Origin of the sequence: Nocardia alni, assembly GCF_019038435.1 — a bacterium.
In the GTDB taxonomy this organism is placed as follows: Bacteria; Actinomycetota; Actinomycetes; order Mycobacteriales; family Mycobacteriaceae; genus Nocardia; species Nocardia alni.
Window position 1 is genome coordinate 57672 of the sequence record NZ_JAGPOX010000001.1, and the last position, 57671, is coordinate 115342.

General features: G+C 66.7%; 49 protein-coding genes, 3 tRNA genes and 3 pseudogenes (2 of these 55 cut by a window edge). 29 read left to right on the top strand and 26 right to left on the bottom strand.

Annotation, left to right across the window (positions count from 1 at the left end):
• From dnaN to JZ791_RS00280, 7 genes are all read left to right on the top strand, one after another.
• On the top strand, window positions 1-858 hold the 3' portion of the coding sequence (dnaN, locus tag JZ791_RS00250; RefSeq protein ID WP_216892020.1) for a DNA polymerase III subunit beta. 312 nt of this gene lie to the left of the window's left edge; 858 of the gene's 1170 nt are visible here — the last part of the coding sequence; the start codon falls outside the window, past its left edge; the stop codon is at window positions 856-858.
• A 195-nt stretch (window positions 859-1053) separates the two neighbouring features.
• Window positions 1054-2292, top strand: coding sequence for a DNA replication/repair protein RecF (recF, locus tag JZ791_RS00255; RefSeq protein WP_216892021.1), 1239 nt, complete (start codon window positions 1054-1056; stop codon window positions 2290-2292).
• Entirely contained in the window at window positions 2289-2861 is a 573-nt protein-coding gene (locus JZ791_RS00260; protein WP_216892022.1) for a DUF721 family protein, read from the top strand. The genes recF and JZ791_RS00260 overlap by 4 nt, the downstream gene beginning before the upstream one ends.
• A gap of 503 nt (window positions 2862-3364) precedes the next feature.
• The gene (gene gyrB / locus JZ791_RS00265; RefSeq protein ID WP_216892023.1) at window positions 3365-5413 is read left to right on the top strand and encodes a DNA topoisomerase (ATP-hydrolyzing) subunit B; all 2049 of its coding nucleotides are present in this window, start codon (window positions 3365-3367) and stop codon (window positions 5411-5413) included.
• 48 nt (window positions 5414-5461) lie between these two features.
• A complete protein-coding gene (gene gyrA, locus JZ791_RS00270; protein WP_216892024.1) occupies window positions 5462-7975 on the top strand; it encodes a DNA gyrase subunit A in 2514 nt (837 codons plus the stop codon).
• Window positions 7976-8028: 53 nt separating this feature from the next.
• Window positions 8029-8949 carry a DUF3566 domain-containing protein gene (locus tag JZ791_RS00275; protein ID WP_216892025.1) on the top strand — a complete coding sequence of 307 codons (921 nt, stop codon included), beginning with the start codon at window positions 8029-8031 and terminating at the stop codon, window positions 8947-8949.
• A 152-nt stretch (window positions 8950-9101) separates the two neighbouring features.
• A tRNA-Ile gene (locus JZ791_RS00280) sits at window positions 9102-9175 on the top strand.
• A 107-nt stretch (window positions 9176-9282) separates the two neighbouring features.
• On the opposite strand, the gene JZ791_RS00285 is transcribed toward JZ791_RS00280, so the two are convergent.
• The 4 genes and pseudogenes from JZ791_RS00285 to JZ791_RS44620 form a co-directional block, all read right to left on the bottom strand.
• The gene (locus JZ791_RS00285) at window positions 9283-9561 is read right to left on the bottom strand and encodes a tyrosine-type recombinase/integrase (RefSeq protein WP_216892026.1); all 279 of its coding nucleotides are present in this window, start codon (window positions 9559-9561) and stop codon (window positions 9283-9285) included.
• A 1151-nt stretch (window positions 9562-10712) separates the two neighbouring features.
• Window positions 10713-10923 (bottom strand): annotated as a pseudogene (gene rpsR / locus JZ791_RS00290) (30S ribosomal protein S18); the annotation flags it as partial.
• Window positions 10924-11650: 727 nt separating this feature from the next.
• Complete coding sequence (locus JZ791_RS46340; protein WP_438804473.1) at window positions 11651-12574, bottom strand: MSCRAMM family protein; 924 nt, start codon at window positions 12572-12574, stop codon at window positions 11651-11653.
• Window positions 12554-13978: pseudogene (locus JZ791_RS44620) on the bottom strand (MFS transporter); the annotation flags it as partial. The gene JZ791_RS46340 and the pseudogene JZ791_RS44620, both read right to left, overlap by 21 nt.
• A gap of 178 nt (window positions 13979-14156) precedes the next feature.
• On the opposite strand from JZ791_RS44620, the pseudogene JZ791_RS47130 reads away from it, so the two are divergent.
• Window positions 14157-14363: pseudogene (locus JZ791_RS47130) on the top strand (MarR family transcriptional regulator); the annotation flags it as partial.
• A gap of 207 nt (window positions 14364-14570) precedes the next feature.
• Here the strand turns inward: JZ791_RS47130 and JZ791_RS00300 are convergent.
• The 3 genes from JZ791_RS00300 to JZ791_RS00310 form a co-directional block, all read right to left on the bottom strand.
• On the bottom strand, window positions 14571-15167 hold the full coding sequence (locus tag JZ791_RS00300) for a DedA family protein (protein ID WP_216892028.1): 597 nt from the start codon (window positions 15165-15167) through the stop codon (window positions 14571-14573).
• Window positions 15168-15232: 65 nt separating this feature from the next.
• Entirely contained in the window at window positions 15233-15340 is a 108-nt protein-coding gene (locus JZ791_RS00305; RefSeq protein ID WP_216892029.1) for a DLW-39 family protein, read from the bottom strand.
• A gap of 143 nt (window positions 15341-15483) precedes the next feature.
• A complete protein-coding gene (locus tag JZ791_RS00310) occupies window positions 15484-16371 on the bottom strand; it encodes a helix-turn-helix transcriptional regulator (protein WP_216892030.1) in 888 nt (295 codons plus the stop codon).
• 155 nt (window positions 16372-16526) lie between these two features.
• Between JZ791_RS00310 and JZ791_RS00315 the strand changes: the two genes are divergently transcribed.
• Window positions 16527-17570 carry a LacI family DNA-binding transcriptional regulator gene (locus tag JZ791_RS00315; RefSeq protein WP_216892031.1) on the top strand — a complete coding sequence of 348 codons (1044 nt, stop codon included), beginning with the start codon at window positions 16527-16529 and terminating at the stop codon, window positions 17568-17570.
• 28 nt (window positions 17571-17598) lie between these two features.
• Here the strand turns inward: JZ791_RS00315 and JZ791_RS00320 are convergent, their stop codons facing one another.
• From JZ791_RS00320 to JZ791_RS00330, 3 genes are all read right to left on the bottom strand, one after another.
• A complete protein-coding gene (locus JZ791_RS00320; protein ID WP_216892032.1) occupies window positions 17599-18267 on the bottom strand; it encodes an MspA family porin in 669 nt (222 codons plus the stop codon).
• Window positions 18268-18326: 59 nt separating this feature from the next.
• Window positions 18327-19118 (bottom strand): MspA family porin, encoded by a 792-nt coding sequence (locus JZ791_RS00325; protein ID WP_438804474.1) that lies wholly within the window; start codon window positions 19116-19118, stop codon window positions 18327-18329.
• Window positions 19119-19567: 449 nt separating this feature from the next.
• The gene (locus tag JZ791_RS00330) at window positions 19568-20446 is read right to left on the bottom strand and encodes an ABC transporter substrate-binding protein (RefSeq protein WP_216892033.1); all 879 of its coding nucleotides are present in this window, start codon (window positions 20444-20446) and stop codon (window positions 19568-19570) included.
• A 410-nt stretch (window positions 20447-20856) separates the two neighbouring features.
• Here JZ791_RS00330 and JZ791_RS00335 point away from each other — a divergent pair, with 410 nt between their 5' ends.
• The 5 genes from JZ791_RS00335 to JZ791_RS00355 all read left to right on the top strand — a co-directional run bounded on the left by JZ791_RS00335 (window position 20857) and on the right by JZ791_RS00355 (window position 26140).
• Window positions 20857-21633: an NAD(P)H-dependent oxidoreductase gene (locus JZ791_RS00335; protein WP_216892034.1), complete on the top strand. Its 777-nt coding sequence runs from the start codon at window positions 20857-20859 to the stop codon at window positions 21631-21633.
• A 163-nt stretch (window positions 21634-21796) separates the two neighbouring features.
• Window positions 21797-23446 (top strand): urocanate hydratase, encoded by a 1650-nt coding sequence (gene hutU / locus JZ791_RS00340; protein WP_216892035.1) that lies wholly within the window; start codon window positions 21797-21799, stop codon window positions 23444-23446.
• Between the two features lie 92 nt (window positions 23447-23538).
• On the top strand, window positions 23539-24834 hold the full coding sequence (locus JZ791_RS00345) for a formimidoylglutamate deiminase (protein WP_216892036.1): 1296 nt from the start codon (window positions 23539-23541) through the stop codon (window positions 24832-24834).
• Window positions 24831-26003 carry an imidazolonepropionase gene (gene hutI, locus JZ791_RS00350; RefSeq protein ID WP_216892179.1) on the top strand — a complete coding sequence of 391 codons (1173 nt, stop codon included), beginning with the start codon at window positions 24831-24833 and terminating at the stop codon, window positions 26001-26003. Before JZ791_RS00345 ends, hutI begins: the two co-directional genes overlap by 4 nt.
• 64 nt (window positions 26004-26067) lie before the next feature.
• Window positions 26068-26140: transfer RNA gene (locus JZ791_RS00355), tRNA-Ala, on the top strand.
• A 20-nt stretch (window positions 26141-26160) separates the two neighbouring features.
• On the opposite strand, the gene JZ791_RS00360 is transcribed toward JZ791_RS00355, so the two are convergent.
• Window positions 26161-27129: a helix-turn-helix transcriptional regulator gene (locus JZ791_RS00360; protein WP_216892037.1), complete on the bottom strand. Its 969-nt coding sequence runs from the start codon at window positions 27127-27129 to the stop codon at window positions 26161-26163.
• A 125-nt stretch (window positions 27130-27254) separates the two neighbouring features.
• Between JZ791_RS00360 and JZ791_RS00365 the strand changes: the two genes are divergently transcribed.
• Genes JZ791_RS00365 through JZ791_RS00375 form a run of 3 tightly spaced genes read left to right on the top strand, consistent with a single transcriptional unit; the run spans window position 27255 to window position 31128 of the window.
• A complete protein-coding gene (locus tag JZ791_RS00365; protein ID WP_216892038.1) occupies window positions 27255-28166 on the top strand; it encodes an MBL fold metallo-hydrolase in 912 nt (303 codons plus the stop codon).
• Window positions 28167-28179: 13 nt separating this feature from the next.
• Complete coding sequence (locus JZ791_RS00370) at window positions 28180-29601, top strand: carboxylesterase/lipase family protein (RefSeq protein WP_216892039.1); 1422 nt, start codon at window positions 28180-28182, stop codon at window positions 29599-29601.
• A gap of 48 nt (window positions 29602-29649) precedes the next feature.
• Window positions 29650-31128 (top strand): FGGY-family carbohydrate kinase, encoded by a 1479-nt coding sequence (locus JZ791_RS00375; protein ID WP_216892040.1) that lies wholly within the window; start codon window positions 29650-29652, stop codon window positions 31126-31128.
• A gap of 220 nt (window positions 31129-31348) precedes the next feature.
• On the opposite strand, the gene JZ791_RS00380 is transcribed toward JZ791_RS00375, so the two are convergent.
• A complete protein-coding gene (locus JZ791_RS00380; protein WP_216892041.1) occupies window positions 31349-31621 on the bottom strand; it encodes a hypothetical protein in 273 nt (90 codons plus the stop codon).
• 332 nt (window positions 31622-31953) lie between these two features.
• On the opposite strand from JZ791_RS00380, the gene JZ791_RS00385 reads away from it, so the two are divergent.
• The 6 genes from JZ791_RS00385 to JZ791_RS00410 all read left to right on the top strand — a co-directional run bounded on the left by JZ791_RS00385 (window position 31954) and on the right by JZ791_RS00410 (window position 37304).
• Window positions 31954-32997: an adenylate/guanylate cyclase domain-containing protein gene (locus JZ791_RS00385; RefSeq protein ID WP_216892042.1), complete on the top strand. Its 1044-nt coding sequence runs from the start codon at window positions 31954-31956 to the stop codon at window positions 32995-32997.
• A 655-nt stretch (window positions 32998-33652) separates the two neighbouring features.
• Window positions 33653-34654, top strand: coding sequence for an ATP-binding cassette domain-containing protein (locus JZ791_RS00390; RefSeq protein WP_216892043.1), 1002 nt, complete (start codon window positions 33653-33655; stop codon window positions 34652-34654).
• 28 nt (window positions 34655-34682) lie between these two features.
• Complete coding sequence (locus JZ791_RS00395; RefSeq protein WP_216892044.1) at window positions 34683-35516, top strand: ABC transporter permease; 834 nt, start codon at window positions 34683-34685, stop codon at window positions 35514-35516.
• Between the two features lie 39 nt (window positions 35517-35555).
• Window positions 35556-35750: a hypothetical protein gene (locus JZ791_RS00400; RefSeq protein ID WP_216892045.1), complete on the top strand. Its 195-nt coding sequence runs from the start codon at window positions 35556-35558 to the stop codon at window positions 35748-35750.
• Window positions 35751-35887: 137 nt separating this feature from the next.
• Window positions 35888-36415, top strand: coding sequence for a peptidylprolyl isomerase (locus JZ791_RS00405; protein ID WP_308162674.1), 528 nt, complete (start codon window positions 35888-35890; stop codon window positions 36413-36415).
• 19 nt (window positions 36416-36434) lie between these two features.
• On the top strand, window positions 36435-37304 hold the full coding sequence (locus JZ791_RS00410) for a rhomboid family intramembrane serine protease (RefSeq protein WP_216892047.1): 870 nt from the start codon (window positions 36435-36437) through the stop codon (window positions 37302-37304).
• A gap of 11 nt (window positions 37305-37315) precedes the next feature.
• Here the strand turns inward: JZ791_RS00410 and JZ791_RS00415 are convergent, their stop codons facing one another.
• Both JZ791_RS00415 and crgA read right to left on the bottom strand, forming a co-directional pair.
• Window positions 37316-37765, bottom strand: coding sequence for a PH domain-containing protein (locus JZ791_RS00415; RefSeq protein WP_308162676.1), 450 nt, complete (start codon window positions 37763-37765; stop codon window positions 37316-37318).
• Between the two features lie 65 nt (window positions 37766-37830).
• A complete protein-coding gene (gene crgA, locus JZ791_RS00420) occupies window positions 37831-38094 on the bottom strand; it encodes a cell division protein CrgA (protein ID WP_216892048.1) in 264 nt (87 codons plus the stop codon).
• 182 nt (window positions 38095-38276) lie between these two features.
• Here crgA and JZ791_RS00425 point away from each other — a divergent pair, with 182 nt between their 5' ends.
• From JZ791_RS00425 to JZ791_RS00435, 3 genes are all read left to right on the top strand, one after another.
• Entirely contained in the window at window positions 38277-38915 is a 639-nt protein-coding gene (locus tag JZ791_RS00425) for an aminodeoxychorismate/anthranilate synthase component II (protein WP_216892049.1), read from the top strand.
• A gap of 61 nt (window positions 38916-38976) precedes the next feature.
• Entirely contained in the window at window positions 38977-39684 is a 708-nt protein-coding gene (locus JZ791_RS00430; protein WP_216892050.1) for a RibD family protein, read from the top strand.
• Complete coding sequence (locus tag JZ791_RS00435; RefSeq protein ID WP_216892051.1) at window positions 39681-40142, top strand: deaminase; 462 nt, start codon at window positions 39681-39683, stop codon at window positions 40140-40142. Before JZ791_RS00430 ends, JZ791_RS00435 begins: the two co-directional genes overlap by 4 nt.
• A 7-nt stretch (window positions 40143-40149) precedes the next feature.
• Here JZ791_RS00435 and pknB read toward each other — a convergent pair whose 3' ends face one another.
• The 7 genes from pknB to JZ791_RS00470 form a co-directional block, all read right to left on the bottom strand.
• Window positions 40150-42042: a Stk1 family PASTA domain-containing Ser/Thr kinase gene (gene pknB / locus JZ791_RS00440; protein WP_216892052.1), complete on the bottom strand. Its 1893-nt coding sequence runs from the start codon at window positions 42040-42042 to the stop codon at window positions 40150-40152.
• On the bottom strand, window positions 42039-43655 hold the full coding sequence (locus JZ791_RS00445; protein ID WP_216892053.1) for a protein kinase domain-containing protein: 1617 nt from the start codon (window positions 43653-43655) through the stop codon (window positions 42039-42041). The genes pknB and JZ791_RS00445 overlap by 4 nt, the downstream gene beginning before the upstream one ends.
• A gap of 49 nt (window positions 43656-43704) precedes the next feature.
• Window positions 43705-45168, bottom strand: coding sequence for a peptidoglycan D,D-transpeptidase FtsI family protein (locus JZ791_RS00450; protein WP_216892054.1), 1464 nt, complete (start codon window positions 45166-45168; stop codon window positions 43705-43707).
• On the bottom strand, window positions 45165-46682 hold the full coding sequence (locus JZ791_RS00455) for an FtsW/RodA/SpoVE family cell cycle protein (RefSeq protein WP_216892055.1): 1518 nt from the start codon (window positions 46680-46682) through the stop codon (window positions 45165-45167). The genes JZ791_RS00450 and JZ791_RS00455 overlap by 4 nt, the downstream gene beginning before the upstream one ends.
• Window positions 46682-48178: a PP2C family protein-serine/threonine phosphatase gene (locus JZ791_RS00460; RefSeq protein WP_216892056.1), complete on the bottom strand. Its 1497-nt coding sequence runs from the start codon at window positions 48176-48178 to the stop codon at window positions 46682-46684. The genes JZ791_RS00455 and JZ791_RS00460 overlap by 1 nt, the downstream gene beginning before the upstream one ends.
• Window positions 48175-48642, bottom strand: a complete 468-nt coding sequence (locus JZ791_RS00465) for an FHA domain-containing protein FhaB/FipA (RefSeq protein ID WP_216892057.1) — start codon at window positions 48640-48642, stop codon at window positions 48175-48177. Before JZ791_RS00465 ends, JZ791_RS00460 begins: the two co-directional genes overlap by 4 nt.
• A 191-nt stretch (window positions 48643-48833) precedes the next feature.
• Window positions 48834-50255 carry an FHA domain-containing protein gene (locus JZ791_RS00470; protein ID WP_216892181.1) on the bottom strand — a complete coding sequence of 474 codons (1422 nt, stop codon included), beginning with the start codon at window positions 50253-50255 and terminating at the stop codon, window positions 48834-48836.
• Window positions 50256-50483: 228 nt separating this feature from the next.
• Here JZ791_RS00470 and JZ791_RS00475 point away from each other — a divergent pair.
• A tRNA-Leu gene (locus tag JZ791_RS00475) sits at window positions 50484-50566 on the top strand.
• A gap of 194 nt (window positions 50567-50760) precedes the next feature.
• Here the strand turns inward: JZ791_RS00475 and JZ791_RS00480 are convergent.
• Both JZ791_RS00480 and JZ791_RS00485 read right to left on the bottom strand, forming a co-directional pair.
• Complete coding sequence (locus JZ791_RS00480; protein WP_216892058.1) at window positions 50761-52602, bottom strand: hypothetical protein; 1842 nt, start codon at window positions 52600-52602, stop codon at window positions 50761-50763.
• The gene (locus tag JZ791_RS00485; RefSeq protein WP_216892059.1) at window positions 52599-53147 is read right to left on the bottom strand and encodes a site-specific integrase; all 549 of its coding nucleotides are present in this window, start codon (window positions 53145-53147) and stop codon (window positions 52599-52601) included. The genes JZ791_RS00480 and JZ791_RS00485 overlap by 4 nt, the downstream gene beginning before the upstream one ends.
• 450 nt (window positions 53148-53597) lie before the next feature.
• On the opposite strand from JZ791_RS00485, the gene JZ791_RS00490 reads away from it, so the two are divergent.
• Entirely contained in the window at window positions 53598-53933 is a 336-nt protein-coding gene (locus JZ791_RS00490; RefSeq protein ID WP_216892060.1) for a helix-turn-helix domain-containing protein, read from the top strand.
• A 173-nt stretch (window positions 53934-54106) separates the two neighbouring features.
• Here JZ791_RS00490 and JZ791_RS00495 read toward each other — a convergent pair whose 3' ends face one another.
• Window positions 54107-54805 (bottom strand): hypothetical protein, encoded by a 699-nt coding sequence (locus tag JZ791_RS00495; RefSeq protein ID WP_216892061.1) that lies wholly within the window; start codon window positions 54803-54805, stop codon window positions 54107-54109.
• Window positions 54806-55323: 518 nt separating this feature from the next.
• Window positions 55324-56418: a hypothetical protein gene (locus JZ791_RS00500; protein ID WP_216892062.1), complete on the bottom strand. Its 1095-nt coding sequence runs from the start codon at window positions 56416-56418 to the stop codon at window positions 55324-55326.
• A gap of 607 nt (window positions 56419-57025) precedes the next feature.
• On the opposite strand from JZ791_RS00500, the gene JZ791_RS00505 reads away from it, so the two are divergent.
• Entirely contained in the window at window positions 57026-57445 is a 420-nt protein-coding gene (locus JZ791_RS00505; protein ID WP_216892063.1) for a tyrosine-type recombinase/integrase, read from the top strand.
• 107 nt (window positions 57446-57552) lie between these two features.
• Here the strand turns inward: JZ791_RS00505 and JZ791_RS00510 are convergent, their stop codons facing one another.
• On the bottom strand, window positions 57553-57671 hold the 3' portion of the coding sequence (locus JZ791_RS00510) for a hypothetical protein (RefSeq protein ID WP_216892064.1). 64 nt of this gene lie beyond the right edge of the window; 119 of the gene's 183 nt are visible here — the last part of the coding sequence; the start codon falls outside the window, past its right edge; the stop codon is at window positions 57553-57555.

Below are 57671 nucleotides of genomic sequence, written 5' to 3' on the forward strand. Positions count from 1 at the left end.
GGCAGTGCGAAATTCTCGCTGCCGACCATGCCGGTCGAGGATTATCCCCAGCTTCCCGAGCTGCCCCCGCAGACAGGTGAACTCGGCGTCGACGTGTTCGCCTCGGCCGTCGGCCAGGTCGCCGTCGCCGCGGGTCGCGACGACACCCTGCCCATGCTCACCGGCATCCGGGTCGAGATCGATGGCTCGAAGGTCGTTCTCGCGGCCACCGACCGATTCCGTTTGGCCGTACGGCATCTGGAGTGGCAGCCCGGTCGTCCCGATGTGGACACCGCGGTACTGGTCCCCGCACGCACGCTGTCCGAGTCCGCCAAGACCCTCGGCGCCTCCGATGCGCCGGTGCAGCTCGCCTTCGGCACCGGCACCGACGGCCTGCTCGGCATCGTCAACGGCGGCCGCCGCACCACCACCCGCCTGCTCGACGCGGAGTTCCCCAAGTTCCGGCAGTTGCTCCCCAAGGAGCACACCTCCATCGCCACCCTCGAGGTCGCGGCGCTGATCGAGGCCATCAAACGTGTTGCGCTGGTGGCCGAGCGGGGTGCGCAGGTCCGGTTGGAATTCTCCGAGCAGGGCCTGCTGCTCTCGGCCGGCGGCGACGACGCGGGCCGCGCCGAGGAATGGCTGGAGGCCGACTTCCGTGGTGATGCGCTGACCATCGCGTTCAACCCCGGCTACCTCAACGACGGCCTGGCGGCCCTGCACGTCGACAGGGTGACCTTCGGCTTCACCACCCCGAGCCGCCCCGCGGTGCTGACCCCGACCGCACCGGACGAGCCGGAGATACTCGAGTCAGGTGCGTTCGCCGCCCTGTCCACCGACTACATCTACCTGCTGATGCCGGTCCGCCTGCCAGGCTGAGTCCAGACCGTGGCACAACACCGGAGACCTTTGGATGATGTTGGTAACCCTATGAATAACGGTGCGGGACCACCGCTTTCGTGACAGATGCAAGCTGCCGGGTACGCCCGGAATCGGTTTGACTCTCAACCGCAGCCCGCATGCATGACGGTCGACGGCACTCAGTGGTGCGCAAAGGCGCGGGGAGGCGGAATTGTGTACGTGCGCACAGTGACGCTGCGTGATTTTCGCTCGTGGGACCAGGTCGACCTGGAATTATCCCCGGGCCGAACGGTTTTCCTGGGTTCCAACGGCAATGGCAAGACCAATCTCATCGAGGCGGTCGGCTATCTGTCCACACTCGGTTCACATCGCGTGTCCTCGGACGCGCCGCTGATCCGCCTGGATACGCAGCGGTCCCGGATCGGGGCGACCGTGGTCAACTCCGGTCGCGAACTGCGCATCGATATGGAGTTGAACCAGGGTTCGGCCAATCGCGCGCAGATCAACCGCTCGCCGGTGCGGCGCACGCGAGAGATCCTCGGCATCCTGCAGACGGTGTTGTTCGCGCCGGAGGATCTGGCGCTGGTGCGCGGCGACCCGTCCGAGCGGCGACGCTTCCTGGACGAGTTGTGCACAGCTCGGCTCCCCCGGCTGGCCGCGGTGCGCTCCGACTACGACCGGGTATTGCGTCAGCGCTCGGCGCTGCTGAAAACCGCTGGTAGGCAGGCACGCTCGCGGTCGGGTCCAGCCGAGGCGTCCCGGGAGTTGAGCACCCTGGACGTCTGGGACGGACATCTGGCGGTGCACGGCGCCGAACTGCTGGCACAGCGCCTGCGCTTGGTCCACGACCTGTATCCCCATCTGGAACAGGCATACCGCTCGATCGCCCCGGAGTCGCGCACCGCCTCGATCCGCTACCGCAGCGGATACCTGCCGCCGGAATTGCTGGATGCGGACCGTGAGCCGCAGTCCGACGACGTACCGGCGCTGGAGCAGATCCTGCTGCGTGAGCTGGCGGCCGCGCGCGTCAAGGAGCTCGAGCGCGGGGTCTGCCTGGTCGGCCCGCACCGCGACGATCTGGACCTGATGCTGGGCTCGGCCCCGGCCAAAGGCTTTGCCAGCCATGGCGAATCGTGGTCGTTCGCGTTGGCGCTACGCCTGTCGGCGTTCGAACTGCTGCGCGGCATGGGCACCGACCCCGTGCTCATGCTCGACGACGTCTTCGCCGAATTGGATCGCCGCCGCCGCGCCGCCCTGGCCGCCGTGGCCGCGACCGCCGAACAGGTCCTCATCACCGCCGCGGTCCCCGAGGATGTGCCGCCGGAACTCCAGGCCCGGCCGCTGCGGGTGGAGACCAGCGGCGAGGTCGACCGCCGTATCTCGCGGATCGCGGATCCGGACTCCGAGGCGGCCGTGTCGTTGGCAGGCACAGACGAGGAGGGGCGGCCGTGACGGCGGACGATTCCGAACATGAGAAGCCGGCCGCGCCGCCGGCCGGTCCGGATCCCGAATTGCGCGGGATCGATCTCGCCCGCCGGGCACTCGAGGAGGCCCGCGCCGCGGCCAAGGCCAGCGGTAAGGCGGTGGGGCAGGGGCGGGCCTCACCGCGCAAGGGCGGTGTGCGGGCGCTGCGCCGACGCGGATGGTCGGGTCCCGGACCCGACGAGCGTGATCCCCAGAGCTTCTCCGCGATCACCGGTGCGCTCGCCAAGAGCCGCGGCTGGTCGGGCAAGGTTGCCGAAGGCACGATATTCGGCCGGTGGCCTGGTGTGGTCGGCGAGGATATCGCCGCCCACGCGACCCCGGTCTCGCTGACCGACGGCGTACTGAGCGTCCAGGCCGAATCGACCGCCTGGGCGACCCAGCTGCGCATGCTGCAGTCGCAACTGCTGGCGAAGATCAATGCGGCCGTGGGGCAGGGTGTGGTCAAACAGCTGAAGATCAGCGGTCCGGTCGCCCCGAGCTGGCGCAAGGGCGCGCGGCACGTGAAGGGACTCGGCCCGCGCGACACATACGGCTGATCCGGTCGATAGCGTCTCGAGCTGGGATGGCTGGCGGGATAATGGTTGTCGAGGATTTCGGGGGGTCGCAGTTTCACGTGGAACGGTCGATATCGCCGGGGCAACCGTCCGCAAGATCTGCTCGGGGTCGATGGAGGCGTTTCCGGGGTGCACCTCAACCCTCGGGCAAACTTTTCGGCGCACATTCGCACAGGTACCCGACTGGCCGCGCAGGACGATCGGACCCTCGAACCTACAAGCCGACCCGTGATTGTTCGGTTTAACGCACTCACGACGCCGTCAGGGGTGTCATAGGTGCGTTCTGTGCCGGGTGTACCAGTAGGATGGTGGAGTAACTAGCGGCGATACCCCCGGCGCGTTCCGTGCTCACTGCCCGCTGGACCCGTAATTCTCGAGCAGTTCGTCCACCTCGAGCAGACACCATCTGGGGTCCTGGCCTGTGCCGTGCTGCGCTTTTCCGCGTACGCGCCGAGGGATCAGCAAGTAAGGAGAGCTACCGAGCAGTGGCTGCCAACGACTCCAATGTAAGCGGCTCGACCAACCCCAAGTCAGGCAAGCAGACCTACGGTGCCGACTCCATCACCGTGCTCGAGGGGCTCGAGGCGGTGCGCAAGCGCCCCGGCATGTACATCGGCTCCACCGGTGAGCGTGGTTTGCATCACCTGATCTGGGAAGTCGTCGACAACTCCGTCGACGAGGCGATGGCCGGGTACGCCACGCGCGTCGATGTCACCATGCTCGCCGACGGCGGGGTCGAGGTCGTCGACGACGGCCGCGGTATCCCGGTCGCGATGCACGCACAGGGCGTGCCCACCATCGAGGTGGTCATGACCCAACTGCACGCCGGCGGCAAGTTCGACGGCGAGTCCTATGCCGTCTCCGGCGGTCTGCACGGCGTCGGCATCTCGGTGGTGAACGCGCTGTCCTCCCGCCTCGAGGCGGAGATCGACACCGATGGGTATCACTGGGCGCAGGAGTACAAGGACTCCAAGCCCGGCAAGCTGATTCAGGGGGACCCGACCAAGCGCACCGGCACGACCATCCGGTTCTGGCCGGATTCGGAGATCTTCGAGTCCACCGTCTTCAGCTTCGAGACGGTGGCCCGACGTCTGCAGGAGATGGCGTTCCTGAACAAGGGACTCACCATCACGCTGACCGATCAGCGCATCAGCGACAGCGAGGTCACCGACGAGGTGGTCAGCGAGACCGCCGAAGCGCCCAAGCACTCCGAGGAGAACGCCCCGGTCGCGGCGCCGAAGGTGAAGACCCGCACCTATCACTACCCGGGCGGCCTCGAGGACTTCGTGCGGCACATCAACCGCACCAAGCAGCCGATCCACAACTCGATCGTCGCCTTCACCGGCAAGGGCACCGGCCACGAGGTCGAGATCGCCATGCAGTGGAACTCCGGCTACTCCGAGTCGGTCCACACCTTCGCCAACACGATCAACACCCACGAGGGTGGTACGCACGAGGAGGGCTTCCGCGCGGCCCTGACCACCGTGGTGAACAAGTACGCGAAGGACAAGAAGCTCCTCAAGGACAAGGACGGCAACCTCACCGGCGACGACATCCGCGAGGGCCTGGCCGCCATCGTGAGCGTGAAGATCGCCGATCCGCAGTTCGAGGGCCAGACCAAGACCAAGCTCGGCAACACCGAGGTCAAGTCGTTCGTCCAGCGCACCTGCAACGAGCACATCTCGCACTGGTTCGAGGCCAATCCGGCCGACGCGAGGACCATCGTGCAGAAGGCGGTCTCCTCGGCGCAGGCCCGCGTCGCGGCGCGCAAGGCGCGTGAGTTGGTGCGCCGCAAGAGCGCGACCGATCTGGGCGGTCTCCCCGGCAAGCTGGCCGACTGCCGCTCCAAGGATCCGACCAAGTCCGAGATCTACATCGTCGAGGGCGACTCCGCCGGCGGCTCGGCCAAATCCGGCCGCGACTCGATGTTCCAGGCGATCCTGCCGCTGCGCGGAAAGATCATCAACGTCGAGAAGGCCCGCATCGACCGCGTGCTGAAGAACAACGAGGTGCAGTCGATCATCACTGCCTTCGGCACCGGCATCCACGACGAGTTCGACATCGCCAAGCTGCGCTATCACAAGATCGTGCTGATGGCCGACGCCGACGTGGACGGCCAGCACATCTCGACGCTGCTGCTGACGCTGCTGTTCCGTTTCATGCGCCCGCTGGTCGAGCACGGTCACGTCTACCTGGCCCAGCCGCCGCTGTACAAGCTCAAGTGGCAGCGCTCGGAGCCCGAGTTCGCCTACTCCGACCGGGAGCGCGACGGCCTGCTCGAGGCCGGTCTGGCCGCGGGCAAGAAGATCAACAAAGAGGACGGCGTCCAGCGCTACAAAGGTCTGGGCGAGATGAACGCCAAGGAGCTGTGGGAGACCACGATGGACCCGTCGGTGCGCGTGCTTCGCCTGGTCACCCTGGATGACGCCGCCGCCGCCGACGAGCTGTTCTCCATCCTGATGGGTGAGGACGTCGAGGCGCGTCGCAGCTTCATCACCCGCAATGCCAAGGACGTTCGCTTCCTCGACGTGTAGTCCGGTGTGAATTCCATTACTGCACACCAGGCCTCATAAGGAGACTCGATGACTGAAACAACGCTGCCGCCCAGCGGTGGTGGTGACCGGATCGAACCGGTCGACATCCAGAACGAGATGCAGAGCAGCTACATCGATTACGCGATGAGCGTGATCGTGGGGCGCGCGCTGCCCGAGGTGCGCGACGGCCTCAAGCCGGTGCACCGCCGCGTGCTCTACGCGATGTACGACAACAACTACCGTCCCGACCGCGGCTATGTGAAGTCCGCGCGCCCGGTCGCCGAGACGATGGGTAATTACCACCCGCACGGCGACACCTCGATCTACGACACGCTGGTCCGCATGGCCCAGCCCTGGTCGCTGCGCTATCCCCTCGTCGACGGCCAGGGCAACTTCGGTTCGCGCGGCAACGACGGCGCGGCCGCGATGCGATACACCGAATGCCGGCTCACCCCGCTCGCGATGGAGATGCTGCGCGAGATCGACCATGAGACGGTCGATTTCACGCCGAACTACGACGGTCGCTCCCAGGAGCCGACGGTTCTGCCCAGCCGGGTGCCCGCCTTGTTGATGAATGGCAGCAACGGCATCGCGGTCGGCATGGCGACCAACATTCCGCCGCACAATCTGAACGAGCTCGCCGAGGCGATCTACTGGGCGCTGGAGAACCACGAGGCCGACGAGGAGGCCACCCTCGCCGCGTGCATGGAGCGGGTCAAGGGCCCGGACTTCCCGACCCACGGCTTGATCGTCGGCACGAACGGCATCCACGACGCGTACACCACCGGTCGCGGGTCGATCCGCATGCGCGGTGTGGTCGAGATCGAGGAGGATAGTCGCGGCCGTACCACGATCGTCATCACCGAGCTGCCGTACCAGGTCAACACCGACAACTTCATCAACTCGATCGCCGAGCAGGTGAAGGACGGCAAGATCGCGGGTATCTCCGATATCCACGACGAGTCCTCCGACCGCGCGGGTATGCGGATCGTGGTGACGGTCAAGCGTGACGCCGTCGCGAAGGTGGTGCTGAACAACCTCTACAAGCACACTCAGCTGCAGACCAGTTTCGGCGCGAACATGCTGTCCATCGTCGACGGCGTGCCGCGCACGTTGCGGCTGGACCAGATGATCCGGTTCTACGTCCAGCACCAGTTGGAAGTCATCATCCGGCGCACCCGCTACCTGCTGCGCAAGGCCGAGGAACGCGCCCATATCCTGCGCGGCCTGGTCAAGGCGCTGGATGCGCTCGACGAGGTCATCGCGCTGATCCGGCGTTCGGCCAATACCGACACCGCGCGCACCGGCCTGATGGAACTGCTCGATATCGACGAGATCCAGGCCACCGCGATCCTCGATATGCAGCTGCGCCGCCTGTCGGCCCTGGAGCGCCAGAAGATCGTCGACGAATTGGCCAAGATCGAGCTCGAGATCGCCGATCTGAAGGACATTCTGGCCAAGCCGGAGCGCCAGCGCGCGATCGTGCGCGACGAGCTGAAGGAAATCGTCGATAAGTACGGCGACGACCGCCGTACCAGGATCATCTCCGCCGACGGCGATGTCGCCGACGAGGATCTGATCGCCCGCGAGGACGTGGTCGTCACGATCACCGAGACCGGCTACGCCAAGCGCACCAAGACCGATCTGTACCGCAGCCAGAAGCGTGGCGGCAAGGGTGTGCAGGGCGCCGGGCTCAAGCAGGACGACCTGGTCAAGCACTTCTTCATCACCTCGACGCACGACTGGCTGCTGTTCTTCACCAACCTCGGCCGGGTCTACCGGACCAAGGCGTACGAGCTGCCCGAGGCGGCCCGTACCGCGCGCGGTCAGCATGTGGCGAATCTGCTGGCCTTCCAGCCGGACGAGAAGATCGCCGAGGTCATGCAGATCAAGACCTACGAGGACGCGCCGTATCTGGTGCTGGCCACCCGCAACGGTCTCGTGAAGAAATCCAAGCTGACCGATTTCGACTCCAACCGCACCGGTGGCATCGTCGCGGTGAATCTGCGCGACAGTGACGAATTGGTCGGTGTCGCATTGTGTTCGGCCGACGACGATCTGCTGCTGGTCTCCGCGCACGGGCAGTCGATCCGTTTCCCGGCCAATGACGAGGTGTTGCGTCCTATGGGACGCGCCACGTCCGGCGTCCAGGGTATGAGGTTCAATACAGACGATGAACTCCTGTCGCTCAACGTCGTCCGTGACGATACGTATCTGCTGGTGGCCACGTCGGGCGGCTATTCGAAGCGCACCGCGATCGAGGAGTACACCGCGCAGGGACGCGGTGGTAAAGGTGTATTGACTATCCAATACGACCAGCGTCGTGGCAGTCTGGTAGGCGCCCTCATCGTCGATGACGAGGATGAGCTCTACGCCATCACCTCCGGAGGTGGTGTCATCCGCACGGCGGCTAAACAGGTTCGCAAGGCGGGCCGTCAGACCAAGGGCGTGCGATTGATGAATCTCGGCCAGGGCGATACGTTGCTTGCGATCGCGCGTAACGCCGACGAGCGTGACGACCTTCCCGACGAAGACGACACCAGTGATTCCGAGAAGCAGTAGTTTCTACTCGAGCAGCAGCAGCGGCGGCACAACGGATCTAAGGAATCCCCACATTGACCACACCGAACCAGCCGAACGATGAGCGGCCCCACGCCAATGGTGTGACCGAGCGGATAGCACCCTCTCCGATTCCGCCGCGCCCGATTCCGCGGCCGGCGTCCGACGAGGGTGACTCGTCCGAAAAAGGCAGTCAGTCGGCCGATTACGCGGAAAAAGTCGGATCGACCGATTCCGCGGCGGCCGAGGGAAATTCTCGATTCGAGGAGGGGTGGTCACAGCTGCCGCAGCGTGAACCGCAGTCGAACCTGAACCGTCCCGGACAGGCGCCGGTGGCGGGGCGTCCGTCCGGGATGTCCGGTCTCGGCAGCTCGTCCAACGCCCGGACCACCACGGACTTGGCGGCCAAGGCCGCGCGCAAGGAAGCCGCGATGGTGAAGTCCGTCGGCATCGACGGACCCACCCGCAGCATCGCCCGTCCGGAGCTGGTCAAGGACATGCCCGACCTGTCGGACCTGCGCCACCCGCTGCCCCCGCCCGTCATGTCCACCGGTCCGCAACCGGCCGTCTCACCCACCGTCCCAGCCGCGGTGGTGCAGGCGGCGGCCACCGGTGACCCGCTGCGGGCGACCGTGCAGCTGCGCCATATCGACCCGTGGTCCACGCTGAAGATCTCGCTGGTGATCAGCATCGCCATGTTCTTCGTGTGGATGCTGGCGGTCGGGTTCCTGTACATCGTGCTGTCCGGCATGGGCGTCTGGGACAGGCTGAACAGCACGTTCACCGACATGGTGTCCGACAACAACTCCGGCTCGTCCGCACTGATCGACGCCGGAACGGTCTTCGGCTACGCCGCGGTGATCGGCCTGATCAACGTGGTCCTGCTCACGGCCCTGTCTACGGTAGGCGTCTTCATCTACAACCAGTGCACAGACCTGGTCGGCGGCATCCAAGTAACCCTCGCCGACCCGGACTAGATTTCCCTTCCGCCCAACGGCCGGACCCACCCCTGACAGGATGGGCCCGGCCGTTGTCCATCTCCACCGCTTCTACCAGCCGTTTTGGCCGATCCCGACCTAGTCGGGTAATCTTTGCTCTCGGCTCAGGACGCAAGTCCGAGAGTCGACACGGGCCTATAGCTCAGGCGGTTAGAGCGCTTCGCTGATAACGAAGAGGTCGGAGGTTCAAGTCCTCCTAGGCCCACATCGCATGAAAAATGCTCCTGACCAGGGAAACCCGGTCGGGAGCTTTTCTCGTTTCGCGGGCTGTACCCGGGCGGTTTCAGGGGCGGAGGCAGCAAAAAAGCAGCATCAGTCTTCCGGGGTGTCCGGCTGTTCGCCGAGCGATTTGCGGATCGCCTCGTGATCATCGGTGCGCCGGACGTACAACTGCATCGTCGTGGTGATGTTCTCGTGCCCCATGATCTTCGCGAGCCGATGCGGCGGAATACCGTCGTCGGCAAGCCAGGTGCCGAAGGAGTGCCGCAGATCATGGAACCGCAGACCGCCGTACTCGGAGCGGGACACGTGCTGCACGGCCTGCTCGTACTTGCTGAACACCTCGGAGAGCACGTCGCCGTCCTCGTTCATCAAGGCGCGCTCCGCGCCGTCGCCCGCGCGGCTCCGCGCAGCGACGCGCAACGCGCGCTGATGGAACGTCGCACGCGGCGCGTCGGCACGTCGGCACCGCGCGGGCGACGACACAGAACGCGGACTGATCCTGTCTGACCACTTTCGATAACGAAGGCCAGTGCTGGGCACGAGGAGAGCCGTACCCGGCTGACCTCCCGCAGTCGATCCCGAATCGGTCGGCACCCGGCCCGGTCAACCGGCTGTGGTTCCGACCCAGGAACTCATCGGAGTCGAAGTCGTGCGCGTCAGGTCATCAGCAGAAGTGCCGACCACGGCCACTTCTGCCAGCAGTGCACCGACGCGCACGACTTCGACTCCGATGAGTTCCAGGCCCTGCTGGACCGGATGGCCTGACCCAGCCCGGGGGGCTTCGGCCCCCTTATCCGGGGCACCCAGCAACGACGCTGGGTAGCGAGTCGCCAACGACGCCGACTCAAGCCCCGCGGGACAGCCCGCTACCGGGAACGGCATCCTTTCCCCGGACCCGGTAGCGAGGCACCCCCTTATTGCCGAGCAGTAAACCGCGGGCCGCCCAGAACGCTGAGCACCGCCAGAAACACGGTCAAGGCAGAGGGCCACCCCATTAGCAGCCCAGCCGTGGTCGCCAGGCTCACGGCCAGGGACAAAGCCAGCAACGGATGAACCACCGGACCCTTGGGTTCGGGCGGGGACGGCTCAGGGGTGTCGGACTTCGGCACTATCGTCATGGGTGCCTAGTCCTCCTTTCTTCGCAGGAGCGGACAGGTGTTCGGCGGCCCCGTCTCTTCCCAGGCGGGGTCGCCCTATCTCCAGGACCCGAACGGGTTCCGGCACATCGCACTCTATGCGGCACACCCGACAGCAAACCGTGGTCAGGTGTACGCAACTGTTCGCAATTCGCAGGATCAGCCATCGCCAAAGGGGCTGCGCACGAGAAGAATTCGTCGTCTTCCCTGGACAAGCTGTGTATGAATCTGGGGATAACAAGGAGACTCCCTGGGATAACCCCAGGTCCGCGAGATTCGGGGACATCCACAAAGTTCGTCCTGCCCTTGACGAACTTTTTGGCTGCGTACTTGTAGTCGAACTGCGACCCGTTGAACGCATCTGCGCGATCGCCTCGTAGCTCGCGCCACTTCGTGTGAGTTCTTCACCGCAATGGCGATATCGCGCAGGTGGCACGCAGTTGCCGGTGACGCGGCGCGCGCGGATCTTGCCGCGGTCGCTCGCGTACTTACGCAGCAGCGTCGTGTCCTTGTAGTCGATGGCCGCGAACTTCTTGCCATCCTTGGCGGCAGCCTTGCTTTCCTTGCAGAAGGCGCAGGCCTTCTTCTTCAGCACCTTCTCGCGTGCCGGTGACCGTGACTCCGGTGAAAGCCGTTCTAGAACGGCGGTTCGTCATCCACCAACATGATCTGGTTACGCAGACCCCACCCTCCTCATTGCCTGATTGTCTCGCTCCGGCCGAACGAGTCAAGGACCACCTGCCGGTGTCCGCTGCGCGGTGCCTACGGCATCCTTGACTCGCCCGACCTTCGCTGAGGGCGGCAAGTATGAGGATGATGGGGGAAGAGCAGTCAGGAGCGAGATTGATCCCCGCGTGTGCAGGGCGGATCATCAGTGGACCCGCGGCCACGATATGCCTTCGGTCGATCCCCGCGTGTGCAGGGCGGATACTCTGCGCACGATATCAGCTCAGCACCGAGCGCTGGATCAACATGGACATGACGCCGCGTCTGATGACCTCCGAGGAGGCAGCAGAAAAGCAGCGACAGCCTTGGTACGGTCGCTCACTGGCTAGCACGGATCATCATGAATGCGCAGCTCAACGACACTATGCGACCTCGGGCAGCACACCGAAGCAACGCTGATAACGAAGAGGTCGGAGGTTCAAGTCCTCCTAGGCCCACATAGGTAAAAAAGCTCCCGAGCAGATTGTGTGATCGGGGGCTTTTGGCATTTCGGGGGCATTTCTGCAGTGGTGTTTCACGTAGCCGGAGAGAGAAAAACCTCGGCGCCCGAAGTACTTTCGGGCGCCGAGGTTTGGATGGGCTGTGGTCGGTGCTGGTTATCCTCGGTTCGAGGGTTGCGCGTCCAGGGGGATCGGCGGGGTGGCCGGTGCGTCGTGGCCCAGGTGTGCGTCGACGCCGTCCACAGTGGTGCCGTGGACGTTCACCTGCATGACGACCGGTGCGTAGCCGCTGACGACCACGGTGTAGTCGCCGTCGGACAGGTTGGTGAAGGTGTAGGCGCCGTCGGGGCCGGTCGTCATGGCGTCCACCACGTGTCCGGCCGGATCCATCAGGGTTACCTGGGCGTCGTCCAGCGGGCCGTCGTCCCTGTGGGTCCGGACCACGCCGCTGAGGCGGGCGCCGGGGCGCAGCAGGATCGTGATCTCGGTGATGCCGGTTCCGCTCACCGGGGTCGGAACGGCGGTGGGGTGAAAGCCGGTGGCGCTCACCGCGATCGTGAACTCGCCTTCGGGCAGATCCACCAGGCTGAAGCGGCCGAGGATATCGGTCTCCGTCGAGCCGACGACCTCGCCGCGCGGGTCCAGGGCCGCCACCCGCGCGTCCGGTACCGGGTCGTCGCCGGGGGTGCGCATGACGGTCCCGGCCAGTGCGCCCATTCCGGTCAGGGTCACATCGCAGGACACCGGCTGTGATCCGAGGGTGACCGTCGAGGCATCGGGGCGCCGGCCCTCCGCCGAGCCGATCAGCACGTATGAACCGTCGGCCGGTGCGGTCAGCTCGTAGGTCCCGTCGGCCCCGGCGACGGACCGGCCCAACTGCTGGCCCGAGGTGGAGATCAGGGTCAGTGTCGCGCCGGGGACGACCGCGCCGCCCGCGTCGAGCACGCGGCCGAATACCACGGGACCGGCGATGGCCGGCGCGGGTACCGCCGCGTGCCGGGTCGAGGACACCGCCGCGAACGCCCGCTGCGCCGCCTGCTGTTCGACGACGACCGGGGCCGGTTCGGCGGCACGGCCCACGACGGAAGCGACCACCCGGCGCGTCGGGATGGCGATCGAGATGAGCGCGGCGACAACTGAGACGCCGCAGCCGATCAGCAGGCCGGTCCGGAACCCGTTGTGTGTCGGAATGCTGTGTCCGGCAAAGGAAACGCTCATCTGCGCCAGCACGACACCGATGACGGCCGAGGCTGTCGACGTGCCGATCGAGCGCATCAGGGTGTTGAAGCTGTTGGCCGCCGCCGTCTCCGTCTGCGGAACGCCGCCCATGATCAGCGCGGGCATCGCGCCATAGGCGAATCCGGTGCCGGTACTGACGATGATGGTCACCAGCATCAGCGTCCACGCATGCCCCATCAGCACCATCGACAGGCCGTAACCGACGGCCATGATCACCGCGCCGATCGCGAGGGTGACCTTGGGCCCGCGCAACGCCGAGAGCTTGGCGCTGATCGGCGAGACCAGCATCATCATCAGGCCACCGGGGGCCATGTACAGGCCCATCGCGATCATCGACTGGCCCAGTCCGTAGCCGGTGATCTTGGGCAGCTCCATCAGCTGCGGAAGGATCAGCGACGAGGAGTACATCGCGATGCCCACCGCGATCGACGCGACATTCGTCATCAGCACCTGCGGGCGAGCGGTGGTTCGCAGGTCCACCAGTGGCGCCTTGGTGCGCAGTTCCCACCAGCCCCACAGCAGCAACACCACGAGCGTGGCCACGAACAGGCCGATGATGCCGCCGCTGCCCCAGCCCCAGTCACCACCCTTGGATACCGCGAGCAACAGGCACACCAGCCCGGCCCCCAGCCCCACCGCGCCCGGCACATCGAAACGCCCGGTGGCCCTGGACGACGGCGTATCGGGCAGGACCGCGACGAGCAGCGCGCCCACCACACCGCCGGCGACCGCGACACCCCAGAACAGCACCCGCCAGTTGCTGTACTGCACCACTGCCGCCGCCAGCGGAAGCCCCAGTGCGCCACCGATTCCCAGCGACGAGCTGATCAGCGCGATGCCCGAACCCAGGCGCTCGGGAGGTAGCAGATCCCGCAGTGCGGCGATGCCGACCGGGATGATACCCACGGCCATGCCCTGCAGCCCGCGCCCGATGATCATCGGCCACAGTGACGAGGACAGTGCGCACACCGCCGACCCTACGATCAGCGGCACGGCCGAGCCGATCAGCACCGTGCGCTTGCCGTACATGTCACCCAGCCGCCCGGACACCGGAGTGACCACCGCGCCCACGAGCAGGCTGGCCGTCACCACCCATGTGGCGTTCGCCGAGGAGGTGTGCAATATCTGCGGAAGCTGCCCCAGCAGCGGGATCACCAGTGTCTGCGTCAGCGACGCGACGATACCGGCGAACGCCAGTACCGCTAGAACGCCGCCCGAGCGGGCGGCCGGTTTCGATTCGACCACGTCATTCCCCAATCACCCAATATCATCTATATGTAGTATGCATATCGTATGTCTAGTGCACAATACTTGCTACGTGCACATAGTGTGGCGTCCGTCTCGCGGCACATCGCCGGCACCGGACGGAGGCGGAAGTGAGGATGATATGGATGCGCCCGTGGACCTGGTCGAATTCGAGGCCATGCTGCTTACCAGGTACACCCTCAACCCGCGCTACCGCAGCGGGAACGGCCTGATCGAACGCAGTGCCTATCTGTTGCTCAGCCGACTCGCGTCGGTCGGGCCGCAGACCATCCGGGAGCTCGGCGACGCCTTGCGCCTGGATGCCTCGACGCTGAACCGCCAGACCGGGTCGCTACTGCGCAACCGGCTCGTCGAACGCATCGCCGACCCGGACGGCGGCATCGCACGCAAGTTCCGGCTCACCGAGTTCGGGAACGAGCGCCTGCACGCCGCGCGGACGGCCAACGTCGAGGGCATGACGCGGGTGATGGAGGGCTGGCCGGCCGAGGATGTGGCCGCCTTCGCGGCCTATCTGCGACGCTTCAATTTCGACATCGAACGACTGGACGGGCGTCCGTGGCCGCGCCCGGGACTATGCGTTCCGACGCCTGCGGCGCACGACGAGGAACGCGGCGATCGCCGCAAGGACGACGCAGGCCGCGATGACATAACCGGGGCCACGTATCGCGTTCTCGACGCTGGGCCAGTCGGCGCCAACCGCGTAGCCGGCGATCGCCAGCGCCGCGGTCCACGGCAGGCAGCCCGCGAGGGTGTACAGGCCGAACCGGCCGGCGGGCATTTCGGCAATTCCAGCGGGTAGGGAGATGAAGGTACGGATCCCGGGCAGCAGACGCGCCCAGAACACCGACGAGGCCCCGCGGCGTACGAACCAGTCCTGGGCTCGGTCGAGTTCCTCGCGACGGATGAAGAGGTAGCGGCCCCAGCGGTGCAGGATCGGGAGCCCACCGTAGCGGCCCACCAGCCAGGCCAGATAACTGCCGGCGACATTGCCCAGCGTTCCGGCGGCTATCACGGTGATCAGATTCGGATGCGGCCCGCTCACCGCGCCCGCCGCGAGTGCGCCACCGAGCAGCATGGTGACCTCGGACGGGATCGGAATGCACGCCGACTCCGCCAGCATGAGCACGAAGACCGAGGCCACCCCGTAGGTGAGAATCAGATGTTGCACACGGCCACGGTCGCAGGTCGGCGCTGAGAGCACGCTGAGATGCTCTCGGCGCCGCGTACGACGAATCAGCGAGTGGTTACCTCGTGCCACAGGTCCGCACTCGGACGCTGCCGGAACTTGTTGATGGCGAAGATGACACCGACCACGACACCCAGGGTAAGCAGAATTTTCATGACGCCCACCCTACTGTGATCTCCGAGCGCCGCCCACAACGGTTCGAAGTTACTCTCCTGCAAGCACTCCCACGCCGCGGACCGACCCGGGCGCGGCAGGGCCCGCGCATCGCCGGACAGTCGGCACGGTCCACCCGGCTCGGCTACATTCCGGCCGGACGGCTGCGATCCGGTCCGCTCGTGCTCGGTTCCGAGACGCCCAGATCCCGATCGTCGGTCGCGCCGATGCTGGCCAGCAGCCGCAGGCTGTCGTGTGTCTTACCGCCGGGTGTGGCAGACAGGATCACCAGCTCGGTTCCCGTGTTGTCGGCCACCATGAAATTCTCCTGATGCAGCTCGAGGTCGCCGACCAGGGGATGGGTGAAGGGTTTGCGGCCGTGCGTGCGGCTGTGCACGACGGCGCGGGCCCAGAGATGACGGAACCGGTCGCTGTGCATGGCCAGCTCGCCGATCAGGGCGGTGAGCTGTGGGTCGTCCGGATACTTCCCGGCCGCGAGGCGCAGCTGACCCACGGTGTCGCAGGTGCAGCCCTCCCAGTCGCCGTACAGCGCGCGGCTGGCCTCGTCCAGGAAGATATGCCGGGCGGTATTCATTCCCCGCATGGGCCTGCGGTCGTACAGCAGTTCGGCCATCCGGTTGCCCGCCAGGACGTCGAGCCGGTAGTCGACGATGAATGCCGGACTGTCCGGCATGAGATCCAGCACGCGCAGCAGTTCGGGGCGCTGCCGGACGGCCGTATGCTCGGCCTCCCCGGCGGACGGGCGCCTGCGCCGCGCGAGCCGGTGCAGATGGTCGCGCTCCACGGCGTCCAGGCACAGCACGGTGGCCAGCGCATCGAGGATCTGCGCGGACGGCTGCCGGGCCCGGCCCTGCTCCAGCCGCACGTAATAGTCGACGCTGACGCCCGACAAATGCGCGATCTCCTCGCGGCGCAGCCCGGTGACGCGGCGGCGGGCGTCGGGTCTGATACCCACTGCCGCCGGGTCGACGCGGGCGCGCCGGGTGCGCAGGAAGTCGGCGAGATCGTCCATCTCTCCAGTATTGCCAGGGTTACGCCCATGCGGGGTGGTCCTGTCGATACCAGGAACGGCAAGCCGACCGTCGTGGTCGAGGGCGGCATGGACTCGAGTGCGCGGTATCATACATCTCGAGCCAAGGGCAGGACGTATGAGCATTCGAAAACGTCATGGCTAGGCAAGGCACGCCGGCCACGATCTACGATGTCGCCAACGCGGCCGGCGTGGCGACTTCGACTGTGTCACGGGCCTTTTCACGTCCCGGGCGGGTGAGTGCGGAAACCGCCGCCCGGGTGCACGCAGCCGCCGAGGCACTGGGGTATCGGGCCGAGGCCGGGCCCCGGTCGAGTTCCACCGCTTCGTCGGGGGGCGTCGGCGCCATCGCCGTGGTCGTATCCAACATCACGAATCCCTATTACTTCCACCTGGTGCAGAGCGTGCAGACCGCCGCGCAGACCGCGGGGGCCACCGCGGCGCTGTTCGCGACCCAGGGGGCCGGGCGGACCGAACGTGAACTGCTGGATCGGCTGCTGCCGGCATTCGACGGCGTGGTCGTGTCGGGGTCGCGGCTGTCCGACCGTGCGCTATACGCCGTCGCGGAGAAGATTCCGCTGGTGGTGATCAACCGTGTGGTGCCGGGCCTGTGCTGTGTGGTGCCGGATATGACGATAGCGGTGCGTACCACCCTGACGCATCTGCGCGATCTGGGGCATCAGATGATCACCTATCTGAGCGGTCCGTCGGCGGTATGGGCGGACGGCAACCGGTGGCGCACCATCCTGGATACCGGTACCGAACTCGGTCTGCGGGTCAACCGGGTCGGTCCGTGCCCGCCGACGATGGCCGGCGGCGCGGGCGCGGCAGGCAAGATCCTGCAGTATCCGCCGACCGCGGTGATCACCTTCAACGATGTGCTCGCCATCGGCCTGATCCGCGGCCTGGGTGCCGCGGGTGTGCGGGTGCCGCGCGATATCAGCGTGGTGGGGTCCGGCGACATCTTCGGCGCGGATTTCCACGAACCACCACTGACCACGATGGCGATGCCGCAGCGCGCCATCGGCGCGGCGGCCTTTCTCGAGCTGAGCAAGATGATTCGGGGCGTGCATTCGGAGCGGAATCAGGCGACCGGGCTGGACGGGCGGCTGATCATCCGGGAGTCGACCGGACCGCGCAATCCGCATCCGCTGGTCGTCGGAGCCCCGGCCGTGCCGTGACACGACCGGGGCTGGGACCGGGCGACGCTCAGCCGAGGCTGAACGGTGGGCCCCACGCGACGATCTGCCCAACCGCCGTGTCCGTCTGGGCGCGGATCTTCACGAAGGCCCGCGCTTGCGCGTACCCGGCGCAGCCGGTCAGCGCGATGGTGGTGTCCTTCCAGCTCACACCGACATCGTTGGTGTTCCGGTAGGAGTTGGACGGGAAGTTGTGGTCGGCGCCGAAGGGGTCCGCTCCTTCGATGTCGAGGATGTTGAAGTTCTGCTCCTGGCCGGGGCCCAGGCTCAGTGTCGCCGTGCTTCCGCTGGTGGCGCTCATCGCGCCCGTCGCTGTGGTCTGCGTGCCGCTGCCCGTCGTGGCGTCGCTCACGGCATTGATGTCGACCTGGCAGCCGACGATATAGCCGGGCCAGATCCAGCCGTTGAGGATCTTGCCGTTGGTTGCGTGCATCACCGCGTTCGCGCTGACCCAGGTGTTGCGATGCACCGGGGTATCGCCCATCGACGGGTTGATGTCGACGCTCTGGTTCGTCAGGCTCACGGTGATGACGGTGCCGTCCGGGAGTTTCTGTGTCACCACGGTGTTGGGCTGGGGAATGAAGGTGTCCGCGTCGGCGGCGCCGGTGGACAGCAGCCCGATCGCGGTGATGGCGGCAGCGGTCAGACAAGCCGCCTGGAAATGTTTACGAATAATCATCATGTCGGTCCTGAAGGGAATCGTTTCGGCCGGAAGGGGTTAGAGCGAAGTGGATCGCTTTATCCGATGCTGAACGGTTGCCCGTAGAGCGTGGTCCGGGAGTAGAAATTGCCGAGAACTTCGACGTTCGTGTACGCGCGCGCCTGTGCGTAGCCGCCGCACCCTTGCACGTCGATCTTGGCGTCCCGGTAGGTGATGGAATAGGTGCCGGGATGCAGAATGTCCTTGTACGACACCTGCACGAATGCCACCTGCCCCGGACCGAGTTGCAGACTGACCGAACCGCTGGCCCCGACACTGGTGGTGGACACGCTGACGCCGCCGCCCGCGGAGATCGCCGAGGTGCCGATGGCGACCTGGCAGCCCACGATATAGCCGGTGTTCAGCTGCGACGCTCCGTGCGTGTTGGAATTGTTGGTGCCCGGATTATTCGCGGGTGGGGTGTTGAACGGGCCGACTCGCGAGTACGTCGGCGCCTTGTCGACCTTCGCGATGACAGTCCCCGACACCATGGCGTCGCGACCTACGCCGTTGTCCGACATGGACGGGAAGATGTTCGCGGACTCGCCGTAACGATCGATTTTCACGCCATCGCCGACCTGTTCGCCGTTGGGTAGCGGCACGAAGGTATCGGCGTTCGCGGCGCCGGTGGACAGCAGTCCGAATGCCGTGAACGCGCTCGCGCCGACCACGGCGGCGCGAACACCGAAATACAGTGCCCGCGAGTGCGGGCGGACAGCGCCTCTACCGGCGCGGGGTTGATCATTTTTCATGTGAAACCTAAAGCTGGAAAATCGGCGATCCCGTAGAAGAATCGACTCGCCGTCGTCAGTTCGTCGTTGAACTTCCATATTCACCCTCACCATTGTTGGGAACCCGGATAGGTACGGCTCCGTGTCCCAGATCACAAGTTATGTACAGAGTATTGGCTACAGATTCGCCTCCCGCAATGTGTTGCCCCGAGTTGCCTTCAATCGGTTCATGTATCGGAAACGGGAAAGATACATGTCGTACAGGCGGATGGACTATTGGCTGTTAGAAGGCATGAAAGATCGTCCGGTTGCACCGCTCAGGGGTGCCCGGATCAGGTTGACGCCGGATTTACTGGTCGATCGCCCATTTATGAACTAGTGGGCAACTGGCGAAGCACGGGAAATCCAGGGAGATATATGTGATTTTATCGACGCATGAAATAGTTGTGCGCGATGAAGCGAATTACCCATGGCTCATCGGCTCAGGGCAGGTCGATATAACGCAGGCCGATACGATCTCGGGCCGCGATTTGTGTTTACGGCTGCGGTTACCGAAGTTTCAGATACTGCTTCGCGTCGGCGAAGATCTCGTCCGTGGTGGGTTCGGCGCTGATCAGATGCTGCTGTGCGGCGTAGCGGACACCCAACTCCAGTGCGGCCAGCAGTCGATCGTCGAGGCCGTGGCCGACCTTGCGCGGTCCGTCGACGGTGTGCGCGTCGATTTCCGCGGCGAACGCGTCGTACAGGCCCTGTACCGCGGCCGGATCCTCCCGCAGCACATCGGTGCGCACGGTCAGCAGGTGGTTGATCGGGACGGCCGCATGCCGGCGATACCAGTCCTGTTGTGCGGCTTGCGGATCCGGCAGCAGCGTGGTCACCGCGATGTCCGCGGGCAGGGCCCTGCGCCCGACGAGCAGGGCGGCGATGTCACCGCCTCGCAGCAGGTCGCTCAGGGATTCGGTGGTGCGCTCCACGTTGTCCGGTTCGGTGTACTCGGCCACATGCGGGCCCTCGGTGGTCACCCAGGTGACCTTGTCCGCGTCGAGCCCGTGATCCTCGGCGAGGACGCCCCGCACCCACAGGCCGGTCGTCTGTGTATACGACCGCACGCCGACTCGCCGGCCGGTCAGATCCGCCGGGCTCAGCGCCGGACCGTCGGCCGGGCGGAAGATCGAGCCGTGGTGGAAGTTGCCGTGCAGTACCAACGGCAGCGCGCTGATCCGCTTGCCTGCCTCGCGCGCCTGGAGATACGTGGCCAATGCCAGCTCACTGAAGTCATAGCGCAGTTCACGCACCATCGGGGCGAACGCCCGGTGGATGGGCTCGACATCCACGAATTCGATCCGGCAATCGGCCGGTACGCGCCGTCCGGCCTTCACCTCCGTCGTATGCGGATAGTCACGGATCGCCGCGGTGTAGGACTTCATTATCCCCAGCCTTCCAGTGCGTTCACGGCCTCACGCCCGGGCGTGACCCGCTGTTCGTACGCCACGACGACATCGTGTCGGCTCGAGTTCCGAGGCGGCGTCAGTCGGTCGTGGTCGAGGCGGGCGCGGTGCGTCGTGGTCGCGACGGGCCGATGGTTTGGGTGACCGCCCACCTGATGAAGATTGTCTTACAACTTTCACAGGTAATGCTAGGTCACATCACACTTGTCGGCAAGTATCTCCGACGTCGCCTGTATATCGTTTGACAATCTGAGTTGGTCAACGGGCAGGATGACCGGCCGAGGGGTGGTCCCGCCGATACCAGGAAGCCCGGACCGACGGTACGAACGCCCCTGAATATCGCGCGTCGCGGTCGTCAGGATCGAGTCATCCGATCCGAAGGAGTAGCCATGAAGGTGTTCATCGTCCACGCCCACCCCGAACCCGCCTCGTTGAACGGTTCACTGACCGAGATAGCGGTGTCCACGCTGACCGAGGCCGGGCACGAGGTACGGGTCAGCGATCTGTACGCGATGGGCTGGAAGTCGGTCGTGGACGCGGACGATTTCGGCTCCGCGGCAACGCATCCCCTGAAGATCGAACGAAATTCCGCGCGGGCCTTGGAATCCGGTCAGCTCGCCGCCGAAATCCTGGCCGAACAGGAGAAATTGCGATGGGCCGACGCGGTCATCCTGCAATTCCCACTGTGGTGGTTCTCCATGCCCGCGATCCTCAAGGGCTGGGTGGATCGCGTGTTCAGCTACGGTTTCGGCTACGGCGTGGGCGAGCACAGCGACGTCAAATACGGTGAGCGCTACGGAGAAGGAACCCTGACGGGGAAGCGAGCCCTGGTCTCGGTGACCCTCGGCGGGAAGTATTCGCACTACACCGACCGTGGCGTCAACGGTCCCATCGACGCCCTGCTGTTCCCCATCCAGCACGGCATCCTCTACTACCCGGGCATGACCATCCTGCCGCCGCACGTCCTGTATGCGGCGAACCGCCTGACCCCCGAGGACTTTTCGATCGCCGCCAAGGCATGGCGCGAGCGCCTGCTCACCCTGGCGGACACCGACCCGATCCCGTATCGCTCCCAGAACGGCGGCGACTACGAGATCCCGTCCCTGCGTCTGCGCGCGGGTCTGGGATCAGCGGGCCAGAGCGGATTCGATCTGCACACGGCCTGAGTCGAGGCGCCGACCGCCCCTCGGCGAGCAGCGGACCATCTGTCTGAGATACCAGACTGAAACGGTGATCCGGGACTCGTTTCGGGGCAGCCGAGCGGTTCCAATGGGTTCATGACGCGATTCGGACTCATCCCGACGCCACCCCGTGGAGAGGTATCCGACCATGTCCCGAACCGTTCGACCGGCGACCGGCACCGTCTTGTCGGCCCGCACCTGGCAGACCGAGGCGGCCGTGCGCATGCTGCACAACAACCTGCATCCCGACGTGGCCGAGCGCCCGGAGGACCTGGTCGTCTACGGCGGCACCGGGAAGGCGGCCCGGGACTGGGCCAGCTTCGATGCGATCACCCGCACCCTGAACGATCTCGAGGCCGACGAGACCCTGCTGGTCCAGTCCGGTAAGCCGGTCGGTGTGCTGCGCACACACGAATGGGCGCCGCGCGTGCTGATCGCCAACTCGAATCTCGTGGGGGACTGGGCGAATTGGCCGGAGTTCCGGCGGCTGGAGGCGGCGGGGCTGACGATGTACGGCCAGATGACCGCGGGGTCCTGGATCTACATCGGCACCCAGGGCATCCTGCAGGGTACCTACGAGACCTTCGGGGCCGTCGCGGCCAAACGCTTCGACGGGACACTGGCCGGAACCCTTACCGTCACAGCAGGTTTGGGCGGTATGGGTGGCGCACAGCCGCTCGCGGTCACCATGAACGACGGCGTCGCGCTGTGCATCGACTGCGATCCGCACCGGGCCCGGCGCCGCGTGCGGACCCGCTATCTGGACGAGGTCGCCACCGATCTGGACGACGCCGTCGCTCGCGTGCTGGCCGCCAAGTCCGAGCGCCGCCCGCTGTCGGTCGGCCTGGTCGGCAACGCCGCGGAGGTGCTGCCCGAGTTACTGCGCCGCGAGGTGCCGGTCGACATCGTCACCGATCAGACCTCGGCGCATGATCCGCTGTCCTACCTGCCGATCGGCGTCGAGCTCGAGCGGTGGCACGAGTACGCCGCCGCCGAGCCCGAGGAGTTCACCCGGCGCGCCCGGGAGTCCATGCGCGCGCACGTCGAGGCGATGGTGGGCTTCCTGGACCGCGGCGCCGAGGTCTTCGACTACGGCAACTCCCTCCGCGGCGAGGCCGAACTGGCCGGTTACGAGCGCGCGTTCGACTTTCCGGGCTTCGTCCCCGCGTATATCCGCCCGCTGTTCTGCGAGGGCAGGGGGCCGTTCCGCTGGGCCGCGCTCTCGGGTGATCCGGCCGATATCGCCGCCACCGACCGCGCCATCCTGGAGCTGTTCCCAGGGAACGAGGGACTGGCCCGCTGGATCACGATGGCGGGGGAGAAGGTCGAATTCCAGGGGCTGCCCGCGCGTATCTGCTGGCTCGGCTACGGCGAGCGGCACCGGGCGGGCCTGCGGTTCAACGAGATGGTCGCCAGTGGCGAGCTGTCCGCGCCCATCGTGATCGGGCGCGACCACCTGGACTGCGGTTCGGTGGCCTCCCCGTACCGCGAGACCGAGGCCATGGCCGACGGCTCGGACGCCATCGCCGATTGGCCGCTGCTCAATGCCTTGGTCAACACCGCCTCCGGTGCGACCTGGGTGTCCATCCACCACGGCGGCGGCGTCGGTATCGGCCGGTCCATCCACGCCGGTCAGGTATGCGTGGCCGACGGCACCGAACTGGCCGCGCAGAAGATCGAGCGGGTGCTCACCAACGATCCGGGCATGGGCGTGCTGCGACACGTCGATGCCGGCTATCCGGCGGCGGACGAGGTGGCGCGTGAGCACGGCGTGCGCATCCCGATGTGGGATGAGTAGTCCATGACCAGCACCGCTCGCGGTGGGCAGCAGCGCACGGTCGATTCCAGCCACAAGCGCGCCGGGGATATACGAATTGGAAAGGGCCCAGTATGAGTACCTACTGGGCTCGCCGGGCCTGGCTGCCCGACGGCGTCGCGGAGCATGTACGCATCGAGATCTCCCACGCGGTCATCACCGCGGTGTCCCGCGATGAGAAGCCGAGTGGCACAGCACTTTCCGGAACGATCGTGCCCGGCTTCGCGAATACCCACTCGCATGCCTTCCATCGTGCGCTGCGCGGGCGTACACACGACGACCGGGGAAGTTTCTGGACCTGGCGTGAGCGGATGTACGCGGTCGCGGGGCGGTTACAGCCCGACTCGTACTACCGTCTGGCGCGCGCGGTCTACGCGGAGATGGTGCTGGCCGGGTACACCAGCGTCGCCGAATTCCACTATCTGCATCATCCGGCCCGTGGCCGGCGGTACGCCGATCCGAACGAGTTCTCCTGCGCGCTGGTCGCGGCGGCCGCCGACGCTGGTATCCGCCTGACACTGCTCGATACCTGCTATGTGGCAGGTGGTTTCGGTAAACCGACCGAGGGCGTGCAGGGCCGGTTCGACGATGGTGACGCCGAGGCATGGGCGCAGCGGTTCGAATCCTTCCGTCCCGCAGGTGAACTGGCGAGAGTGGGTGTCGCGGTGCATTCGGTGCGCGCGGTGCCGGCCGAGCAACTGCCCGTCGTGGTGCGGACGGCGTCGGGTAGGCCACTGCACGTGCATCTTTCGGAGCAGCTCGAGGAGAACGAGGAATGCCTCGCGTACTACGGCCGCACCCCGACCGAGCTGCTGCACGAGGCCGATGCGCTCACCCCCGACACCGTCGCCGTCCATGCCACCCATCTGACCGGCACGGATATCGCGGCATTGACCGGAAGCTGGGCGTCGTTCTGCCCGAGCACCGAGGCCGACCTGGGCGACGGCATCGGCCCGGCCCGGGGTCTGGCCGACGCCGGGGTGCGGCTGTGCCTGGGCAGCGACGGACAGTCGGTCGTCGATCCCTGGTTCGAGGCGCGGGCGCTGGAACTGCACGAGCGCCTGGCCAGCGGGCAGCGCGGGCGGTTCGACGCCGCCGAGATCATGGCCGCGGCCGCCGCGCACGGTGCGTCGGGCTGGCCCGGTCTCGGCTCGATCGCGGTCGGGCAGGGCGCCGACCTGGTGCATGTGAATCCGGATTCGGTGCGCACGGCCGGGGCCGACGGCCCCGGCATCCTGTTCGCCGCCACCGCCGCCGACGTCACCGATGTGATGGTGGCCGGGCGGTGGCGGGTGCGCGACGGCGTCCACACCGGCGTTCCCGAGGTCGCTCGGGAGCTGAACACCGAGATCGGAGCGCTATGGCAATGACCGCGGCCGCCACACTGATCACCGGGATCGGTGAATTGACCACGAACACCGACGAATTCGATGTGCAGCGCGATGCCGCGGTGGTGATCGCGGGCGATAGGGTGCGCTGGATCGGCCCCGCCGCCGACGCGCCGGATGCCGATCGCCGCGTCGACGTCGAGGGCCGTGCCGTCCTGCCCGGCTGGGTCGACAGCCACACCCATCTGGTGTTCGCCGGAGACCGCACCGCCGAATTCTCCGCGCGCATGGCCGGTCGCGCGTATTCGGCGGGCGGTATCCGCACCACCGTCGAGGCCACCCGTGCGGCCACCGACGACACACTGGCGGTGAATCTGCGCCGGTTGCGCACCGAGGCGCTGCGCCAGGGCACCACATATCTGGAGACCAAGACCGGGTACGGCCTGACCGTCGAAGACGAGAAGCGCTGTGCCGCAATCGCCGCCGCGGTCGCCGACGAGGTCACCTTTCTCGGTGCGCACGTGGTCCCAGCCGAACTGGCCGCCGACGAGTACGTGGACCTGGTATGCGGGCCGATGCTGGACGCGGTCGCCGACAGCGTCGGCTGGATCGACGTGTTCTGCGAAACGGGCGCCTTCGACGCCGACCAGTCCGCCCGGGTGCTCGCCGCCGGGCGTGCCCGTGGCCTGGGCCTGCGCGTACACGGCAACCAACTCGCCGCGGGCCCCGGCGTGCGATTGGCCGTCGACCACGGCGCGGCCAGCGTCGACCACTGCACTCACCTGTCCGACGACGACATCGAGGCGCTGGCGGCCTCGCGGACCGTCGCGACCCTCCTCCCGGCCTGCGACCTGTCCACCCGGCAGCCCCCGGCCCCCGCGCGCCGCCTCCTGTCCGCCGGCGCCCGAATCGCCCTGGCCACCAACGCGAATCCCGGCAGCTCCTACACCACCTCGATGGCCTATTGCATAGCCACCGCAGTCCTGCGGATGAACCTCTCGGTGGACGAGGCGATCCGCGCCGCGACCCTCGGCGGCGCCCTGGCCCTGGGCCACGACCCGTCCGCCGACGGCGCGGTCGGCGTCCTGCGCCCCGGCTCCCGAGCCGACCTGCACATCCTGGACGCCCCCTCCACCACCCACCTGGCCTACCGCCCCGGCGTCCCCCTGACCTGGGCCGTCTGGCGCCGAGGTGAACAGGTCTCGTTTTGACCCGGCCCCAGCTCGAGGGGTACCGTCTTCACGGTCGTTCGCATCGGCGGCGACAACAGTGCCCGGGGCCTTAGCTCAATTGGCAGAGCACTGCCTTTGCAAGGCAGGGGTTAGGGGTTCGATTCCCCTAGGCTCCACAGAATGGCGCAGCCGCAGGTCAACGGCTTGCGGCTGCGCCGTGTTCAGCGCGCGGCGCTCGATATGAGGCGAATCCGTCGGCGCTGTCATCGATTTCGATCACCGGCCGGTGCGAGAACACGGGGGCGGCGCTGTGGTTGCTGTCCGAAATGGACTGCGCGAGTAGCTCGAGCGTGTTCTGCGAGTTCGAGTCCTGTGTCGTGGTGACGACGACCACGGACTGCTTCGGCGAACGGGCAGGCACGAGAATTTGCTGAGTGACCGTGAGCGCGCCGACCAGTGGATGACGTAGCTCGTACGCGTCTGCTTCGCACGGCTTGACCCGATGATCACCCCATAGCGCCACGAATTCCGGGCTGCGCATGGAAAGCTCCCCGACCAGCGACGCCAACAGGGCGTCTTCGGGGTACCGTCCCGCGACCAGCCGCAGGTTGCCCACGACGGCGCGCGCTTTACGTTGCCAGTCGGCGTAGAGGTCGCGAGTGTGCGGGTCGAGGATCAGCATCCGAGCCAGGTTCGGCCGGTCCCCGGGCCGGTCCGGCGCGGTGCGATCGATGTGCCCGGCCAGCAGCGCATGCCCCAGTTCGTTCCAGGCCAGCACATCGGTCCGCTGGCCCAGGACGAGCGCGGGCGCCGTCCCGAACGCGCGCATCAGGTCACGGGTCATGGGGCTCAGCCGTTCCGGCGGCGGCGGGCGCCGGGGACGCGGGCGCTGGGTGGCGAGCTCGTGGAGGTGTTCGCGCTCGTGCTCATCGAGCCGCAGGGCTCCGGCGAGGGCGTCGAGGATAGCGCCGGAGGCGTTGACCGACTGCCCTTGTTCCAGGCGCGTGTAGTAGGAAACGCTGACCCCCGCCAGCTGCGCGAGCTCCTCCCGGCGCAGCCCCGCAACGCGCCGTCGTTCATGCAGTGCGGGTAGGTCTACGTCCTCGGGACGCAGGCGGGCGCGCCGTGCGCGAAGGAACTCACCCAGCTGGCCAGGAACACCCATACCCCCAGTATGCGTGGCCTCCGGCCGACCAGCCTGCCCCTGCCGGAGGTAGGCAAACGCGGGACTGGTCGCGCCCGGCCGGCGACTGCAAGCTGGTCGGCACCAGCGAGAATCACGGAGCGGACATGGATGAAATTGTGCTGGGTGATGTCACGATCACCCGGATCACCGAATACTTCGGTTCGGTGGAGATGTCACCGGACGTCTTCTTTCCCGACAGCCCCGCCGAAGCGTGGCACGAGCACGAGCACTGGCTCGCGCCCGACTTCCTCGACCCGGCGAGCAACGTCTGCGTCTCGGCCATCCAGACGTGGCTGCTGCGCAGTGCGGGTGCGACCATCCTGGTCGACACCGGTGTCGGTAACCACAAGGAACGTCCGTACTCACCGGTGTGGAGCCATCTGAACACCGGCTTCCTGGACGAGCTCGGGCGCGCGGGGGTCCGGCCGCAGGACGTCGACCTGGTGATCAACACACACCTGCATGTGGACCACGTCGGCTGGAACACCCGTCTCGACGACCGTACATGGGTGCCGACGTTCCCCAATGCCACCTACCTGATGCCACGGCTCGACTTCGACTTCTGGAACCCCGCGAACGGTCATCAGCCGAACCTGGGCCGCGGCAATCAGAACGTGTTCGAGGACAGCGTCGCGCCGGTGCACGAGGCCGGTCGCACGTTGCTGTGGGAGGACAGCTACCGGATCGACGCGAACCTGACGCTGGACCTGGCGCCGGGGCACACCCCCGGTTCGTCCGTGCTCACCCTCGAATCGGGTACGGACCGCGCGCTGTTCGTCGGCGATCTGCTGCACACCGCCCTGCAGTTCGTCGAACCCGACACCAACAGCTGTTTCTGTGAGGATCCCGTGCTCGCCAGGGCCACTCGCAGGCGTCTGCTCACCCGGGCGGCCGAGGAGAACGCGCTGGTCCTGCCCGCACACCTCGGCGGGCACGGCGGCGCCGAGGTCGTCCGAGAGGGCGACCGGTTCGCCATCAAGCAGTGGGCGCCTTTCGCCCGCCTGCGGGCCGAATAACAGGAGAGAACGAGTGTCCAACCCGATCGTCACCACCTCCGGGGGCGCCGTCCGCGGCGGTATCGCCGGCGCCGCGCACGTCTTCCTCGACATCCCCTACGCCGCCCCGCCGACGGGCGCGGCCAGATTCACCGCGCCCTCGCCGCACGAACCATGGCGGGACGTGCGGGACGCGATGCGGCCCGGCCCCACTGCGCCGCAGCCGCGCCGCGACGGTTTCGGAGCCCTGGACATGTCGGCCTACTTCGGGCCCGGCTGGATACCGGGCCAGGACTACCTGACGGTCAGCGTGTGGGCCCCGCCAGGGGCCGAGAACAGCCCGGTGATGGTCTTCGTGCACGGCGGCGGATTCATGACCGGCTCCACCCGCGCGCCGCTCTACGACGGAACGGCCTTCGCCCGGGACGGTGTGGTGCTGGTGACCGTCAACTACCGGCTGGGCATCGCCGGGTTCCTCGACCTGCCCGGCGCGCCCCCCAACCGCGGGCTGCTCGACATCGTGGCCGCGCTGCGCTGGGTGCGGAACAACATCGAGGCCTTCGGCGGCGATCCGGGCAAAGTCACGCTGTTCGGCCAGTCCGCGGGGGCGACGATCGCGGGCGGGGTGCTTGTCACCCCCGGCGCCGCGGGCCTGTTCCAGCGCGTCATCATGCAGAGCGGTAGCGGACTCGGCGCGTTTTCCCCGGAGCAGGCCGCACGCGTCACGCACGCGGCGGCCGATGCGCTCGGCATCGAGGCGACCGTCGCCGAGTTCGCCGAGGTGCCGGACGAGCATCTGGTCGACGTCCTCCCGAAACTGGGCGGTCTGGACCTGCGGACAGGCAATCGGTTCGATCCGCTGCTCGGGTTGAGCGCGTTCAGTCTGGTGCTCGAGCGGCAGCCGGCCGATGCCGTGGCCGCCGGCGCGGGCGCCGACGTCGCGCTGATCGTCGGCACGAACACCGACGAAGGCAATCTGTACCTCGCGCCGCAGGGCGACCTGACGACCTCGACCATCCGAGATGTGCACGACACCGCGGCCCGAGTGCACACCGATCCGGCGGAGTTGGTGGCGCGATATCGTGCGCGGCATCCACACGTGACGGCGGGTGAGTTGCGCTCGGAGATCATGGGTGACGCCCTGTTCGGCGCCGGGTCCCGCCGCCTCGCCGAGGCGCATGCGACACACGGGACGGCCGCGACCTATACGTACGAGTTCGCATGGCGATCGGCTGCGGTAGACGGCCGGCTCGGCGCGGCGCACACCATGGAACTGCCGTTCGTATTCGACCGCCTGGACCTTCCCGAACTGCTCGGCCCCCGCGGCCTGCTCGGCCCGGCAGCACCGCCGGCCGCGCTCGCCACGCACATGCACGCGGCCTGGGTCGGCTTCGCGCGGACCGGCGCACCCGGCTGGGCATCGTCGCGGACCCACCGTTTCACCGGGCGGGAGTGATTACCGGACCGCCACTGAATACGGTCGTGAGCGCATACGCTGACGGTCGTGGAATTGCTGGTTGGCATTGATCTCGGCACGGGGAGTAGCAAGGGGGTTCTGGTTCGGGCCGATGGGGTTGTGGTGGCCGAGCATCAGGTGGCGCACGAGATATCGTTGCCGCGGCCGGGGTGGGCGGAGGTCGACGCGGTCGGGATGTGGTGGGACGAGGTGTGCCTGATCAGCCGGGCGCTCGTCGATGCCGCGCCTCGCGGGTCGCGTATAGCCGGGGTGTGTGTCAGTGGCGTGGGCCCGTGCCTGGTGCTGTGTGACGAACACGACGATCCGGTGCGGCCGGCGATCCTGTACGGCATCGACACCCGGGCCTCGGCCGAGATCGCCGATTTCACCGCGGAATTCGGCGCCGCGGAGATTCTTCGGCGGGCGGGCAAATCGCTGTCCAGCCAGGCGGTCGGGCCCAAGATCGAATGGGTGCGCCGGCACGAGCCCGAGGCCATGGCCCGGGCGCGCCGCTGGTACGGCTCGAACTCCTTCGTCGTGGCCAAGCTGACCGGTGAATACGTGCAGGACCACCACACGGCCAGTCAGTGCGATCCGCTGTACGCGATCCGCGATTTCGATTGGAACGCCGACTGGGCCGGGCGAATCCTGGGCGAGCTTGCGCTGCCCCGGCTGGCGTGGCCCGGCGAGGTGGTCGGCACGGTCACCGCCGAGGCGGCCGATCGGACGGGGATCGCGGCCGGTACTCCCGTGGTGGCCGGAACGGTGGATGCCTACGCCGAGGCGTTCAGCGTCGGGGTGCGCAACCCCGGCGATCTCATGCTGATGTACGGCTCGACGATGTTCCTGGTGCAGGTACTGGACAAGTTCCACACCAACTCGGCACTGTGGACGACCACGGGCGTCGAGGCCGGTACGTACGCCCTCGCGGCGGGCACCTCGACCGCGGGGAGCCTGGCCCAGTGGCTGCAGAAGATCACCGGCGGTGCGCCGTTCGACGAATTGACGGCCGAGGCGCTGGCTGTGCCGCCGGGATCCGAGGGGCTGGTGGTGCTGCCCTATCTGGCGGGTGAGCGGACCCCGGTATTCGATCCCGACGCGCGCGGGGTGGTCGCGGGGCTGACCCTGCGGCACGGGCGCGGACATCTGTTCCGGGCCGCGTACGAGGGGATCTCCTTCGGCATCCGGCAGATCCTGGAGATGTTCGATGATGCCGACTCGCCGGTCGTGCGGGCGGTGGGGGTCGGCGGCGGACTGCGCAGCCCGGTCTGGGCGCAGGCGCTCAGCGACATCACGGGGCTGACCCAGTTGGTGCCCGAGCAGGCCATCGGCGCCAGCTACGGTGATGCGCTGCTGTCGGCAATCGGCGTGGGATTGGTTGCGCCCGAAACGGATTGGGCGCGCATCGACCGGGAGGTGCCGCCGGACCCGGCCAATCGCGAGCGCTACGACGCGCTGTACGAAACCTGGCTGCAGCTGTACCCCGCGACCCGCGAACAGGTGCATCGACTGGCGGAATTCGGCTGACCGGCCGCCCGGCCGAGACGCATTCGCCTCGCTCGAGGCCGTACCCACCGTCGACGGGCAGTTCGACGCCGTTCATCGCGGCCAGGTCGGCGGCGAGAAACAGCGCGGCGTCGGCGACGTGCGCCTCGAACTGGCCCGCCGCCTAGCCGAGGAATGGCTGGGCTACCGCTTCGACCCGGTTCGGCCTCGGCGGCGAAGGGCCGCTACGAAGACCGCTGAATCAGTGGTTGTAGTAGTACTTCAGGTTCGGGTAGACCAGGCTGCCGTCGTCCGGATAGGGGAAGCAGCCGCCGCCACCGCCGAGGGCGAATCCCCCGGAATTCGCCGCGGCGGTCTGGCACTGGCTCTTTCCGGTCGGTTCCTGGTTGCCTTGGGTGTAGGGGCCGGACGCATTCGGTTGTGGCGTAATCGGATTGGCGGCCGCTATGCCTGCGGCTCCACCCGCGAGAATTCCCAGGGAAATCACACCGACTGCAATGCTCTTACGAACCATGACAACACTCCTGCGTTCCGGCAATTCACGCATACCTACTGGTCCCCGCAGGGTAGGTCGGGAAAGCACCGCCGGGGAGATGTATTTCATTCAAGGTCACACCTATTTCGTTCATAGGCGTATACGAACCGTAAATTCCTATGATTGTAAATAATATTAATGGACATATTGGACAATGATTAGAACCCGGTGAACGAGCTGGGAATAGTCTGAATACCGGGTGTGAGAATGTGGGAAATGATCACAGCCGGTGGTTGACGGACCGCGAGTTGGGTTGTGACACAGCACGGTGCGTGCGGATGTGCACCCCATGTCCCCGTATCGTCGTGCAGATGGATCGCGCGGAGTTGTCGGCACTGGTGCAGGCGGTGGTCGAGCCGTACCTGCTGGGGGGACCGCGCCGGTACGACCGCGGTGAGGTGGCGCGTCGCGCCGGTTCGCCGGTGGAATCGAATCGGCGGCTGTGGATTTCGCTGGGGTTCGCGGTCGGCCCGGACGACGAGACGGCCGAGTACACCGATGCCGATGTGGCCGCGGTGCGTAATTTCCGCCGCCTGGACGCCCTGGCCTCCACCGATGTGCGTCGCCAGTCCGCGTCCGTGCGCACCATGGGGCAGGCGATGGCGCGGCTGGCCGAATGGCAGGTCGACCTGGTGGTCGAGGAGATCGGGAACCGGATCGACGCGATCACCGCGCAGGATCCGCGGGCGGATCCGGAGGTGGTGGCGCGGGAGGCGACCGAGGAGGTCGTCACGTCCCTGCAGGAGTTGCTGGCGTACGCGTGGCGGCGGCATCTGGCGGCGGCCCTGGATCGTTCGGTCGGCGGGTACGGCGGCGACAGCGTGCGCGAGATGGCGGTGGGTTTCGCCGATATGGTCGGCTACACCCGGCTGACCCGGCACCTGATCGCCGAGGAGTTGTCGGACCTGCTGGAGACGTTCGAGGCCGTGACCACCGCGGCGATCACGGCCAACGGCGGCTGGGTGATCAAGAACGTCGGTGACGAGGTGATGTTCGCGGCCGATACGGCCGTGGTCGGGGCGCGCATCGGGTTGGACATTCAGGAGGCCGCGGCGGCGCAGACCCGCCGAGGCGTATCCGATGCCACCACGATGCCCGAGTTGCGGGTGGGCCTGGCCTACGGGGATGTGCTCCAGCGATTCGGCGATCTGTACGGTTCGACGGTGAATACCGCGGCGCGGCTGACAGGTGTCGCGCGGCCCGGCACGGTGCTGATCGACGATGGCGCCGCGCACCGGCTTGCCGGGGAGCCGGAGTTCGCGATGCAGCATCTGCGCAGTGTGCGTGTGCGGGGGATCAGCCGACTCGGATCACATGTGCTTCGCCGCGCGTCGGAGGCAGGTCATCAGGCGTGATCCACGGTCCGAAATACCTGGAAAATTAGGAGCGGGCCTCGGCGAAGGGGGGGAGTTTGCCGAGGCCCGCGTAAGGTCGGCCCGGGGGGGAGGGGCCGACGTGAATGATCCTACGCGACGATTCGCGATTGTGTGCGTATGACGGCTGCCACTTTTCGGAAAAATTTTGCGGAGGCCGTATCCGGGGTGGTTCGGACTGGTTGCCATGGAGTTGTCCAGCCGCTGGTTCCTTGCTTGAAACCGTTGATACACAACAGATTACGTGTGCCGGTACCCCGGGTTTTCGGTCTGCGAAACGTTCATTATCTGCCGGTCGGTAGGTGATCGCTGGCACCATTGAGCCACCGAAATCCCCCGCGCGTACATGCACTCGGGCGTGTCCCGGTAGGGGGCGGATCGGGCGATGTGAGTAGCGGTCCGCGGCAGAGTCGAGTAGCGCGTTACTCGCGCCGGCGGGCCCATCCCGGGACGACGATGACATCGGCCGCATCCCGCCGGCACCCCCGAGCACCCGCCGGATCCCCGGGATGCGGCCTCCTGCGTTTCCGCGCCGCTCCCACGCTTCCACGCTGGTAGCGCCGATATTCGGATGAAGTTGTCGGTGGTCTGGGCAATACTTGGCTTCGATATCCCACTCCACCGCGGCAGGAGGGACATGCCCGACGCCATCATCGTCGAGGGGCTGGTCAAGAAGTACGGTCGTCTGATCGCCCTCGACGGCTTGGACCTCACCGTGCCCGAGGGCACCGTGACAGCTCTCCTGGGCCCCAACGGCGCCGGGAAGACCACCACCGTCCGCGTGCTGACCACTCTGCTGACGCCCGATTCCGGTCGCGCAACGGTCGCCGGGATCGACGTGCTGCGGCAGCCGCAGCGGCTGCGGGCCCATATCGGCGCCTCCGGCCAGTACGCGGCCGTCGACGAATATCTGACCGGATTCGAGAACCTCGAGATGGTCGGGCGGCTCTACCACCTCGGCGTGGCGCGCAGCAAGGAGCGGGCCCGCGAGCTGCTGGATCGCTTCCGCCTCAGCGACGCCGCGGATCGTCCGGTGAAGGGCTACTCCGGCGGTATGCGACGCCGTCTGGACCTGGCCGGGGCCCTGGTGGCCAATCCGCCGGTGCTGTTCCTGGACGAGCCGACCACCGGCCTGGATCCACGGGCCAGGCTGGATCTCTGGGATGTCATCGAGGAGCTGGTCGCCGGCGGCACCACGCTGCTGCTCACCACCCAGTACATGGAGGAGGCGGATCGCCTGGCCGACGCGATCGCGGTGATCGACCACGGCCGGGTCATCGCCCGCGGCACCGCCGACGAGCTGAAGGCCATGGTCGGCGGCGACCGCATCGAGCTCACCGTGGACCATGTCGACAGGCTGGAGGTCGCGCGAGCGGCGCTGGCCCCGCTGGCGGTCGGGGAGATCCACCTCGAACCGGGCCTGCGGCGCATCACCGTTCCGGTGAGCGACGGCTCCCAGGCGCTGGTAGACGCGATCGGCCGCCTGAGCGCCCACGAGGTGACGATTCAGGACGTCGGTCTGCGACGGCCCTCGCTCGACGACGTCTTCCTGACCCTCACCGGGCATGACGCGGGTGAGCTGATCAACGGCGACGGCCCGGGCGCGGCGCTCGAACAAGCCACGGAGGGATCGCGATGAGTGAGCCGAGCGCCGGCGAGGCGGAGTCATGAGTCTGGTTGCCGACGCACCGTCGCCGCTGGCCCGCCTGACGATGATGGTCAGCGACAGCATCACCATCACCAAGCGCAATGTGATCAAGATCCGCCGGGTGCCCGACGTGCTGATCTTCTCGACGCTGTCGCCGATCATGTTCGTGCTGCTGTTCGCCTTCATCTTCGGCTCGGCGATCAAACTTCAGGGCACCTCGTACCGGGAATTCCTGATCGCCGGGATCTTCGCGCAGACCGCGGTGTTCGGCTCCACGTTCACCGGCACCAGCCTGGCCGAGGATATGCAGAAGGGCATCATCGACCGGTTCCGCTCGCTGCCGATGGCGCCGGCGGCCGTCCTGGTCGGTCGCACGGTCGCCGATGTGGTGATCAACGTGGTCAGCCTGGTGGTGATGTCGGTGACAGGTCTGCTGGTCGGCTGGCGTATCCGCGGATCGCTGCTGGACGCGGTGCTCGGCTATGTGCTGCTGTTGCTGTTCGCCTACGCCGTGTCGTGGCTGATGGCCCTGGTCGGGCTGCTGGTCCGCACGCCGGAGGTGTTCAACAACGCGAGCTTCATAGTGATCTTCCCGCTCACCTTCATCGCGAACACCTTCGTGCCCAGTGCCGAATTGCCGACGCCGCTGCGAGTGTTCGCCGACTGGAATCCGGTTTCGGCGGTCACGCAGGCCGTCCGCGATCTGTTCGGCAATACCAGTCCACTCGCTGCGCCGCCGCAGGTGTGGTCGATGCGGCATCCGGTGGTCACCACGCTGATCTGGGTGGTGGTGTTGCTGGCGATCTTCGTGCCGCTGTCGCTGCGTCAGTTCAAACGCACGGTCAGCCGGTGAGGCGTGGCAGACACCCGGCTGCTGTGACACAGTGGTCGCATGCAGTTGGGGACCCCTCGTAAGCCGGGCCGGTTGCGCAACCGGTTGATCGTCGCAGTTCTGGTGGCAGCCGTAGGCGGTACCGCGTGGCGCGTGGCCACGCGTCGTCCGCAGTTGCCGCAGCCCGCCCCGGAACCTCCGCGTCTGGGATATGCCACCAACGGCTCGAGCGCCCAGCACGCGGTCCAGCATTAGCGATTCTCGGCCTGCCGGGTCGAAATCGGCTACCGGGGCGTATTCGTTCGCCGGTGTGTCGTCCGGGATACGACAAGTGAAGTGGCTGCTCGGTGTTGACTCGAGAAGTAACGGGCTCCCGTGGCACGATGTTCGGCGTGACTTCACCGAATCAGACCTCCGTGGCAACGTTGCATACGAACCACGGCGATATCAAGATCTCACTTTTCGGCAACCATGCCCCGAAGACGGTGCGCAACTTCATCGATCTGGCCAACGGTTCGGCGCCGTATTCGACGAAGAATGCGAAGGGCGAGACCGCCGGCCCGTTTTACGACGGCAGCGTCTTCCACCGCGTGATCGACGGATTCATGATTCAGGGCGGCGACCCGACCGGCACCGGCCGCGGCGGCCCCGGGTTCGAATTCGGCGACGAGTTCCACCCGGAGCTGCGCTTCGATCGTGGGTACCTGCTGGCGATGGCGAACGCGGGACCAGGCACCAATGGATCGCAGTTCTTCATCACCGTGGGACCGCAGTCGCATCTGAACCGCCGCCACACGATCTTCGGCGAGGTGGTCGATCCGGATTCGCGCAAGGTGGTCGACGCCATCGCCACGACCCCCGTCGATCGCAACGATCGGCCCAAGGATCCGGTCGTGATCTCCGGCGTCACCCTCGGTTAGTTCGTACGGAGTTGTGCTCGTGAACCCTCAGCCGCCCGCACCGACCTGTTTCCGCCATCCCGACCGGGTCACCGGTCTGGCATGCACTCGGTGCGGGCGGCCTGCCTGTCCGGAATGCCTGCGCCCGGCCGCCGTCGGACAGCAGTGCGTGGAGTGCGTCGCGCAAGGACAGCGCGCCACGCCGCAGGTGCGAACCCCGGTCGGGGCGCCGGTGACCACCCGGCCCACGCCGTACGTGACCTACGCGCTGATCGCGCTCAACGTCGCGGCCTACGCGTTCACCGCCGTGCAAGCGCACAGCGTGGCCCACAACAGCGATTCCACGCTGTTCTACGACTGGGTGCTCGCGCCACAGGAGGTGGCGCAGGGGCAGTGGATCCGGGTGGTCGGCGGGGCGTTCCTGCACTTCGGTCCGATCCATCTGGCCGTCAATATGTTCGCGCTGTTCATCCTGGGCCGCGATGCGGAGACGGTGCTGGGCCGCACCCGCTATCTGGCGATCTACCTGACCTCGCTGCTGGGCGGCGCGGCCGCGGTGATGTGGCTGGCCCGTGATTCGGCGACGGCGGGCGCCTCGGGTGCGATCTTCGGTCTGTTCGGTGCGCTGGCCGTCGTGCTGTTGCGGCTGCGACGCAGCCCGACCCAGCTGCTGGTCGTGATCGTGATCAACCTGATCATCAGCGTGTCGGTGCCCGGGATTTCGCTGTGGGGTCACCTCGGCGGCCTGGCCGCGGGAACCCTCGCGACGGTGGGTCTGCTGTATGTGCCGCGGTGGCTGCGGGTGCGTTCGCAGGCGGCGGGCCTGCGGATCGGCTGGGCCGCGCTGGCGGCCGTGGCGGTGCTGGCGGTTGTACTGATCGCCGGGGCGGCCGCGGCGATCGGTTCCTGACAGCGTTCAGCTCAGCTGACGGCCAGCCCGTGCGCGACGAGCGCGTCCATGACGTCCTGGGGATGGGTACCGAGATCCCAGCGGCCGAAGATCAGCAGGCGGTCCTCGCCGTGATGGTCGATATCGAGCTCGAGGTTGGGCACCGAGCGGCCGAGGCGTCGAAAGCTCACCACTCGCGCCCGCACGATCCGTTCCGGGGAATACTTCTGCGCCCCGAGCAGCCCGCGCACGACCAGCGTGGGCGGCGTGCCGGGCACGATGGACAGCCGCGGGCGCTGGCGCAGACCCACGGCCGCGAGGATCAGCAACAGCACGGCCGCGAGTCCGACCAGCAGCCGGCTCGGGCCGTCGTCGGCGACCATGGCGGCCGCGCCCAGTGCGATACCGCCCACGACCGCCGCCGCGAGCGCGAGCGGTGGGGTGGACCATTGCAGCCGGGATACGGGCTCGGATGCCGTCACGGTCCCCACTCGCTCCTCGAGTTGTCCACAACCTCATCCACAGGTGTGCATGAATGACATGGATGTCAACGCCAGCGCATCGTCATGACCAAGCCGATGACCATGAGTCCGAAGCCGATCAGGAAGTTCCAGGCATTGAGGCTGGCCATCCAGCTGATCTTGTCGTTGGCCAGGTAGTACACCAGCAGCCACGCCAACCCGGCCAGCATGAAGCCGAGCATGATCACGACGTACCACACGGGGGAGGGGCCGCCCTTGACCTTCACCGGGATGCGGCTGGCGGGGTTGACCGAGTAGTCGGTCTTCTTGCGGACCTTAGACTTGGGCATGACGTCCTCGTGTTCGGGTACAGGTCTTACCGGCGGGGGCGCAGCACGCGACGACGCCCGGCGCAGCCGGTCTGTACTCAGGCTATCCCAGCTGGGTATACGTATGGGGGCCGGACTGTTGTCGACGGGGCGGGCAGGTATTCCCGTGACGGCGTGTCGGGCCACACCGTAGGCTTTCTGTCATGCGTGTACTGGTCGTCGACAATTACGACAGCTTCGTGTTCAACCTGGTGCAGTATCTGGGTCAGCTCGATGTCGAGGCCACAGTCTGGCGCAACGACGATCCCCATCTGGACGATGTGGACAAAGTCGTCACCGAATTCGACGGCCTGTTGATAAGTCCGGGCCCCGGCACGCCCGATCGCGCGGGCGCCAGCATCGAGCTGGTCCGCGCCTGCGTCCGCCACAGTGTGCCGCTGCTGGGCGTATGCCTGGGCCATCAGGCGATCGGCGAGGCGTTCGGCGCGACCGTCACCCGCGCGCCCGAACTCCTGCACGGCAAGACCAGTTCGGTCTTCCACAACGGCGGCGGCGTCCTGGCCGGCCTGCCGAATCCGTTCACCGCGACCCGTTATCACTCGCTCACCGTGGTGGAAGATACCCTCCCCGAGGAGATCGAGGTGCTCGGCCGTACCGACAGCGGGATCGTGATGGCGGTGCGGCACCGTGCCCTGCCCATCCATGGGGTGCAGTTCCATCCCGAATCGGTACTCACCCAGGGCGGGTACCGGATGCTCGCCAACTGGCTGGAAGTCTGCGGTCACCGGCCGCCCGAGCAGCTGATCGAAGCGCTGGAGGCCGAGGTCGCGGCGCTGGTGTAGGGCCTGAGCTCACCCACCCCGCCGGCGTCGGCGCACCGTCCCCCTGTGATGTGATGGGTCCGTGGCGCATCGTCCGTATGTCCTGTTGTCCGCCGCGGTGAGTGTCGACGGCTATCTCGACGACGCGAGCCCGGATCGGCTGCTGCTGTCGAATCCCGAGGACTTCGACCGGGTCGACGCCGTGCGCGCGGACTGCGATGCCATCCTCGTCGGCGCGAACACCCTGCGCCGCGACAACCCCCGGCTGCGCGTGGCCGACGAGGGTCGTCGTGCCCGGCGAGTGGCGGCCGGAAAGCCCGAGCACCCGGTGAAGGTCGTCGTCAGCGCGAGCGGCGAACTGGATCCGGCCCTGAAGGCCTGGCGGCACGGCGGGGATCGGCTCGTCTACACCACCGATGCCGGAGCGGCCCGGCTCGGGACCACCCTGTCCGGCCTGGCCGAGGTCGTATCGCTCGGAGCGGACATAAGTTTCGGCGCACTGCTGGACGACCTCGGCCGTCGCGGCGTAGCGCGTCTGATGGTGGAGGGCGGTGGCCGAATTCACACCGCCTTCCTGTCCGCCGGCCTGGCCGACGAACTGCTCCTGGCCGTGGCCCCGATCCTCGTCGGCGACCCGGACGCACCCCGCTTCCTGCATCCCGCCGGGTATCCCGGCGGCCCGAGTCGCAGAATGGAACTCGCCGATCTCACCCGCGTCGGCGATGTCGCCCTGCTGCGATACCTGCCGAAAACCGATGTGCCGAAACCGGATAGAGGTGTTCACGCATGAACCAGGATCGCCTATGGATGCGGCACGCGATCGGCCTGGCCCGGCTGTGCCCCAAGAGCACGACCGCCTTCGCGGTCGGCGCGGTCATCGTCGGCGCGGACGGAGTCGAACTCGCAGACGGTTTCTCGCGTGAGACCGACCCGAAGGTACACGCCGAGGAAGCCGCGCTGAACAAGCTCGGCGACGAGCCGTCGACACGCGACGCGCTGGCCCACGCCACCATCTACAGCACCCTCGAACCCTGCTCACAGCGCGGCTCGGCGGATCGCGTCCCGTGCACCGACCGCATCCTGGCCGCCGGCATCCGCCGCGTCGTCATCGCCTGGCGAGAACCGGCCACCTTCGTCACGAACTGCGTCGGCGTGGAGAAACTCCGCGAACACGGCATCGAGGTGATCGAACTGGCGGACATGGCCGACGAGGCCATGTCCATGAACCGCCACCTCGATCTGAACTGAGCAAGAACTACGGCGGGCCGAGCACACCCGTCACGATCGTGACGGTCGAGTTCTTCCCGACCGACGAGCCCGCCTTGGGCTGCTGATCAACGATCCGCCCGACGGTCCCGGTGTCGAAAGTGCCCTGGGTGTTCTGGTCGATCTGCCCGGCGCCGCCGGTCCAGCCCGCCGAGCGCAACTTGTCCATCGCCTGCGACGCGGTCAGCCCGGTCAGATCCGGCATCGGGATCTGGTCGCCCGCCGACACCTGCACCGTCACGACCGAACCCTTGTCGGCCATCGAGCCACCGGACGGATTAGTGCCGATCACCTCGCCCTTGGGGCGCGAGGAGGCCAGCTGCTGCACCTGGACCTTGAATCCGGCGCTGTCCTGGAGGTTGGGTTCGGCCACATCGAGCGACTGGCCCACCACCTGCGGCACACGAGTCTGATCCGGGCCCTTGCCCAGGGTGATGGTCACCGTGCCGCCGGAGTCCACCTTGGCCCCCTCGGGCGGATTCTGGCTGACGACCTTGTCCTTGTCCTCGACGCTGGAGGAGCCGTGGCCGATATTCGGGTCCAGGCGCAGGCCGTTCGCGTTGAGCTGCTGCTCGGCCTGCGCCTGGGTGAGCTTGGCCAGCCGCGGCACCGGGATGGATGCCGGGCCGGTGGACACCTGCATGGTGACGGTGCTGCCCTTGGGCGCGCGTGAACCACCCTGCGGTTCGGTCGCGATGACGTTGCCGCTGGCGACCTTACCGTCGGTCGTCTGCTGGATGGCGACCGCGAATCCGGCCTTCTGCAGTTCGGCCTGCGCCTGCGGCGCCGGTTTATTGGCCAGGTCCGGGATCTGGACCTGGTTGAACGCGCCGCTGGGGCCCAACAGTACCCAGTACAGGACGAACAGCCCGACCACGACGGCCGCACCGACTCCGCCGAAGATCAGGGTGCGGCGGGTGTCGCGCGAGGGCGCGGGTTCGGCATCCTCGGCATCGTCTTCGCGGTAACGCGGGGAGCCGTCGACGCTGCCCAGCAGGGTGGTGCGGTCCTCATCGGTCATCACCATCGGCGCCAGCGGTTTCTGCCCGCCCAGCACGCGGATGAGATCGGCGCGCATCTCCGCGGCCGTCTGGTAGCGGTTGGCCGGATTCTTGCTCATCGCCTTGAGCACGACCGAATCCAGTTCGCGCGGTACGCCGGGATGCACGGTGGAGGGCAACTTCGGATCCTCGCGCACATGCTGATACGCCACCGCCACCGGCGAATCTCCGGTGAAAGGCGGCTCGGCGGTGAGGATTTCGTAGAGCACGCAGCCGACCGAGTACACATCCGAGCGCGCGTCGACCTGTTCGCCGCGGGCCTGTTCCGGCGAAAGATATTGGGCGGTACCGATGACCGCGGCGGTCTGCGTCATCGGATTCGAGCTGTCGGCGATCGCGCGGGCGATGCCGAAGTCCATCACCTTCACCGCACCCTGGCGGTTGATCATGATGTTCGCCGGCTTCATGTCGCGGTGCACGATGCCGTTCTTGTGGCTGAAATCCAGTGCGGCGCAGACGTCGGCGATGACCTCCATGGCACGGCGTGGCGCCAGCGGACCCTGACCGCGCACGAGATCGCGCAGGGTGTCACCGTCGACGTACTCCATGACGATGTAGGGCAGCGGGCCGCCGTCGATCTGCGCCTCGCCGGTGTCGTACACCGCGACGATCGCCGGATGGTTCAGCGCCGCGGCATTCTGCGCCTCTCGCTTGAAGCGCAGATAAAAGGTCGGATCGCGGGCCAGATCGGCGCGCAGCACCTTGATCGCGACATCGCGGCCCAAGCGTTCGTCCCGGGCCCGGTGGACCTCGGACATACCTCCGAATCCGATGATCTCGCCAAGCTCATAGCGAGAAGACAGATTCTTCGGGGTTGTCATTGCTGTCCTTGAGAGGAGGTTTCCGGGACCTGGTTGTCGTACTGTCTGCGTCCGTAGGGGCCGTTGTTCTGGTTGTAGCTGCCGCTGTATTGCTGCCCGTTGTACGGGCCGTTGCCGTACCTGTTGTTGTACCTGTTGTTGTACTGATTGCCGTACTGCCCGCCGTAAGGGTTCTGAACCGTCGGTAGGTCCATGGACGGGTAGGGCGAGTCACCGGTGGCCCAGGGTGGCAGGAAATGACGGCCGGTGGTCGTCGTGGGGGAGTCCTGTGTGGTCGTCGAATCGGGGGTGGTCGTCGAGGGGGTCGTCGACGGGGTGGTGGTCACGACCGGCGGCGCGTGGTGGTGCGTGGTCGTGGGTGAGTCCTCGGTGGTCGTCGGCTCCTCGGTGGTGGTCGGGACCGTCGTCGGGGCGACCGTCGAGGTCGGCGTGACAACCGGCACCGAATTCTGCGGCGGATGACCGCTGAGCAGGACGTAGGCCGCGGCGCCGCCGATCAGCACCGCGCCGATACCCAGGGCGAACAGCCACTTCTGCCACCGGCCCGCACGCGCCTCGTCCTCGTCGAACGGCGGGCTGGTGGGACGGCCGGGCATCTGCGAGGTCGAGCCCGCCGCGTACGACCGACCGGACGTCGGGTAATGCCCACCGTCCTCGTACTCGTCGTAGTCGTCGTAGTCGTGCGGCATCACGGTCGTCGCGCCGGTCGGCGGCGGCAGCACCCGGGCGGCGCCGGTCGGTGCCGCCCCCGGACCGCGCATCGTGCGCGGCGGCGGCGGACGGCGCCCGGCCCGCACCGCGGCCACCGCGTCGGCGAACTCGCCGCCGCTGCGATACCGCTGGGACGGATCCTTGGTCATGGTGACCTCGATCAGCTCGCGCACATTGGGCGGCAGATCCGAGGGCATCGGCGGCGGGGCCTCGCGCACATGTTTCATCGCGACGGTGAGCGCGCCGTCACCGGTGAACGGCCGCTGCCCGGCCAGCGCCTCGTAGCCGACCACGCCGAGGGAGTACACGTCACTCGAGGAGGTGGCGTCCTCGCCGGTCGCCTGTTCCGGCGCGATGTACTGGGCGGTGCCCATCACCATGCCGGTCTTGGTCACCGGGGAGGCGTCCACGGCCTTGGCGATGCCGAAGTCGGTGATCTTCACCTGTCCGGTCGGCGTCACCAGGATGTTGCCCGGCTTCACGTCGCGGTGCACGACACCGGCGGCGTGCGCCACCTCGAGCGCCCGCCCGGTCTGCTCGAGCATGTCCAGGGCCTGTACCACCGACAACCGGCCCAGCCGGTTCAGCACCGTGTTGAGCGGTTCGCCCTGCACCAATTCCATGACCAGATAGGCGGTTTCGCCGCCTTGCGGGTCGAGTGTCTCGCCGTAGTCGTAGATGCCCGCGATGCCCGGATGGTTGAGCTGCGCGGTGGTCTTGGCCTCGGTGCGGAACCGCATGCGGAAGGTCGGGTCCGCCGAGAACTCGGCCTTGAGCACCTTCACCGCCACCCGGCGGTCCAGCCGGGTGTCCAGGGCCTCCCAGACCTGACCCATGCCGCCGGTGGCGATCAGGCGTTGCAGTCGGTACCGGTTCGCGATCATCGCGCCGTTGGTCAGCATTGCAGCCCCCAGACTCGCTGCTTGTTGCACAGCCTCGGTGTCATATCGTTCAGCCCCCCTGCAGACCGGCCTCGAGCACCGCACGCGCGATGGGGGACGCCACGAACCCTCCGGTGCCTCGCAGACCCATGTTTCCGCCGTTCTCCACGACGACCGCGATCGCGATCTTGGGGTTCTGCGCCGGGGCGAAGCCGATGTACCAGCAGTGCGCCGGGGTCGTACTCGGATCCGCGCCGTGCTCGGCGGTGCCGGTCTTGGAGGCTATCTGGAACGGAGTCGTGTTGCCCTGGAAGGTGTTCTTCTCCGAGTCGATCATCATATTCGTCAATGTCGAGGCCACCTGGGGACTGATCGCCTGACCCACCGACACCGGTTTGGTCTTGGACAGTTCGGTGAGATCGGGTCCCTGGGTCTGGTCGATCAGATGCGGCTCCATCCGCACTCCACCGTTGGCGACGGTCGCCGCGACCACCGCGTCGTCCAGCGGGGTGATCGCCACGTCGCGCTGGCCGATGCTGCTCTGGGCCAGGGATGCCTGGTCGGGGATGGTTCCGACGGTGCTGTCGGCCACCGGAAGCGGAATGCCCTGGTGCGTGCCGATACCGAAGGCCGCGGCGGTGTCCTTGAGTTTGGACGCGCCGACCTTCATGCCGATCTGCGCGAACGCTGTGTTGCACGACAGCGCGAAGGCCTCCTCCATCGTCGCGGTGGCGCCGGTGCCGCAGTGCTCGCCGTCGAAGTTCTCCAGCGTGGTCGACGTATCGGGCAGCGTGATCCGCGGGTCGGCGGTGAACTGGTCAGAGGTCTGGATACCCGATTCCAGCGCGGCCGCCGAGGTGATCACCTTGAAGGAGGATCCGGGCGGATAGGTCTGCGAGATGGCGCGATTCAGCAGCGGCTGCTTCGGATCCGCATTGAGCTGATCCCACGCCTTGGTGCTGGTCGTACCGTCGTGCGAGGCCAGCTGGTTCGGGTCGTAGCTGGGCGTCGAGACCATGGCCAGGATGCGGCCGGTGCTCGGCTCGATGGCCACCACCGAACCGGTGTAGCCGTTGCTGGTCAGCTGGTCGTAGGCGACCTTCTGCATGACCGGGTCGATCGTGGTGATGACATTCCCGCCGCGCGGATCGCGGCCGGAGATCATGTCGATCAGCCTGCGGCCGAACAGCTTGCTGTCCGATCCGTTGAGCACCGAATCCTCGGCGAGCTCCAATTCGCTGCGCCCGTACTGCATCGAGTAGAAACCGGTCACCGGCGCGTACGCCATGGGGTCGGTGGGATAGGTGCGCAGGTACTTGTAACGGTCGTTGGTGGCCACCGAACTGGCCAGTACCGTGCCCGACGCGGAGATCTGCCCCCGTTGGCGGGAGTACTCGTCCAGCAGCACACGGGAATTGCGCGGATCGCTTCGCAGGCTGTCGGCCTGGAACACCTGGACGTAGGTGGCGTTGAGCAGCAGCGCCACGATCATCAGGATCACCGCCATGGCGACACGGCGAAGTGGTGTGTTCATGCCGGTTCTCCGTCTGCCAGGAGGCTCGAATCGGCCCGGGCCGGGCGAATGATCTCGGTCTTCGCCGGGCGCAGCAGCTCGGTGGGTGGGTTCGTGATCGGCGCGGATTCCTTCTTGCGGGACGGTGCCGGTGCCCGGGCGGCATCGGAGATTCTGATCAGCAGCGCCAGCAGCGTGTAGTTGGCCAGCAGGGCCGAGCCGCCGTAGGACAGGAACGGTGTGGCCAGACCGGTCTGCGGGATCAGCTCGGTGACACCGCCGACGATCAGGAACACCTGAACCGCGACGCTGAACGCCAGTCCGGCGGCCAGCAGTTTGCCGAAGCTGTCCCGGACCGCCAGCGCGGTGCGCAGCCCGCGCACGACGAAGATCATGAACAGCAGCAGCACCGCCGTCAGGCCGATCAGCCCCAGCTCCTCACCGATCGTGGCGACGATGAAGTCGGTTTTGGCGAAGGGCACCATATCCGGTCGGCCGCTGCCTAATCCGGTGCCCGCGAGCCCGCCCGTGGCCAGGCCGAACAGCGATTGCGCGAGCCGGTAACCGGTGTTGGTGTAGTCCGCGAACGGATGCAGCCAGGTATGTACGGCGACGCGCATATGCCCGGATGCTTTGTAGGCCACCAGAAGTCCGAGGGCCAGCAGTGCCGCCCCGACGATCAGCCAGCCCACTCGCTCGGTCGCTATGTACAGCAAGGCCAGCACGGTGGCGAAGATCAGCAGGCAGACGCCCAGGTCTCGCTCGAACACCAGAACGCCGACGCAGACGACCCAGACCAGCAGCAGCGGGCCGAGATCGCGGATGCGCGGCAGTTCGATCCCGAACGCGTGCCGTCCGGCGGCGGTGAACAGGTCGCGCTTGGACACCAGCAGCGCCGCGGCGAACACCACCAGGAGCACCTTGGCGAATTCGCCAGGCTGCACGGAGAATCCGGGCAGCCGTAACCAGATCTTGGCGCCGCCGGTCTCCGAATATCTTTCGGGCAGCACCGCCGGAACGATGAGCGCGGCCACGCCCAGCAGGCCCAGGGTGTAGTTGTAGCGGGCCAGGGTGCGGTAGTCGCGCAGCAGGACCAGCAGCGCGGCGAAGATCAGGATCGCACCGGCGGTCCACAGCACCTGGTGGTCGGCGTCCAGCGCCGGAATCGGCTGGGAGTTGGATACGGCGGTCTGCACGCCGGCGAGGTCGAGGCGGTGGATAAGCACGAGGCCGAGCCCATTGAGCAGCGCCGCGATGGGTAGCAGCAGCGGATCGGCGAAGGGCGCGAATCGGCGCACGGCCAGGTGGGCGACCACGAACAGGGCTAGGTAGGCCAGGCCGAGTTTGGCCAGCTCCCAGGAGATTTTCTGATCCTGGCTGGCCTCTACCAGCACGAGCGCCACCGTGGTGATCACGACTGCCACGCCGAGCAGCAGCAATTCGACGTTGCGGCGGGTGGAGGGCGGCGGCGCGGGAGCGAACCCACCCGGCGGACTGGGGAAAGCCCCTGCGGACGGCGGTGCCGGAGCGGACATCAGTCCGCCTTCCTGCAGTTCTCCCCCGGAGTCTGCGGGACCGTCGGTGCGGCCGTCGTCGGGGCGGGCCCGGCCGAGGGCGGGCCGGGACGAGCGTCGCCGCTGGTCGGAACCGGCGTGCCGGATGCGCCCGGGACAGCGGGGGTGGCGCTGCCCGGAGCGGCGGGCGTGGTCGGTGCGGTAGTGGGTGCGGGTGTACCCGCCCCGCCCGGCCGCGAGGCTGGGGTGGCGGTCGTACACGCGGGCAGCAGATCCTGCTGGGCGAGTTTGTCCAATTGGCGGCGCGCGTCATCGAACGCGCCCGGCGGCAGGCCGCTGTTCACCTTGTCGCGGCCCGTCTGTTGGAGGTCGGCGACCTCGAGCTGACTGCATCCGGACGGGAATCCCTCGCCCGGATGGGCGAGGGACAGGCTCCCGTCGCGCTCGACGCACGCGACCTGGTCCACGTCGTGGATCGAATAGCCGAGCACCGATCCGGGTAATCCGCGCACGATCACCACGTTGCCGCTGTCGGCGCCGACGTAGTAATTGTTGCGAATCATGTTGTAGCCGACCACGAGTCCGACAACGATCGCGACGAGCAGCGCCAGCGACAGCACGATCCAGCGGAGTTTGTGGCTCTTGCGCGGCTCGGGCTCCGGCGTCACGGGGGCGCGGCGTGGCGGCGTGGCGCGCGGCGGCCGCATCGCCGCGGCGCGTCCGGCGGCGGTGTTCGGGGGCGGGGTGTCCTCGTCCTCGCCACCCGCGGCGCCGGCCACGATCGGATGACTCTGGCCGTAGTCCAGGTCGATGACGTCCGCGACCACGACGGTCACGTTGTCCGGGCCGCCGCTGCGCAGCGCCAGCTCGATCAACCGGTCCGCGGTCTCGTCGGTGTTGCCCTCGCGCATGGTATTCGCGATGGTCTCGTCGCTGACCACATCGGACAGGCCATCCGAGCACAGCAGATAGCGGTCGCCCGCGCGGGCCTCCCGCATGATCAGTGTGGGATCTATCTCATTACCGGTCAGCGCGCGCATGATGAGCGAGCGCTGCGGATGAGTGTGCGCCTGCTCGGCGGTGATCCGGCCCTCGTCGACCAGCGACTGGACGAAGGTGTCGTCCCGGGTGATCTGCGTCAGCACATCCTCGCGGAACAGGTAGGCACGGGAGTCGCCGATATGGGCCAGGCCAAGTTTCTTGCCCGCGAACAGGATTGCGGTGAGCGTGGTGCCCATGCCGTCCAGTTCGGGCTCTTCCTCGACCTGATCGGCGATGGCGGCATTGCCGGCGTGCACGGCGCGGTCGAGCTTGCCGAGGATGTCGTCGCCGGGCTCGTCATCGTCGAGATGTGCCAGCGCGGCGATCATCAGTTGGGACGCCACCTCACCGGCGGCGTGCCCGCCCATGCCGTCGGCGAGCGCCAGCAGGCGCGCACCGGCATAGACGGAATCCTCGTTGTTGCCTCGGACCAGACCGCGGTCGCTGCGCGCCGCGTAGCGAAGAACAAGTGTCACGATCGCAGCTCGATCACAGTCTTACCGACACGGACGGGGGACCCGAGCGGAACCCGCACCGGGGTGGTGACCTTCGCTCGATCGAGGTAGGTCCCATTGGTGGATCCTAGATCTTCGACGTACCAGTCATCGCCGCGTGGTGACAGGCGCGCATGCCTGGTCGAGGCGTAGTCGTCGGTGAGTACCAGCGTGGAATCGTCGGCGCGCCCGATGAGCACCGGTTGGGTGCCCAGGGTTATGCGTGTGCCGGCGAGTGAACCTTGAGTCACCACTAGATACTTGGCGCCCTTCTGGCCACGGCCCAGGGATGGCAGCACCGAGGAACCGCGTGCGGCCCGGGGCTGGATCCGAATGCCGGATGCCGCGTAGATGTCGCTGCGCAGGGTTCGAAGCACCGCCCATACGAACAGCCACAACAACAGCAGGAACCCCGCACGGGTCAATTGCAGGATCAGTCCCTGCACGGTGCTCCACCTCCTGTCCGACCGATGTAGGTACGCGCCTGTGCCCCCAAACCGGTATTGCTGGTCAGCTCGGACCTGCTGCGCAAGGCGAGGGTTGGCAGCATCATAGGGCCGATGACCGGTTGCGATCACGATACGGGCCAAGGATTTCCGGGCGTCGCATCGTGACGTGCATCGGCGAGCTTACGGGATCAGACGATACGGATCAGGATCTCGGAATGTCCGGCGCGGATGATGTCTCCGTCGGCCAGCTGCCAATCCTGCACCGGCGAGCCGTTGACCAGCGTTCCATTGGTCGACCCGAGGTCCGAGAGCATGGCGACCTGGCCATCCCAGCGGACCTCGATGTGACGCCGGGACACGCCGGTGTCGGGAAGGCGGAAGTGTGCGTCCTGCCCGCGGCCGATGATGTTGCTGCCTTCTCGCAACTGGTAGGTGCGGCCGCTGCCGTCGTCCAGCTGGAGGGTCGCCGAGTAGCCCGAGCCGGCGCCCGGGGCCGGCTGTGCGGGCTGGGCGTAGCCGGCCTGCTGCCCGCCGTAGCCCTGCTGCTGCCCGGCGTAGCCCTGCTCGGCGTAGCCGCCCTGGGCGCCCTGCTCGTAGCCGCCCTGCTGGGCATAGCCCTGCTGCTGGCCGTAGCCCTGCTCGGCGTAACCGCCGGGGGCCTGGCCGTAGCCCTGCTCGTAGCCGCTGGGCGCCTGCCCGTAGGCCTGCTGCTGGCCGCCGTAGCCGCCGCCCTGCTGGGCGTAGCCCTGCTGCTGGCCGTAGGCCTGGTCGTTGTAGCCCTGCTGGCCGTAGCCGCCGCCCTGCTGCTGCTCGTATCCGCCGTGCTGTTCGTAGCCGCCCTGCTGGGCATAGCCCTGCTGCTGGCCGTAGCCGGGCTGCTGCTCGTATCCGCCCTGCTGGCCGTAGCCACCCTGCTGGTAGTCGGCGCCGTTCTGGTAGTCGGCGTAGCCGCGCTGATCGGCGTATTCGTTACCGCCCGGGGCCTGGTATCCACCGCCCGCCGGCGCCTGATGGCCACCCTGACCGTATTCGTCGTAGCCCGGTGCCGCGGGGCGGCCCGCCGGGGGCGGCGCGTACCCGCGGTTGCGTGGATCGGACTCCGCGGGCTCACGGCTGGGGTCGTAGCCTGAGTTCTGCGTCATGGGGCCAGCTCCTGGTTGCGGGTGTGCGGTTCGTTGTCGGGGTGGTCCAGGCCGACCAGGGGACCGGCCGGAAGTCGGCTGGTTCTGGTGGCCCGCGTCCGGGTCGACCCGGCCGCGTGTCCTGAACTGCCCGGTGTGCAGCGTAGGCGATGGCTCGAATTCGACGTGTACTTCGCCGTAGGTCTGCCACCCCTGATCGCGGATATAGTCCTGCAGATGCTTGGCGAACGCACGGGTGGTGAGCTCGTGGTCCGCATCGAGTTGTTGCAGGTCCGCCGCGTTGATGGTGATCGTATAGCTGTTGGGAGCCAGTAGATGGCCGCCGTCGAGTTCGCTGACTCGATCGGCAGCCTCACGCTGCAGGGCCGCCTCCACCTCCTGCGGGACGACACTACCGCCGAACACGCGCGCGAACGCGTCACCGACGGCACCCTGCAGGCGACGTTCGAAGCGGGAAACGATGCCCATCTCGGCCTCCTCGGGTGTGCGTTCATAGGTCATCTGTTCAGGATTCGCGACACGCCAATGGGCGTGTCGACAGTCGGACACGGTCATTGCATGATATCCACGATCGTCCATACCTGTAACTCCCGGTGAGTTCCCAGGGTTCCCCGTCCCGGTCAGGACGCTGTTCAGCATCGTGAACAGGCGATTTCGTTTCGGTCAACCCCCCGTGCTACTGTCTTGCAGTCGCTCGGGCGAGTGGCGGAATGGCAGACGCGCTGGCTTCAGGTGCCAGTGTCCTTCGGGACGTGGGGGTTCAAGTCCCCCTTCGCCCACCGGGGACTGTTTGTGAAACCGGTCTGACCAGGTTTGTGAAACCTGGTCGCTGGTTGAGTAAGTGGTCACAGATCGAACAGAAGGTCGATCCGCACCTGCGGATCGACCTTCTTTCGTTGCGCATCACTGATGCTTAGGCAGCCGCCACTGCCGGTGATTCAAATCACTGGTAGGCGGAAGTGTGCACGCGCTGTTAGTCCGGTCGGCAGGGGTCAGTGTGTCGAGCAGCGGGCCCAATCATGGGTGAAGTGTCGCGTGCCGGCTGGTACGTAGTGAGGCTGTCGGTGTGTCGGCGACGGTCTATCGGGGACAGCGATTGGGGTGCTGGCTTGTGCTGGCGGGCGAGGTAGGCGCGGATCTTACGGATGTTCGCGCTGACGGTCAGCAGTGCGACCGACAGCAGCTGTGCGGTGTAGCCGCGGATGCGTCGGCGGCCCGCCTCGGCGAGACTGCCGTATGCGGGGTCCTTCACGAACCCGTTGAAGCCCTCGACGGTGTTGCGCGCGGTGGCGTAGCGAGCATGCCAGGCATCGGTACCGTACTGCAGCGCCTGACCGTATTTAGCGCCGTCAGCGGGGCCGAAGGTGACCGATTCGCGGTTGGCACAGATCTTCGGTGACGGGTTCGGTGGATTCAGTACGGTCGGCAAGTCCTTGCCGCTCACAGCGTCGCGCGGTTTTACCGGGCATGACACCGTCGGTGCGGGTCCTGCGGCTGGACATCGCATCGGCCGGTAGCCGTCCTTGTCGGCGCGAGCTTTCGGAGTGAGGAGGTAGTCATGGCGTCGGCCGATCCGCTGCCGATACATGCCAATGTCGATGCGTTCGTCACGCAGATCCGTGGTGGCTTCGATCAGGCCGCGGGGCATAGCCGGGCAATACCAGTTGCCTTCGACCTGAATGGCGCCGTGGCGGGAAGTCATGACTCCGAGTTGGTCACGACGGTAGTCGAACACCAGCTCGTAACCCATCGCGCGGGCTACCAGTTGCAGCTTCTCGGGGCGCGAATTGGGAAAGTAGGCGCGGTCACCGACCATGTACCGGCCAGGCAGCCCACGATCGCGCAGTGATGCCACACAGGTGACCGCGTTCTCCGCGACGCGTTGTCCCGGCGCGTCCAAGGTCATCGAGAGCACCAGCAGTGGATAGCCCGGACGTGTACCGGGGTTGTCGGCAGCCATCACCGCATAGGTCGCCTCGTACGCCCACACGGTCTTCGGGTCCCGCCCTGCGGTGGTGTCGCGGTGATCGCCTTCGCGGGTGTACCAGCCTGCGTCGATGTCGGGGCTGCACCGGGCGTGCGGATCACGTGTGGTGCGCGAGGAGGTTCCCTTCTTGCCCCACACGGGAACCGGAGTGGCATCGACGCAGATGTCCCCGAGCCACTGCCGCCGATCCGGTTCGGGGATCAACAGGTAGGAAGCCTGGAGGAACTGGTTGGCCACCCACTGGGCGCGTTTCTGTTTCGTCACGCACGCCTCCGGGTCGCGCGCGGCGCGAATGGCTTGTACCTGCGCTAGCGGTAGCCGTCGGCCCGGGGTTCCTGGGGCGGGATCGATCACGTCGAGCAGCCGGTGAAACGCCCGCCACACAACGAAATACAACCGATCTCGAACGGCAGTGCCCGCACTCCGCCACTGCTGCGGGTCGAGTCCCAGCAATCGCAGTGACTCCGATTCCAGCCGGTAGCGCAGGATCTCGGTCATCCGCGACACCAGCAGTGGCTCGTCGTTCAGAGCCAGCATCAGCAACAGCGTCAGTACCACCCGATCCCGGCCTGGCAGCAAGGTCGGCCGACCACCGCGCCCAGGGCTTTGCCGATCATCCTCGGCTCGCCATCGCTCGATGCGTTCGACCAACCCCGACCCGTCGACGAACACGATGGTGTCGGCGACGAATTCCGACGAGAACGTCGTCCGCGCGGAGGGGCGGCTGAGGTTCCTGTCAGTCAGTCCGAAAAGTCCCTGGAGGCGCGCCGGGTCGCGGGCGTCGTCGTGACTGTCGATGTTTGGGTTCGGCTGCGGCCGAACACTCATGCTCTGCCCCTGGCGGTGCCGCGCAACGCGGCTCGTGCTCGCAGGGCATCGGTGTCGGGGATGTGGGCGAGGTAGCGGGTCAAGCCCTGCACGGTGTCGACTCCCGCCGCTTTCATCAGCACCGCGATGGGAACATCAGCGACCAGGTGCTCGACGATCCAGGTTGAGCGCATCCGGTGCGTATTCGGTCCGGGCTCGCCGCCACCACGGCTTGTGAATCCGGTGATCAGGTTCTTGCTGCGCCGCCGCCCCGGCAGAAACACGGGTGTTCCCGGTGGATGACCAGCCTCCACGACCCCGGCCAGAGGCCGTTCGTAATCGAACAAGACGGGCACCTCGCGTGGTCGCTCGCCAGCGAGTTGCACCAGCACACCCTGCTCGTCGACCACGATGTCGTCGACGACCAGTGCGGCGATGTCCGCAGCTGTACAGCCCGCGCCGAGCCCCAACGCCAACAGCACATCTGCCTGTGTTCGCGCCGCCGCGGTCGGCTGCCCGTACGCCCACGCCTTCAACGAGGCCACGTCGGCCCGCGTGTACGGCATCGACGGATCGATCCGGCCTGGTCCCGGCCGCCGAGGCGGTGCCTGAGGAGGTGAGATCTGCTGCGCACAGTGCGTCAGGAGCCGTCGCAGATTCGCCACCGACCTGGGCTTCAAATCCTGGGACCCGTGCGCCAGCGAGTCCGCGATCGTCGCCGGATGGAACACCACCGCACGGTCCAAGTTCAGTCCCGCCGTCCCCCGGCACCACCGCACATGCCGCGTGCACGCCCACAAGAGATCCCGCGTCGCTGCCGTACCCTCCGGCCCACACTCGGTTACCACCGATCGAACGAAGTCCCCGATCGCCGCCCATTCCCGTGCGGGAATAGCGGGAATGTAGTTGTCGTACAAAGGATCCAGAGCCTCACCCTCAACGTCACTGTCGTTAGTTAGCGACATTAGCGGGTTGAGGACGATGTGTCGCGCCGATCGTGTGTCTACTCTGAGGTGGTGCCGCGACCCCATCGGCTCCCACCCCGCCACTTCACCGCAGGCTGGCCGACGACTCCGGCCACATCTCCGGTCGCTGAAGCCGTTCGTCTTCTGGTTGCGAACCTTCGCGCCGCGATCGACCAGGCCAGTGCCCGCGACCTCGCGGCCCGCACCGGCGTCCACCACTCGGTCATCGCCCGGATCCTCGCCGGCACCACCTGGCCCGACGCGGAAACCATCGCTCGCCTCGAAACCGGCCTCGGTGTCGCCCTGTGGCCCACTCTCGCCAGCGACGGCACCACCTACCGGGCGAAACGCCCAGCTCAACCCCGGAAATCTCCCAGCCGACAATAAGCCTGTCACGGGTACCTCGAATCCCCCGTACTTCACACGGGCCCGCGAGCCTGCCCCGACAGCAGCAGACGAGCGGGTACCGTGAAGCACAGGTCGTCTCCAGTGGTGACGATCTGGTCCAAGGCCCCGCCCGTGCCCTTCCAAAAGCTGCGGGCGGGGCTTTATCTATGCGCCTATATCACCCGCCTCCGCTCGGTCGATGAACTGTCACCGGCGGAGTCCAGCAATTCACCGTCTGCTGTTGCGTGCGACGGAACCGTCGTGGATTCGGGACGCCGTGACATCAGCTGGCGCACGCGAGCCGAGGAAACATCCTGATTCGCAACAGGTTTCGGACCTGCTGATGAGATCGGGTCATAACGCCACAGACCAGGCCCGACACGGGAGATCCCCGAGTCTGCTTTAGCGGCCAGCCTGCTCAATGCGAGATTGATCGAGTGCCCCGGCCGTAGCGGCTTGTGCCAGCCGTGCTCGACCAGCCAATCGACCATCTCCCGCGCAACCTGCACCTCGCCTGGACGATCGTGCATGAACGACAGCACCAGGTTGGTGACAGTACCTGCCGGTGACCGTGAACCCGGACCACGGTCACCGGATTCGGTCTCCATCGGGGCCTCGGCGGACGAACGGTCACGACCAGTGGACGCTCCTGTCTCCTTGCTCAGCTCGGCGTCCCGTAGCTTCGCCGCAGCAACGGGATCCGAGTCAGCATCCAGCTCGAGTAGCTCGGCACACATCACACGTATCGTCAGGCACGGCTTCCTTTGATAGTGCATGCGCCGCATCGCTTTATAGAACGCGACGACATCGCCGAGCGCCTCGACGGCCTGCTGCTCTCGCTCGGCGACCAACGCCTCTGCCTCGTTACCCACAGTGCCGCCTCCTTCGGTCATGCTCGTTCGCTACCAGTCACATGATGGGATCACATCGGATGCCCGAAGCAGCAGCGACGCGCCAATGAGCCATCAACTCGGTAGGTGCATATGGCCACTGGGTATCGCAGTGATGCCTACGGCGCTGTTGAGCGCTGGTAGCACTGGCAGCACACCGAAGCGGGGCCTGTGATGACTGCCCGACGCGTGGGTGCCGGGTGGTCATGCGAACAGGTCTGGATCCGGTCCCGGCAGCGAGGACCCGGTGGGGTAGCCGACTGGCCGAAAATTGGGCTGATATCGCGTAATTGGCTGGCGCGGAACCCCGCACGACCCGGCTCCGGTGATCGGTTGCGCCACAACATGTTTGCTCCGCGCTCATCAGCGGAGTCGTGTCGTGTCGGGGTCGCGGTTAGGCCAGCGACCTGCGCTGCTTTCTTTGGTCCGGACGTGATCGTCTACAGTGTGCCGAAAATCGCGCTCACGAACATCAGGCCGACGACGGATCGCATCGCGATTCACGACTTAAGCAGGCCGATCAGACGATTCCGAGTAGCCTGCCAATCTGCCATGTCCTCGGGGAACAGTTCGACGAGGTGCAGGCTGTTCTCGCGAGCGACCTCACGTTTTTTCGCCACCTTGGCGTCATAATCCGCGTTGCCAGCCAAGCCGAAGTATTCGATGTAAATATCGCCGATCTTGAAGTCAGCGCGCAATTTCGACCCGCCGGGGTACATCGGCTCTCGGCTGTGCTCGATGCCTTCGCTGTGCAAGAAGTCGCAAATGACCTTCTCTGGGATCGAATGGCAGACATGCCCGTCCTTGGCGATGCTCCGAATTCCCCTTGACATCTTCTGAGTACCCTCTGGCAGGATTCCGGACTTGATCAGTACCGCGAGCCAGGACCCGAATGTTTCGCGGACGCGCTCAATCGAAGGGTAATTTTTCCGAAGCCGCATGATCTTGACCTGCATATCGACATCAAGCGTCGAAAAGTTTTCCGGGATGGCGATATGGAGTGTAGGTACGGTGCCAGTGACTTCGGCTAAGTCTCTGGCATATTGGAGGATTGCACGCTTCCCCATGCTCCCGTTGGGCGGGCCACCCAAGCACTCTAGACAGAAATGCGATCTATGCAGATCAAAGTCGAACACGAGTTTGCCGCACAGCGCGCACGGAACTCGTTCGGGTCGCTTAATGAAGCCGAGTTGAACTGCCCTGCCTATGGCTGCGGCTTCGACGTGAGTGTGGTAATGCCTGAAATCGAATATATCGTCCACGTCGATGATATATCCGGATAAATCCTCGACTTCCCACCAGACGTATGTCGGACCTGGGTGCCCGTTGTATATGGGCTCTAATTCTTTTCGCCAAACCCTGTCTGGCGCCCAGTTGCGGCCGACTGATTCCTGGTAGCGGTTGAGCGTCCATGATGCGAATTCGTCGGGGAACGCTGCCCTCCATACGGGAAGTTTGCTAAGGGCATCGCGATTGCGTGGCCAGCCTTCGTCAACTGCGGTGCGCAGGATAGTGTCGAGTTGGGTGTTCCACCAGTTGCCGACGCTTACAAACGCTTCATCGTGAGCTGTTTCGTTGATTTCTCGGTCGCGCATTCGTTCCCTTGGACATGCTCAGAACTTGCCGGGTGATTCGTTTATGATAGACCAGCCAATCTCATCAAGCCTTCGTTTCACTAGTTCGGCAATCTGCTAAAGGATACGCCCCCCATCCGGTTCCGGCGGCGATTCGCATCCGCGTGCGGCACGTGCGTTACGTCTCCGACCGGGCGCAAGGGGTTCCGGTAGATCTGACATTCTCGATCTGAAAATTTGGATCGAGTCACTCAGACCTAATGTTCGGATCTGCAGCTTGATCAAACTGGCGCTGGCATTGAGCTGTCCGGATACGATGGTTCAAGAGATACCCTCGGCTGTAGTAGGTTTCCGCAGGCCGGGATCTGTGAGGATTGTCGTGTACGCGCCAACGTCAACCTGTCGGGGGTTCGCAATATGCTCCGCGCCAGCGGCCGTGCCCGACTTCTACATCCGCTCTGGGCTCGACGAACCGCGGGCAGCTCGACTGGATCTGCCGTGGACCGCCCCCGAAGGCGCTGAGCGAGGCCGCGTAGCTGCGCTGGATCCGCGAGGTGCAGCGGCGGCCGATCCGCGATCATGTCCTCGCGTACCTCGGCCGGTACGCGGGCCTGCGCGTCGGCGACGGGTGGCGCTGAACATCGGCGACGTCGGGTTGTCCTCACGCAAGCGCCTGATCACGGTCCGGCGCGCGAAAGGCGGGAAGTGGCGCGAGATCCCGGGCCACCCGCTGCTGCGCGAGAGCCTGACCCGGTGGGTCTACGACGAACGCCCCGACTTGCCCGGCACTGCGGACACCGACGCCCTGCTGCTCAACGCCCGCGGGCAACGACTCTTATCCCGCGGTGCAACGAAGATCCTGGACGGCATCGCCGAAACCGCCTGTGTCTCCGCGGAATACCACGTCGATCGGCACGGATTCGCCGCCGATCTGATCCGTGACAGAAAAGTCGATCTCGTTCTGGTCGCCGAGCTACTCGGCCATGCCCGCCTCGAGGACCCCGCCGGTACAGCGTGCCGAGCGCGGACGAGGAGGCCGCTGCGGTAGCGCTACTCGCGGTAGATCGGTAACCAATTCCCCTCCGAGAAGGCCAGCGCGATGGCTGGCCTTCTCGTCAAGGCGAGGGACCTGGCGACCGTCAGATCCCCTGTCCGTTAGGATGCGACAGCCTTTTCGTCCTCCAGCCGCTCGATGGTGGAGAGCTTGTCGGTGGGAATGGCGAACACCTTGTTGCCGTACGAGTCGTGGAAGATCACGAGCGAATCGACCTCGG

Bases quoted from the DNA above. Each gene is read 5' to 3' on its own strand.
- gyrA (WP_216892024.1), top strand. From the start codon at position 5,462: ATGACTGAAACAACGCTGCCGCCCAGCGGTGGTGGTGACCGGATCGAA.
- JZ791_RS00285 (WP_216892026.1), bottom strand. From the start codon at position 9,561: ATGAACGAGGACGGCGACGTGCTCTCCGAGGTGTTCAGCAAGTACGAG.
- JZ791_RS00305 (WP_216892029.1), bottom strand. From the start codon at position 15,340: ATGAAAATTCTGCTTACCCTGGGTGTCGTGGTCGGTGTCATCTTCGCC.
- JZ791_RS00310 (WP_216892030.1), bottom strand. From the start codon at position 16,371: ATGGACGATCTCGCCGACTTCCTGCGCACCCGGCGCGCCCGCGTCGAC.
- JZ791_RS00315 (WP_216892031.1), top strand. From the start codon at position 16,527: ATGGCTAGGCAAGGCACGCCGGCCACGATCTACGATGTCGCCAACGCG.
- JZ791_RS00320 (WP_216892032.1), bottom strand. From the start codon at position 18,267: ATGATTATTCGTAAACATTTCCAGGCGGCTTGTCTGACCGCTGCCGCC.
- JZ791_RS00325 (WP_438804474.1), bottom strand. From the start codon at position 19,118: ATGGAAGTTCAACGACGAACTGACGACGGCGAGTCGATTCTTCTACGG.
- JZ791_RS00330 (WP_216892033.1), bottom strand. From the start codon at position 20,446: ATGAAGTCCTACACCGCGGCGATCCGTGACTATCCGCATACGACGGAG.
- JZ791_RS00335 (WP_216892034.1), top strand. From the start codon at position 20,857: ATGAAGGTGTTCATCGTCCACGCCCACCCCGAACCCGCCTCGTTGAAC.
- hutU (WP_216892035.1), top strand. From the start codon at position 21,797: ATGTCCCGAACCGTTCGACCGGCGACCGGCACCGTCTTGTCGGCCCGC.
- JZ791_RS00345 (WP_216892036.1), top strand. From the start codon at position 23,539: ATGAGTACCTACTGGGCTCGCCGGGCCTGGCTGCCCGACGGCGTCGCG.
- hutI (WP_216892179.1), top strand. From the start codon at position 24,831: ATGACCGCGGCCGCCACACTGATCACCGGGATCGGTGAATTGACCACG.
- JZ791_RS00360 (WP_216892037.1), bottom strand. From the start codon at position 27,129: ATGGGTGTTCCTGGCCAGCTGGGTGAGTTCCTTCGCGCACGGCGCGCC.
- JZ791_RS00365 (WP_216892038.1), top strand. From the start codon at position 27,255: ATGGATGAAATTGTGCTGGGTGATGTCACGATCACCCGGATCACCGAA.
- JZ791_RS00380 (WP_216892041.1), bottom strand. From the start codon at position 31,621: ATGGTTCGTAAGAGCATTGCAGTCGGTGTGATTTCCCTGGGAATTCTC.
- JZ791_RS00385 (WP_216892042.1), top strand. From the start codon at position 31,954: ATGGATCGCGCGGAGTTGTCGGCACTGGTGCAGGCGGTGGTCGAGCCG.
- JZ791_RS00390 (WP_216892043.1), top strand. From the start codon at position 33,653: ATGCCCGACGCCATCATCGTCGAGGGGCTGGTCAAGAAGTACGGTCGT.
- JZ791_RS00395 (WP_216892044.1), top strand. From the start codon at position 34,683: ATGAGTCTGGTTGCCGACGCACCGTCGCCGCTGGCCCGCCTGACGATG.
- JZ791_RS00400 (WP_216892045.1), top strand. From the start codon at position 35,556: ATGCAGTTGGGGACCCCTCGTAAGCCGGGCCGGTTGCGCAACCGGTTG.
- crgA (WP_216892048.1), bottom strand. From the start codon at position 38,094: ATGCCCAAGTCTAAGGTCCGCAAGAAGACCGACTACTCGGTCAACCCC.
- JZ791_RS00425 (WP_216892049.1), top strand. From the start codon at position 38,277: ATGCGTGTACTGGTCGTCGACAATTACGACAGCTTCGTGTTCAACCTG.
- JZ791_RS00435 (WP_216892051.1), top strand. From the start codon at position 39,681: ATGAACCAGGATCGCCTATGGATGCGGCACGCGATCGGCCTGGCCCGG.
- pknB (WP_216892052.1), bottom strand. From the start codon at position 42,042: ATGACAACCCCGAAGAATCTGTCTTCTCGCTATGAGCTTGGCGAGATC.
- JZ791_RS00445 (WP_216892053.1), bottom strand. From the start codon at position 43,655: ATGCTGACCAACGGCGCGATGATCGCGAACCGGTACCGACTGCAACGC.
- JZ791_RS00450 (WP_216892054.1), bottom strand. From the start codon at position 45,168: ATGAACACACCACTTCGCCGTGTCGCCATGGCGGTGATCCTGATGATC.
- JZ791_RS00455 (WP_216892055.1), bottom strand. From the start codon at position 46,682: ATGTCCGCTCCGGCACCGCCGTCCGCAGGGGCTTTCCCCAGTCCGCCG.
- JZ791_RS00470 (WP_216892181.1), bottom strand. From the start codon at position 50,255: ATGGGCATCGTTTCCCGCTTCGAACGTCGCCTGCAGGGTGCCGTCGGT.
- JZ791_RS00480 (WP_216892058.1), bottom strand. From the start codon at position 52,602: ATGAGTGTTCGGCCGCAGCCGAACCCAAACATCGACAGTCACGACGAC.
- JZ791_RS00485 (WP_216892059.1), bottom strand. From the start codon at position 53,147: ATGCCGTACACGCGGGCCGACGTGGCCTCGTTGAAGGCGTGGGCGTAC.
- JZ791_RS00500 (WP_216892062.1), bottom strand. From the start codon at position 56,418: ATGCGCGACCGAGAAATCAACGAAACAGCTCACGATGAAGCGTTTGTA.